Annotated in this window: 55 protein-coding genes, 1 tRNA gene and 1 pseudogene; 24 read left to right on the forward strand and 33 right to left on the reverse strand. The window is 68.8% G+C overall.

Annotated elements, in window-relative coordinates; all coding sequences use genetic code 11:
* From ABT352_RS07015 to ABT352_RS07085, 15 genes and pseudogenes are all read right to left on the reverse strand, one after another.
* Positions 1–1,985, reverse strand: a pseudogene (locus tag ABT352_RS07015) (glycoside hydrolase family 9 protein); the annotation flags it as partial.
* A 129-nt stretch (positions 1,986–2,114) separates the two neighbouring features.
* The gene (locus ABT352_RS07020) at positions 2,115–5,054 is read right to left on the reverse strand and encodes a glycoside hydrolase family 48 protein (RefSeq protein ID WP_350943133.1); all 2,940 of its coding nucleotides are present in this window, start codon (positions 5,052–5,054) and stop codon (positions 2,115–2,117) included.
* An 842-nt stretch (positions 5,055–5,896) separates the two neighbouring features.
* Complete coding sequence (locus ABT352_RS07025) at positions 5,897–7,255, reverse strand: ice-binding family protein (protein ID WP_350943134.1); 1,359 nt, start codon at positions 7,253–7,255, stop codon at positions 5,897–5,899.
* A 408-nt stretch (positions 7,256–7,663) separates the two neighbouring features.
* A complete protein-coding gene (locus tag ABT352_RS07030; RefSeq protein ID WP_350943135.1) occupies positions 7,664–8,806 on the reverse strand; it encodes an ice-binding family protein in 1,143 nt (380 codons plus the stop codon).
* A 377-nt stretch (positions 8,807–9,183) separates the two neighbouring features.
* Positions 9,184–10,761, reverse strand: coding sequence for a cellulase family glycosylhydrolase (locus ABT352_RS07035; protein WP_350943136.1), 1,578 nt, complete (start codon positions 10,759–10,761; stop codon positions 9,184–9,186).
* A gap of 540 nt (positions 10,762–11,301) precedes the next feature.
* Positions 11,302–12,699 (reverse strand): serine/threonine-protein kinase, encoded by a 1,398-nt coding sequence (locus ABT352_RS07040; RefSeq protein ID WP_350943137.1) that lies wholly within the window; start codon positions 12,697–12,699, stop codon positions 11,302–11,304.
* The gene (locus ABT352_RS07045) at positions 12,686–13,747 is read right to left on the reverse strand and encodes a LacI family DNA-binding transcriptional regulator (RefSeq protein ID WP_350943139.1); all 1,062 of its coding nucleotides are present in this window, start codon (positions 13,745–13,747) and stop codon (positions 12,686–12,688) included. The genes ABT352_RS07040 and ABT352_RS07045 overlap by 14 nt, the downstream gene beginning before the upstream one ends.
* A gap of 48 nt (positions 13,748–13,795) precedes the next feature.
* Positions 13,796–14,350, reverse strand: coding sequence for a GNAT family N-acetyltransferase (locus ABT352_RS07050; RefSeq protein ID WP_350943141.1), 555 nt, complete (start codon positions 14,348–14,350; stop codon positions 13,796–13,798).
* A gap of 228 nt (positions 14,351–14,578) precedes the next feature.
* Positions 14,579–14,908 (reverse strand): DUF2516 family protein, encoded by a 330-nt coding sequence (locus ABT352_RS07055; protein ID WP_350943142.1) that lies wholly within the window; start codon positions 14,906–14,908, stop codon positions 14,579–14,581.
* 416 nt (positions 14,909–15,324) lie between these two features.
* On the reverse strand, positions 15,325–15,807 hold the full coding sequence (locus tag ABT352_RS07060) for a hypothetical protein (protein WP_350943144.1): 483 nt from the start codon (positions 15,805–15,807) through the stop codon (positions 15,325–15,327).
* 3 nt (positions 15,808–15,810) lie between these two features.
* The gene (locus ABT352_RS07065) at positions 15,811–16,341 is read right to left on the reverse strand and encodes a helix-turn-helix domain-containing protein (RefSeq protein ID WP_350943146.1); all 531 of its coding nucleotides are present in this window, start codon (positions 16,339–16,341) and stop codon (positions 15,811–15,813) included.
* A gap of 310 nt (positions 16,342–16,651) precedes the next feature.
* Complete coding sequence (locus ABT352_RS07070) at positions 16,652–17,575, reverse strand: M56 family metallopeptidase (protein ID WP_350943148.1); 924 nt, start codon at positions 17,573–17,575, stop codon at positions 16,652–16,654.
* The gene (locus ABT352_RS07075; RefSeq protein ID WP_350943150.1) at positions 17,576–17,941 is read right to left on the reverse strand and encodes a BlaI/MecI/CopY family transcriptional regulator; all 366 of its coding nucleotides are present in this window, start codon (positions 17,939–17,941) and stop codon (positions 17,576–17,578) included.
* 121 nt (positions 17,942–18,062) lie between these two features.
* The gene (locus tag ABT352_RS07080) at positions 18,063–18,854 is read right to left on the reverse strand and encodes a class I SAM-dependent methyltransferase (protein WP_350943151.1); all 792 of its coding nucleotides are present in this window, start codon (positions 18,852–18,854) and stop codon (positions 18,063–18,065) included.
* A 2-nt stretch (positions 18,855–18,856) separates the two neighbouring features.
* Positions 18,857–19,594 carry an SDR family oxidoreductase gene (locus ABT352_RS07085; RefSeq protein ID WP_350943152.1) on the reverse strand — a complete coding sequence of 246 codons (738 nt, stop codon included), beginning with the start codon at positions 19,592–19,594 and terminating at the stop codon, positions 18,857–18,859.
* Positions 19,595–19,701: 107 nt separating this feature from the next.
* On the opposite strand from ABT352_RS07085, the gene mshA reads away from it, so the two are divergent.
* From mshA to ABT352_RS07100, 3 genes are all read left to right on the forward strand, one after another.
* The gene (mshA, locus tag ABT352_RS07090; RefSeq protein WP_350943154.1) at positions 19,702–20,985 is read left to right on the forward strand and encodes a D-inositol-3-phosphate glycosyltransferase; all 1,284 of its coding nucleotides are present in this window, start codon (positions 19,702–19,704) and stop codon (positions 20,983–20,985) included.
* A gap of 127 nt (positions 20,986–21,112) precedes the next feature.
* Positions 21,113–21,592, forward strand: coding sequence for a type III secretion system chaperone family protein (locus ABT352_RS07095; protein ID WP_350943155.1), 480 nt, complete (start codon positions 21,113–21,115; stop codon positions 21,590–21,592).
* Positions 21,593–21,691: 99 nt separating this feature from the next.
* Positions 21,692–22,435, forward strand: a complete 744-nt coding sequence (locus ABT352_RS07100; protein WP_350943156.1) for a phosphoglyceromutase — start codon at positions 21,692–21,694, stop codon at positions 22,433–22,435.
* A gap of 125 nt (positions 22,436–22,560) precedes the next feature.
* On the opposite strand, the gene phoU is transcribed toward ABT352_RS07100, so the two are convergent.
* Positions 22,561–23,220: a phosphate signaling complex protein PhoU gene (gene phoU, locus ABT352_RS07105; protein WP_350943157.1), complete on the reverse strand. Its 660-nt coding sequence runs from the start codon at positions 23,218–23,220 to the stop codon at positions 22,561–22,563.
* Between the two features lie 155 nt (positions 23,221–23,375).
* Between phoU and ABT352_RS07110 the strand changes: the two genes are divergently transcribed.
* Complete coding sequence (locus ABT352_RS07110; RefSeq protein WP_386208610.1) at positions 23,376–24,560, forward strand: sensor histidine kinase; 1,185 nt, start codon at positions 23,376–23,378, stop codon at positions 24,558–24,560.
* Complete coding sequence (locus ABT352_RS07115) at positions 24,557–25,246, forward strand: response regulator (protein ID WP_329089757.1); 690 nt, start codon at positions 24,557–24,559, stop codon at positions 25,244–25,246. The genes ABT352_RS07110 and ABT352_RS07115 overlap by 4 nt, the downstream gene beginning before the upstream one ends.
* Positions 25,247–25,411: 165 nt before the next feature.
* On the opposite strand, the gene ABT352_RS07120 is transcribed toward ABT352_RS07115, so the two are convergent.
* Positions 25,412–25,999, reverse strand: a complete 588-nt coding sequence (locus ABT352_RS07120) for a copper chaperone PCu(A)C (protein WP_350943158.1) — start codon at positions 25,997–25,999, stop codon at positions 25,412–25,414.
* Between the two features lie 261 nt (positions 26,000–26,260).
* Between ABT352_RS07120 and ABT352_RS07125 the strand changes: the two genes are divergently transcribed.
* From ABT352_RS07125 to ABT352_RS07140, 4 genes are all read left to right on the forward strand, one after another.
* Complete coding sequence (locus ABT352_RS07125; RefSeq protein ID WP_030924410.1) at positions 26,261–26,743, forward strand: CarD family transcriptional regulator; 483 nt, start codon at positions 26,261–26,263, stop codon at positions 26,741–26,743.
* Positions 26,744–26,760: 17 nt separating this feature from the next.
* Positions 26,761–27,219: a 2-C-methyl-D-erythritol 2,4-cyclodiphosphate synthase gene (gene ispF / locus ABT352_RS07130; RefSeq protein WP_350943159.1), complete on the forward strand. Its 459-nt coding sequence runs from the start codon at positions 26,761–26,763 to the stop codon at positions 27,217–27,219.
* A 206-nt stretch (positions 27,220–27,425) separates the two neighbouring features.
* On the forward strand, positions 27,426–27,692 hold the full coding sequence (locus tag ABT352_RS07135) for a GlsB/YeaQ/YmgE family stress response membrane protein (protein ID WP_350943160.1): 267 nt from the start codon (positions 27,426–27,428) through the stop codon (positions 27,690–27,692).
* A gap of 92 nt (positions 27,693–27,784) precedes the next feature.
* Positions 27,785–28,051, forward strand: a complete 267-nt coding sequence (locus ABT352_RS07140) for a GlsB/YeaQ/YmgE family stress response membrane protein (RefSeq protein ID WP_350943162.1) — start codon at positions 27,785–27,787, stop codon at positions 28,049–28,051.
* A 613-nt stretch (positions 28,052–28,664) separates the two neighbouring features.
* Here the strand turns inward: ABT352_RS07140 and ABT352_RS07145 are convergent.
* A complete protein-coding gene (locus tag ABT352_RS07145; RefSeq protein WP_350943164.1) occupies positions 28,665–30,302 on the reverse strand; it encodes a hypothetical protein in 1,638 nt (545 codons plus the stop codon).
* An 82-nt stretch (positions 30,303–30,384) separates the two neighbouring features.
* On the opposite strand from ABT352_RS07145, the gene ABT352_RS07150 reads away from it, so the two are divergent.
* From ABT352_RS07150 to ABT352_RS07165, 4 genes are all read left to right on the forward strand, one after another.
* Complete coding sequence (locus ABT352_RS07150; protein WP_350943166.1) at positions 30,385–30,789, forward strand: PPOX class F420-dependent oxidoreductase; 405 nt, start codon at positions 30,385–30,387, stop codon at positions 30,787–30,789.
* A 103-nt stretch (positions 30,790–30,892) separates the two neighbouring features.
* Complete coding sequence (gene cysS, locus ABT352_RS07155; RefSeq protein WP_350943167.1) at positions 30,893–32,290, forward strand: cysteine--tRNA ligase; 1,398 nt, start codon at positions 30,893–30,895, stop codon at positions 32,288–32,290.
* Positions 32,291–32,313: 23 nt separating this feature from the next.
* The gene (gene rlmB, locus ABT352_RS07160; RefSeq protein ID WP_350943169.1) at positions 32,314–33,282 is read left to right on the forward strand and encodes a 23S rRNA (guanosine(2251)-2'-O)-methyltransferase RlmB; all 969 of its coding nucleotides are present in this window, start codon (positions 32,314–32,316) and stop codon (positions 33,280–33,282) included.
* Between the two features lie 72 nt (positions 33,283–33,354).
* Positions 33,355–33,427: transfer RNA gene (locus tag ABT352_RS07165), tRNA-Thr, on the forward strand.
* Between the two features lie 51 nt (positions 33,428–33,478).
* Here ABT352_RS07165 and ABT352_RS07170 read toward each other — a convergent pair.
* From ABT352_RS07170 to ABT352_RS07210, 10 genes are all read right to left on the reverse strand, one after another.
* Positions 33,479–34,396, reverse strand: a complete 918-nt coding sequence (locus tag ABT352_RS07170; protein ID WP_350943170.1) for a tyrosine-type recombinase/integrase — start codon at positions 34,394–34,396, stop codon at positions 33,479–33,481.
* 8 nt (positions 34,397–34,404) lie between these two features.
* The gene (locus tag ABT352_RS40755) at positions 34,405–34,632 is read right to left on the reverse strand and encodes a hypothetical protein (RefSeq protein ID WP_502992814.1); all 228 of its coding nucleotides are present in this window, start codon (positions 34,630–34,632) and stop codon (positions 34,405–34,407) included.
* Positions 34,632–34,883: an excisionase family DNA-binding protein gene (locus ABT352_RS07175; protein WP_350943172.1), complete on the reverse strand. Its 252-nt coding sequence runs from the start codon at positions 34,881–34,883 to the stop codon at positions 34,632–34,634. Before ABT352_RS07175 ends, ABT352_RS40755 begins: the two co-directional genes overlap by 1 nt.
* Positions 34,880–36,625: a replication initiator gene (locus tag ABT352_RS07180; RefSeq protein ID WP_350943174.1), complete on the reverse strand. Its 1,746-nt coding sequence runs from the start codon at positions 36,623–36,625 to the stop codon at positions 34,880–34,882. The genes ABT352_RS07175 and ABT352_RS07180 overlap by 4 nt, the downstream gene beginning before the upstream one ends.
* On the reverse strand, positions 36,622–36,816 hold the full coding sequence (locus tag ABT352_RS07185; protein WP_350943175.1) for a hypothetical protein: 195 nt from the start codon (positions 36,814–36,816) through the stop codon (positions 36,622–36,624). Before ABT352_RS07185 ends, ABT352_RS07180 begins: the two co-directional genes overlap by 4 nt.
* On the reverse strand, positions 36,816–38,261 hold the full coding sequence (locus tag ABT352_RS07190; protein ID WP_350943176.1) for an FtsK/SpoIIIE domain-containing protein: 1,446 nt from the start codon (positions 38,259–38,261) through the stop codon (positions 36,816–36,818). The genes ABT352_RS07185 and ABT352_RS07190 overlap by 1 nt, the downstream gene beginning before the upstream one ends.
* An 82-nt stretch (positions 38,262–38,343) precedes the next feature.
* Entirely contained in the window at positions 38,344–38,769 is a 426-nt protein-coding gene (locus ABT352_RS07195; RefSeq protein WP_350943178.1) for a plasmid replication, integration and excision activator, read from the reverse strand.
* Between the two features lie 119 nt (positions 38,770–38,888).
* Complete coding sequence (locus ABT352_RS07200; protein WP_350943179.1) at positions 38,889–39,623, reverse strand: GntR family transcriptional regulator; 735 nt, start codon at positions 39,621–39,623, stop codon at positions 38,889–38,891.
* A 424-nt stretch (positions 39,624–40,047) separates the two neighbouring features.
* Complete coding sequence (locus ABT352_RS07205; protein WP_350943181.1) at positions 40,048–40,407, reverse strand: hypothetical protein; 360 nt, start codon at positions 40,405–40,407, stop codon at positions 40,048–40,050.
* Between the two features lie 297 nt (positions 40,408–40,704).
* Positions 40,705–41,490, reverse strand: a complete 786-nt coding sequence (locus ABT352_RS07210) for a GntR family transcriptional regulator (protein ID WP_350943182.1) — start codon at positions 41,488–41,490, stop codon at positions 40,705–40,707.
* Positions 41,491–41,566: 76 nt separating this feature from the next.
* On the opposite strand from ABT352_RS07210, the gene ABT352_RS07215 reads away from it, so the two are divergent.
* Positions 41,567–42,019, forward strand: a complete 453-nt coding sequence (locus ABT352_RS07215; RefSeq protein ID WP_350943183.1) for an NUDIX hydrolase — start codon at positions 41,567–41,569, stop codon at positions 42,017–42,019.
* A gap of 288 nt (positions 42,020–42,307) precedes the next feature.
* On the opposite strand, the gene ABT352_RS07220 is transcribed toward ABT352_RS07215, so the two are convergent.
* A complete protein-coding gene (locus tag ABT352_RS07220; protein WP_350943185.1) occupies positions 42,308–42,880 on the reverse strand; it encodes a GNAT family N-acetyltransferase in 573 nt (190 codons plus the stop codon).
* A gap of 213 nt (positions 42,881–43,093) precedes the next feature.
* Entirely contained in the window at positions 43,094–43,696 is a 603-nt protein-coding gene (locus ABT352_RS07225; protein WP_350943187.1) for a superoxide dismutase, read from the reverse strand.
* Positions 43,697–44,586: 890 nt separating this feature from the next.
* Between ABT352_RS07225 and ABT352_RS07230 the strand changes: the two genes are divergently transcribed.
* Entirely contained in the window at positions 44,587–44,982 is a 396-nt protein-coding gene (locus tag ABT352_RS07230) for a VOC family protein (protein WP_350943189.1), read from the forward strand.
* Positions 44,983–45,122: 140 nt separating this feature from the next.
* Here the strand turns inward: ABT352_RS07230 and ABT352_RS07235 are convergent, their stop codons facing one another.
* The 3 genes from ABT352_RS07235 to ABT352_RS07245 all read right to left on the reverse strand — a co-directional run bounded on the left by ABT352_RS07235 (position 45,123) and on the right by ABT352_RS07245 (position 46,103).
* The gene (locus ABT352_RS07235; RefSeq protein WP_350943191.1) at positions 45,123–45,443 is read right to left on the reverse strand and encodes a hypothetical protein; all 321 of its coding nucleotides are present in this window, start codon (positions 45,441–45,443) and stop codon (positions 45,123–45,125) included.
* 49 nt (positions 45,444–45,492) lie between these two features.
* Positions 45,493–45,618 carry a hypothetical protein gene (locus tag ABT352_RS07240; RefSeq protein ID WP_350943192.1) on the reverse strand — a complete coding sequence of 42 codons (126 nt, stop codon included), beginning with the start codon at positions 45,616–45,618 and terminating at the stop codon, positions 45,493–45,495.
* 218 nt (positions 45,619–45,836) lie between these two features.
* Positions 45,837–46,103, reverse strand: a complete 267-nt coding sequence (locus tag ABT352_RS07245; RefSeq protein ID WP_350943193.1) for a hypothetical protein — start codon at positions 46,101–46,103, stop codon at positions 45,837–45,839.
* 730 nt (positions 46,104–46,833) lie between these two features.
* Between ABT352_RS07245 and ABT352_RS07250 the strand changes: the two genes are divergently transcribed.
* From ABT352_RS07250 to ABT352_RS07290, 9 genes are all read left to right on the forward strand, one after another.
* Positions 46,834–47,796, forward strand: coding sequence for a COG1470 family protein (locus ABT352_RS07250; protein ID WP_350943195.1), 963 nt, complete (start codon positions 46,834–46,836; stop codon positions 47,794–47,796).
* Positions 47,797–48,043: 247 nt separating this feature from the next.
* The gene (locus tag ABT352_RS07255; RefSeq protein WP_350943197.1) at positions 48,044–50,014 is read left to right on the forward strand and encodes a glycosyltransferase family 2 protein; all 1,971 of its coding nucleotides are present in this window, start codon (positions 48,044–48,046) and stop codon (positions 50,012–50,014) included.
* Between the two features lie 69 nt (positions 50,015–50,083).
* The gene (locus tag ABT352_RS07260; protein WP_350943199.1) at positions 50,084–51,148 is read left to right on the forward strand and encodes an energy-coupling factor ABC transporter permease; all 1,065 of its coding nucleotides are present in this window, start codon (positions 50,084–50,086) and stop codon (positions 51,146–51,148) included.
* Positions 51,148–51,912 carry a cobalt ECF transporter T component CbiQ gene (cbiQ, locus tag ABT352_RS07265; protein ID WP_350943201.1) on the forward strand — a complete coding sequence of 255 codons (765 nt, stop codon included), beginning with the start codon at positions 51,148–51,150 and terminating at the stop codon, positions 51,910–51,912. Before ABT352_RS07260 ends, cbiQ begins: the two co-directional genes overlap by 1 nt.
* Complete coding sequence (locus ABT352_RS07270; protein ID WP_350943202.1) at positions 51,909–52,688, forward strand: energy-coupling factor ABC transporter ATP-binding protein; 780 nt, start codon at positions 51,909–51,911, stop codon at positions 52,686–52,688. The genes cbiQ and ABT352_RS07270 overlap by 4 nt, the downstream gene beginning before the upstream one ends.
* A gap of 121 nt (positions 52,689–52,809) precedes the next feature.
* Positions 52,810–53,148 (forward strand): anti-sigma factor antagonist, encoded by a 339-nt coding sequence (locus ABT352_RS07275; protein WP_350943203.1) that lies wholly within the window; start codon positions 52,810–52,812, stop codon positions 53,146–53,148.
* A 63-nt stretch (positions 53,149–53,211) separates the two neighbouring features.
* Positions 53,212–53,985 carry an SDR family NAD(P)-dependent oxidoreductase gene (locus tag ABT352_RS07280; protein WP_350943205.1) on the forward strand — a complete coding sequence of 258 codons (774 nt, stop codon included), beginning with the start codon at positions 53,212–53,214 and terminating at the stop codon, positions 53,983–53,985.
* Between the two features lie 10 nt (positions 53,986–53,995).
* Positions 53,996–54,760, forward strand: coding sequence for a crotonase/enoyl-CoA hydratase family protein (locus tag ABT352_RS07285; protein WP_350943206.1), 765 nt, complete (start codon positions 53,996–53,998; stop codon positions 54,758–54,760).
* A 197-nt stretch (positions 54,761–54,957) separates the two neighbouring features.
* A complete protein-coding gene (locus ABT352_RS07290) occupies positions 54,958–55,608 on the forward strand; it encodes a rhomboid family intramembrane serine protease (RefSeq protein WP_350943207.1) in 651 nt (216 codons plus the stop codon).
* The last annotated feature ends 450 nt before the right edge of the window (positions 55,609–56,058 follow it).

Here is a 56,058-nt window from a genome sequence, read left to right on the forward strand (position 1 = left end):
CTGCCGGTGATCGCGGAGACGACCGGCTTGCCCGGCCGCGACGGCGCCACGGTGTCCGCCGGCTCGTCACCGGGCGGGTTGCCCCAGATCTTCGTCGTGCCCGCGTAGACCGTCATGTTCTGCGTCCGCACCGGGGTCGCGCCCGGCGTGGTGGGGATACCGGTGTACGACCAGTCGTTGGACGGGTCCCACGTCCCGGTGCTGGCGATGCGGAACTGCACCTCGCGCCGGTGCTGCGACTGGCCCGCGGGGGCGATCGAGGTGTTCGAGCAGTCGACGGTGACGTAGTAGGTCTTCCCGGACAGCAGGGTCGGCCCGGTCGGTGCCTTGCACTGGTTGTAGGCGGACGTCACGGAGACCTGGCTCGCGGTCGTGGCGCCGTCGAGGGTGAAGTAGTAGCGGAAGGAGCCGTTGGTCAGCGCGCGCGCCGGCCAGGCCGACTGGTTCCTCACGATCGCCTTGATCTCGGTGAACGTCGAGCCCGTGGCGTTCACCCCGGCCTCGACGAAGATCTCGGGGCCGTCGGGGGTCTCGGCGACGGGGAAGTTCGCGGCGGGGGCTCCGCCGTACTCGCGGTAGAGGCGGGCGAGGGCACTGGTGAAGCCCGCGTTGTAGTCGGTGGCGACCTCGTTCATCACGTAGTCGTCGCGCTTGTCGGTGTACTTGTCGTCGGGGTCGGGCGGGCCGCCGACGAGGGCACCGTACAGGGTGTGCCGGGTCTCGACCGGGTTGGTCATCTGGTCGGTCCACGAGCCGTGCGCGGTGCGGTGGTGCGGGTTCTTCGGCGGGTTCGCGCCGAACCCGATCATGTACGAGGAGTTGCGCGGGTTGTCACCGAGGGCGTAGTTGATCTGCCTGACCGCGAAGTCGTGGTACCGCGCCTTCCGCGTCGCGTCGGTGATCGAGTCGGAGTGGACGAGCGCGACGAACGAGGTGTTGGCCGCGTAACGCAGCGACCCCCATCTGTCGAGCACCGCGTGGCCGCCGGGGGAGTACTTCACCCGCTGCCCGTTCACGCCGACCGTCCAGAAGTCGAGCCAGCGGTTGGCGTCGTCGAGGTATTTCTGCTTGCCGGTCAGCTTGTTCAGCAGCACGTAGGCGCCGTAGGACTTGTCGTCCCAGGCGATCGTCCACTTGTAGGACTTGATGGTGGACTGCGGCTCGGTGCCGAGGTTGTCGTAGTACGACTCGGCCTTGGTCAGGTAGGAGGCCTCCTGGGTGGCCCGGTACAGCCAGATCGCGCCCCAGACCAGCTCGTCGTTGTAGCCGCTCCACGACTGGTAGTAGCCCGACGCGTCGGTGATGCAGTCGCTGTACTTCTTCCGCACGGTGTCGGCGAAGGTGTAGAGCTGCCTGGCGTGCGTCAGCAGCGTGTCGGCGTACGTCGGATCCGTCGGACGGAAGACGATCGAGGAGGCCGCCATCGCCGCCGCCGTCTCGCCGGCCAGGTCCGATCCCCCGCACGAGGCGTCGATCTTGTAAGAGGGCCGCTCCATCTGCATCGCCTCGGCGGGGCCCCACCAGGCGTGGTCCTTGCCGCCGTTGCCGACCTGCCCGTACAGCACGTTCGCCGACGGGTGGGCCTTGATGAAGTAGTCGTTGACGAACCTGAGGTTGTTCAGCAGGTGGGTGAGCTGCCCCGAGGAGGCGTACGCGTCGCGGTACTCCACCGCGCCCCAGGCCAGCATCGTCGCGCTGGCCGCCATCGGCAGGCCGAACTTGACGTGGTCGCCCGCGTCGTACCAGCCGCCGGTCAGGTCACGACCGACGTCCTGGCCGTCGCCGAGCCCGGAGGGGCCACGCCAGCTGACGCGGTTCCAGCTCGGCAGCGGTCCCGACTGCTGGGCCTCGTAGAACCAGAGGGACTTCTGCAGCGCCTCGCCGTACGCGAAGGCGGGCGCCGCGGCCTGGGCGCCGGTGGCGGACACCGTCACCGGCACGGCCGCCAACGCCAGCAGCGCGAGCGCCGCCAGGGTCTTCTTCATGGGGGGTGCGCCTCTCGGAGGTGGTGCTCGGGGCGTGACGGCAGGTCAGGGGTACCGTCACGCCCCGAGGTCTCAGGGGGTAGAGCCCGGGTCCGGCCCGGGGGAGAGCCGGACCCGGGGGGCGGGTGGTCAGGGGAAGAGGCGGCCGTACTCGGCGAGGGCGACGGCGACGTCCACCTGCGCCCAGAACCGGTGGTAGTTGAAGGACGGGGCGGGGCCCGTGCCCTTCAGGTAGGCGTCCACCTTCGGCCAGTCCGGGTCGTTCTTGTAGAAGGACCGGATGGACAGGAAGGTCGAGTTGGAGTTGATCACGTCGCCGTTGGGCATCTTGCCGGTCCAGCCCGGGGGCACGTAGACCGGGTCGTTGAGGCGGTTGTAGTCGGCCTTGGTCTCGACGACCGAGACGCCCTTGGCGTCCTGGTTGTTACGCCACATGCCGTCGAGCAGACCCTTGGCGACGGCCTTGGCCGTGGCGTCACCGGACTTGGCCGCGTAGTACATCAGCACCTTGGCGTACGAGCCCGCCACGCCCACGTCGGTCGTGTAGTCCCTGATGCTCACGTGCAGGTTGGTGTTGGGCGTGGGGTTGTTCGGGTTCCAGGTGTTGGGCTGGCCGGTCCAGATCAGCGTCGAGGGGATCTGGTAGGTCCCGTCGGCGTTGATCGTGGTGTTGTCGGTGGCCCACTTGACCCACTTGTCCAGGACGAGCTTGGCGTCGGCGTTACCGGTCGCGTAGTAGAGCTCCGCGACCCGCTCCAGCGACCACGCCTGGAAGCCGAACCACTGGTTGGACGGCGGGTCGTGGTAGACCGGCTGCCAGTCGTAGGCCATCCCGTAGAAGGTGGGCAGCGTCGACGGCGGGGCCGCGTAGTGACCCTGCCAGCTGTTGGTGGCGCCACCGGCGATCGCGCCCTCGCTCGACTGGAGCCAGCGGTAGAACTCCATCTGCCGCTTGGTGCTGGTGGTCCAGTCCTGCACGGCGGTCGCGCCCTTGGGCTTGAGCGCGTCCACGCTGGACAGCACCCACGCGGCCATCGGGTTCTGGTAACCGGAGTGGTTGTGGCTGGAGCCGATCCGCCAGGACCAGCCGGCGGAGGTGTCGTAGGCGCCACCCCAGGCGTAGTACCAGCTCAGCAGGTAGGCCGAGCTGTCCTTGCCGGTTCCGGCCGGGCAGGAGGTGCTGGTGCAACCCTGCTTCTTGAAGTACTTGTCGTACATCGCGTAGCGAAGGTAGTCGCCCATCTTCGCGGCCTTGGAGATCGTGGAGGAGACCTGCGAGGCCTTGCCCTGCTCCGTGGCCCAGGTGTGCGCCCAGTAGGCGACCTGGACGGCGCGCGCGTCGGCGTCGGGAGCGTTGGTGTACTTCCACTGCTTGGCGTACGCGCTGTCGCCGGTGAACAGGTCCAGGAACCCGTTCGTGCCGCCGTGCTTGAAGGTGTCGCAGGACGGCTGCGGAATGGTCTCGAAGACCGACTCCTCAGGACCGCGCTGGTAGGTGTTGATGTACGCGGGCTTGGTGGTCCCGTCACCGCAGCGGCCGAAGCCGTAGGTGTTGTCCACGTCCAGCAGCCAGTGCATGCCGTAGATGTCGCTGGTGCCGTAGGCCGTCTTGAGCTCGTTCGCGATCGGGTCGACGCCGACGCTCACGCCGCTGTCCAGCCTGGACGGGTACTGCTTGATGTCGTCCCACTCGCCGGCGTACGTGGCGGGCTTGGACGGGTTGTAGGAGGCGTTGGTCGGCTGGTCGGCCGTGGCCGGGATGATGTACTTCTCCATCGAGGCCCAGGCGGCGTTGAACTTGGTCCAGTCGCCGGTCACCTTGCCGTACGCCGCCTCCAGCCACAGGTAGTAGCTGTAGGCCTCTGAGGTGGTCTCGTGCCCGTGGTCCGGCGCCTCGACCAGGAAGGTCTCGACGGAGTGGTAGGGCACGCCCTCCGGCGAGAAGTAGCCGTTCGCCGGGTCCTTGAGCTTGTTGTACATCGTGACGAAGCGCTGGATGTACTCGTTGTCGCCGCCGCCCGAGTCGTTGTCGACCTCGGTGGCGGTCGTGGTGGCCGAGGTGTGGCCGGGGGCGCTGGAGGTGAACACCGCGGTGCCGGAGGTCTGGTCGGCGTCTTCCGCCGCCGCGAGCCGCACCGTCTGCGCCGTGTTCCAGTTGGAGCTGGTGAAGGTCAGCGACGCGCCGGAGGCGACCGTGAGGTCGGTGTCACCGCTCGTCCTCGCGGTCGTCACGGTGACGTTCGAGGACGGGGCCCTGGAGAGCTTCACCGCGAGGTCGGCGGTGCCGCCCTCGGGGACGGCGATCGTGGCCGGGGTGACGAGCACGGCGGGGTTCGAGTTGGCGGTGACGGTGATCCCCACCGGGTTGGAGGTGGTCGTCGCCCCCTTGTCGTCGGTCGCCCTCGCGGTGAGGGAGTAGCTTCCGGCGGCGACGTTCGCCCAGCTGTAGGTGTACGGGGCGGTGGTGTCGGTGCCCAGCAGCGTGGTGCCGTTGTAGAAGTCGACCTTGGAGACGGTGCCGTCACTGTCGGTCGCGTTCGCGGCGATCGCCACCGTCGCGGGCGCGGTGAAGGTCGCCCCGGCCGCCGGGCTGGTGATGCTCGCGGTGGGCGGCTGGTTGACGGGGGTGGTCCCCCCACAGGTGGTGCCGTTGATCGTGAAGGAGGTCGGCTTGGGGTTGGAACCCGACCAGCTGCCGTTGAAGCCGATGCTGGTCGAGGCACCGGTGGCCAGGTTGCCGTTCCAGTCGAGGTTCCTCGCGGTGACGTTCTGGCCGCTCTGCGCCCAGGTGGCGCTCCAACCCTGGGAGACCCTCTGGGTGCTCGTCGGGAAGGCGAACCCGAGGGTCCACCCGGTCAGCGGGTCACCCAGGTTCTTGACGGTCACGTTGGCGGTGAAGCCGCCCTGCCAGTCGTTGGTGGTGTAGGTCACATCGCAGGAGACCGCCGCGAGGGCGGGGGAGGCCGCCAGTGCGGTGGTCGTCCCGGCCGCCAGGCTGAGTAACACCAGAGCGGCGATCCGTCTCCGGAAGCGTGGGAGCGCTCCCGCTTTGATGGGGAACAGATGCATGAAATGGGCCTCCGTGAGTGGGGATCGATGCGAATCCGCTGGTGGTGACACCGCATCGGATCAAGCTAGGGAGAGAGGGGGTGGGAGCGCTCCCATAAAGGATTCTGGAGGCGGTGAACGGGATGTCAATGGCATGTGCCTCCGGTTACGCCGATGTTTCACGGCCCATGCCGCCAGGCTGCTGTGATCCGGTCGGCCTTTTTCACGAACCGTGAAAGTTTCAGAACTGTTGATCTTTCCAGCCGAGTGCTTGTTTGTGCGGGTGTCTCCAACCCCGGGCCCGCCGCCCGGGGCGGCCACCGATCCATCCGGGTCCTCGGCGTCCCCGGCGTCTCCGGCGGGCGCGTGGCGGCCCGCCCTTCCGGTGTGTTCGGTGGGCTGTGCGACGGCCTGCCCTTCCGCCGTCAAGTGCTTCCCCCGCCGGCCGTCGGCCGAGCGGCCTGCGCCTTCCTCGCCGAGGTGCTCCGCCCCATCTGCCGATGGCCGGTGGTCTGTGTGGTGAACCGCTCGTTTCCTGTCGCGGTGCTTCGCCCCACCGGCCGACGAGACGGCCGGTGGGACGGCTTCGCCTGCGTCGGACGGCGGGTGGCTCTCACGGGGCCTCACCCCGGCCGGCGACGGCGACCGGGAAAGGCGAACGACGAGGAGGAGCCGCGACAGGAAAAGCGATGCGCTTTTGTGCCGCCCGGGAATTCCCGGGCGGCACTCCTCGGGAATTCTCGATTTTTCGAACCTCGGCCGATCGCTTCACCTCTCAGAGTTCTCCGACCCTCGGAGGCGTCCGAAGACTCTGAAGTCCCCGGCGTATTCGGAGGCCGAGAATATGTTCTCCTCCGGTGTTTTCAGCGCTGATGGCGATGGTGTCCGGACCGTGGGTGCCGGTGACGGTTGCGTTCCCGGTTCTTCGCCTTGAACATTTTTTCCCTGGGCGGATACGTAATGGTGCTCCGGTTGCGTTTCTTGTCGTCGCGCGCGTCGCCCGCGTCGCCCGTGCCACCGGCGGAGAGGGGGCCGGCGGTGGAGGTCGGGCTCGCCGTCGACGCCGGGCAGACCCCCTTGGGTCCGACGACCATGGTCAGCACCGGTGAGGAGCTGGGATCGAGCCGGTTCGTGCCCGCGAAGGCGGCCACGAACTCATGGGTTCGTTGCGGTACCTGGGACACGATCAGGGTCGCGCGGCCGGTGGCGTCGGACTGGGTCCTGTCCTGGCTCACCCCGTTGGCGAAGAACTCGACAGGCCCTGCCGGCGGGACCGGCCCCGAGGAGGTGACGCTCGCGACGAGAGTGAGGTGACCCGGCGCTTCCGGATCGCAGAACGCGGCCAGCTTGGTGGAGGTCTTCCTCGGCGGCATGACCGTGCAGGCGGATCGTGTGACGGTGGTGTCGTCCATGCTGACGCTGCCCTCACGGGCCAGAAGGCGGCCGTTCACGGTCGTGCCGTCGGCCGTGGTGATCGAGGTCAGCGCGAGGAGGTTCCCGGCGAAGCTGGAGTCGGCCCCCAGGGTGGCCGAGCCGCCGACCTGCCAGAAGACGTTGCACGCCTGGGCGCCGTTGACGAGAGTCACCGTGCTGGCGGGCGCGGTGATCAGGCCGGGTGCCCGCAGGACGAAGAGGGCGTTCGGGTTCCCCTGTCCGTCGAGGGTCAGTTCCCCGGTGAGCTGGAAAGCGCCGGAGACGGAGTTGTAGACGCCCGGTTTCACGGTGGTCCCCCCGAGCTGCGCTGGGAGGGAGGCGGTGCCGCGCAGCCCCACCACGTTCCGGTAGGCGGTGGCCAGGTCGGTCTGCGCCTGTGCGGCGACGGGGTCGGCCGCGTAGACGGCGCCGGCCATGACGCCGGGTGGGAAACCGGTGGTCACCGATCCCGGGCTCACCCCCAGCTCGCCGGTGACGACGCCGGAACCGGTGTTGGTGACCGTCCTTCCCGCCAGGATCGCGAAGTTCGTGGCCGTACCGAGCGACACCGGTGCCATCGCGTCCCCCTCGGGCGTATCTGGCGTCCCGGGCGTCCCGGGCGTCCCGGGCGTCCCGGGCGTCTCGGGTGCCGGGTGCACCGGGTCGGTCTGACGCGTCGTGTTCGCCGCCTGGGCCGTGTGCGGGGCCGCGGCGACGCAGCCCAGTGCGACCGCGACGGTGAGTGCCCCGGTCAGCCAGGAGTGGACGGTGGTTCGAGCGACAATACGTGAGTGACCAATTCTTGTCACAATGCTTTCCTTTTCTTTTTGGTATTTCTCCGTTCATGCGCATTGCCGATGATGCGCCGTTTTTCCGACACTACTGACCTTTGGCGGTGCGGTCGTCGTACGACATGCGGATTGTTTTGTCGCGTTGCCCGCGGTGAGCGTCATGAAAATGCGGCCATGTTATTGTTTGTGTGGATATCCAAGGGAATGCTGTGGCGTCCGTGGACCTCGCACCTCCGCCGTGAGCGTCCACGTCCGACGATTTCCCGCGCCGAATGAGCGCCGTGGCACGCCCCCGCTCATCACGAGAGGGCGTGCCGCCAGGCGGCACGCCCTCGATGGTCCCGGGGTACGGGAAGGCCGGACACGCGGCCCGGGAGACGACACGCGAACGGGTGCCCGGACGCGGCGAACTCCCGGCGCGGGGCGCTAACGCGGGTGGCGGCGGCACCCGGCCCACGAGCGGTGGCGGCGATGCCCGCGCTCACGGTCCTTTGTCTTGATCGCGTTGCCGCTGTGCTGCCTGCTCTTGATGCCCTGGCCCCCCTTGTTCTTCCCGTTCTCCGCCCCCGCTGTCGTCGCCTGCGCCTGGGCCGGGCAGAGCCCGTTCCGGCCGACGACCAGGGGCTGCGATGGGGAGGCGCTGGGATCCAGGTCCGTGTTGCCGGGGAAGGCGGCCACGAGCAGGTGGGTTCCCGGTTCGATGCCGGTCACCGGCAGGAGGGCGCGGCCGTTCGTCCCGATCGGGGCCGTACCCAGGCTCACCCCGTCGGAGAAGAACTCGGCGGAGCCCGTGGGCGCCGTGGGCCCGAAGGGTATGACGTTCGCGGTGAGGACGAGCCGGCCCGCCGCCCTCTGTGAGCACGCCGTGGCCAGCGTGGTGGCGGTCTCCCTCGGCGGTGAGACCGCGCAGTGGGCCGCCGTGACGATGCCGGTGTCCAGGATGACGGCGCCTTCGCGGGAGAGGAGACGGCCGGCGACGTTCGCGCCGGTGGCCACGGTGATCGAGGTCAGCGCGAGGACGTTTCCGGCGAAGCCGGAGCCGGGGCCGAGCGTGACCGAACCGCCGACCTGCCAGAAGACGTTGCACGCCCGGGCGCCGTTGACGAGGTTCACCGTGCTGGCGGAGGTGGTGACGAGGTCGGAGGTCGTCCTGAGGATGAAGACGGCGTTCGGGTCGTTCTGTCCGTCGAGGGTGAACTCCCCGGTGATCGCGAAGGCGCCCGTGGCGGAGTCGTAGGTGCCGGGAGTCACGGTGGTCCCGCCGAGTTCAGTCGGGAGGGTGGCGTCGACGGGCTGTCCCGCCGCGTCGTCGTAGGCGGCGGTCAGGTCGAGTCGGGCCTGCGCGGCGGTGGCGTCGGCGGCGTGGACGGCGCCGACCACGACGCCGGGCGGAAAGCCGGTGACCACCGATCCCGGGCTCACCCCGAGGTCCCCGGTGACCACGGTGGGGCCGGTGCCGGTGGCCGCCGTCCCCGCCAGGACCGCGAAGTTCGCGGCGGTGCCGAGCGGCGGCGGCGTCGCCGCGTTCGCCGCGTGCGGGGTCGCGGCGACGCAGCCCAATGCGAACACGACGGTCAGGATCCCGGCCGGCCAGGAACGAGCGGTATTTCGCGAGGCGGTATACGAACGACCAATTCCTGTCACAATGCTTTCCTTTTCTTTTCGGTATTTCTCCGTCCAGGCGCATTGCCGATGATGCGCCATTTTCTCTGACCCTACTGATCGGCGGTGTCGTATCTGTCATACGACATGCGGGATGCTTTATTGCGTGGTTATCGGCTCATATCAGAGAGATGTGGCCGTGTTGTTTTCCGGGATATCTCGATCCGGGGCGGGACCGCCCTCCGGTGGGTGAAACGAACAGAGGGCGTGCCGCTCGGCGGCACGCCCTCGACGGTCCGACGAGATGACGCGTCAGGACCGGGTGCGGGATCGACGGTGCGAGGTCAGGTGCAGGTGATGCCGGACGCGCCGGGGGTGGAGGGCCCGTTGGCGGTGAATCCGACGACGACGGACTGGCCCGCCGCGAGGCTGGTCGCGTGGCTCGGGGCCTTCGCGGTGAAGGTGGTCCCGCTCTGCGTGACGGTGGCGTTCCAGCCGCTGCCGAGCGTCACCCCGGACGGCAGGGTCCAGCGCACCGACCAGTTGTTCCAGGCCGAGGTTCCGGTGTTCTTCACGGTCAGTGCGGCCTGGAAACCTCCCGACCAGGAGTTCGTGAGCGCGTAGGAGGTCTCGCAGGCCGCGGAACCCGGGGTGGGGGTCGGTGTCGGGGTGGGCGTACCGGTGCCGCCCCCGCCGACCGGTGCGATCAGGTACGGCTGGAGGATGTCCTGCTTGTCTTGGTTGATCGAGCTCCAGTCGTCCTTGGCGATACCACCGGTGTCACCCGAGTTGGGATTCCACGACCAGTAGGTGAACGACATCCCGTTCACCCCGGTGCCCAGATACTTCATCAACTCCTGGAGCCAGACCTTGTCCACGGGCGCCTGCATGGTGGTCCCGAACTCGCCGAGCATGATCGGGGCGATGTTCTGCTTGTAGAGGTAGCCCCAGTACCTGTCCCAGACCGCGGGCAGGTTCGCCGGATAGTTCGGCGCGTCGAACCACGCCTGGCGGTAGACCGAGGTGGCGTAGTCGTGCGGCGAGTAGACCAGCCGGTTCGCCACGTTCAGCCGCACCGGGAACTCCCCGGCCTTCGACAGGTTGCCGCCCCACCAGCCGCAGTCCTCGTCGTTGCTCGGGTCGTTGTCCCAGACGTTGGACAGGCCCCCGCTCGGGCAGCTCACGCCTTCGACGAAGATCAGCCAGTTGGGGTTGACCGAGAGCACCGCGTTGCCCGCCCGCTCGGCGGCGAGCCGCCAGTCGCGGGCGGTGTCCCCGCAGCCCCAGCACGCCCCGGTCGCGGCCGGGTTGGTGCCCTCGGCGTGCGGCTCGTTGTGCAGGTCGGCGCCGATGACGGTGGTGTTGCCCGCGTACCGCTGGGCGAGTGCCTTCCAGTCGTTGATCCAGGTGCTCTCCGGCGTCGCGGGCACGTACCACAGCGGCGACTGCCCGGCGGCGGTCGGCCGATGCCGGTCGAGGATGATCCGCATGCCCTTGCTTCCGGCGTACGCGATGACCTTGTCGAGGATCTGCAGCGGGCTGTTGCCGACCAGGTCGGGGTTGACGAAGTCGTTCACGCCGCTGGCGACCGCGCCGGGCTTGAGCGCGTCGTTGGAGAACGGTACGCGGAGGGTGTTGTAACCGAGCGAGGCCATCTTGTCGATCTGGCCTCTCCACGGGTTGTTCGACCACAACCCGTGGAAGGTCTTGTTGTCGGTCTCCATGCCGAACCAGTTGATACCGGTCAGCCGGACGGTCGCCCCCGTACTGTCGACGATCTTGTTGCCGGAGGTGCGCAGGTAACCGGTGCCGGTCCCGGCCGCGGCACCGGCCGGGGAGGAGCCGAGCGCGACCGCCAGCGCCGAGGTGACCGCGAGCGCCGCGAGCGCCGCAGGCCACCTGCGAACACGCAGGACTTTCATGGAAAGGGCCCTTCAAGGACGTGATCTGTTCGCGGGGTGAGAACCTCGCGATCGAAAGGTGCGGCCGGACGCGCTCGCCATGGTTCGGCGCCCGCCCCGCTCCCGTCAACCACCGTGGGAACCGGTTCGCCCCGATGCCGTGCCCGCACCCCGTCCCAACTCGCCCTGTGCGACCTCGGCTCGCCTGTCGTTCCGTGAAAGTTTCACCGGCCGGGCCGCGTCTCCCGCACCCGGCGTCCGGGCCGGCGGTCACCGTCGGTGAATCCCCTTCGGCGGGCGCGACCCGAACCCGCCGCCGAATGGCACGCGTTCTGACCGTCCGGTGAAAACCGCGGGAACAACTCGGCGCCGCCGATCCTGTCAAGGATAAAAGGTGACCGGGAATTCGCCTCGGCCGGGTGTCGGTGTTCATCCGAGGTTTCACCGACGATGTCGGAAACGGCGAATACGACAGACTCCCAAAGCCGGCGCCCGGGTCCTCTCGATTCAAGAAGCGAGAGGACCCGGGCGCGTTTTTCGACTTTCCGGCCGGTTGGTTTTCTAGCCTGTCAACGCGACCGTCACGAGCATCAACTGGGCCTCCAGGGCGTGGCGGAAGTCGTCGGGCAGCGAGCCCTCCCGGTTGCGCTCGGCGATCTTTCTTCGGATCGGGTCGAGGTCGCCGGAGCCCCAGACGCTGTTGGCCAGCACCTGCCGCAGGTCCAGGGCCACGTCCGGGCGGATCTTGCCCTCGTCCTCCCCCTTCGCGAGCACGTCGTTGAAATGCCGCACACTCTGGTTGAGGTTCGGTGCGTAGGAGTGGATCGCCTCCGACCCGGGCGCCGGTTCCGCCATCTGCCCACCCCACTTTCGGGTAGGAGAAGTAGGAGAAGGAAGCGGAGTCGTGCCCGGTTGCGGGTAGGCGGTGGTGGGGTCGAGGACCGTGGGCGGTGCCGTCCCGCGACCCTGCGGACCGGCGACCTGCTCGTTGTGCGAGCCGGAGATCCGGCTCCACACCAGGAGTCCCGCGAGCAGAGCCGCCACCGTCGCGACCACCACCCAGCGCCCCAGCCCACCCCTGCCCGCCGAGTGCACCGGGGTCAGGGGTGTGGCCGGTGTCCTGAGGGCCGCGGTCAGACCGTCGGCCACCTCATGGGCCCTGGGTCTGGCCTCAGGCTGGTGCGACAGACAGACCTGGCAGAGCGCGCTGATCCGCGCGGGCATGCCCGGCACCTCCGCCACCGGCGGAGGTCCCTCCCTGCGGACGTTCTCGATCTCCTCCCAGGTCCGTTCCGGGTACGGGGGGGCGCCGGTGAGCATCTCGAACAGCAGGACGCCCAGCGCGTAGATATCGCTCGCCGGATCCGCGACCGTGCCGGTGAGCCGCTCCGGAGCCACGTAGGGAGGCGTCCCGTACTCGGAGGTCCAGTCGTCGCCGTCCTCCCCGATGAGGGCGGCGATGCCGAAATCGAGCAGCTTGGCGCCGGTCGAGGTCAGCAGCACGTTCTCGGCGGTGACGTCCCGGTGCACGATGCCCCGCTCGTGGGCGGCGGCCAGCACGGTGGCCAGCCTGGCGGCGATCATCGCCGCCTCCGCCCACGGCAGCGGGCCCTCGGCGATCCGGTCCGCCAGCGGGCGTCCGTCCAGCAGGCGCATCACCACGTACGCGGCGAGGCGCCCCTGCGAGGTCACGGTCTCCCCGTAGTCGTAGACCTCGATCGCGTCGGGGTGAATGAGGCGCGCGGTGGCACGCGCCTCCCTGCGGATCAGCTCGCGCTCCCCTCGATCGAGACCCAGTTCGCCGTCCAGCAGCTTGACGGCGACCATCCGCTGGAGCGACTGGTCGAAGGCACGCCAGATGACGCTCATGCCCCCCCACGCGATGCGCTCCAGCAACAGATACCTGCGGGTGAGCACATCTCCCGCGCGAAGCCCGACGTGCTGGTCAGGCGGACTCACGGACCACCAGCTCAGTGGGGAGTACGGGATTGTCGCGGGGAGAGCCGGCCGAGCCCATGGAGAGCAGCAGCAGCCGGGCGGCGAGTGCGGAGAACTCCTCCACCGGCTGGCGGACGGTGGTGAGCGTGGGTGAGGTCCGCCGGGCGGTGGGGGCGTCGTCGAACCCGATGACGGCCACATCCTCCGGCACCCGGCGGCCGGCACGACGCAGGGTCTGCAGCGCCGCGGCTGCCATCACGTCGGAGGCGGCGAAGACCGCGTCGACGTGCGGCATCCTGCGCAACAGCCACTGCATGCCGTGCACGCCCGACGCGTGGCTGAAGTCGCCGTACGCGACCGGCACGTTGGTCATCCCGGCCAGCGCGAGGGTCTGCAGGAACCCGTCGAGCCGGTCGCGAGCGGCCGGAAGGGCGGGTGGGCCCGCGATCACGCCGATGGACTTCCGGCCGCCGAGCAGCAGGTGTTCCGCCGCCTGCCGACCGCCGTCGCGGTTGTCCATGTCGACGTGGGGGAGGTCGATGCCGTCTGGGGGACGGCCCGCACTCCGTACGGGTATGCCCGAGGCGGCGAGGGTCACCACGAGCGGATGTCTGTCGCGGGCCGCGATCAACAGGACGCCGTCGATGCCTCCTGCGACGAGCGGTGGCGTGGCGATGGTGGAGGTGGCCGCCGTGGCGGTCATCACGGCGAGGGGGACGCCGTGTCCGGTGAGGACCTCCTCCGCAGCCGTGATCATCCGCGCGTAGAACGGCTCGGTGAACAGCCGGTGCGCGGGTTCGCAGACCACGATGGCCACGACCTGGTCGGATCGGCGGCCGGAGCCGCCACGGGGAGCGCGATGCCTTACATAACCAAGACGCGATATTGCGTCATGCACCTGCCTACGAGCCGACGTGCTGACTCTGACTGAACCGGTGAGTACCCGGGACGCCGTGGCCGGGGAAACCCCTGCCTCTGCCGCGACCTGGGCAAGTGTGGGTAGATCGGTCATAACTTCCTCCACACCAAGATTCCGCACAGGTGGGAGCGCTCCCATTGAACCTAGCATTGTTTCGGAAGTGTCAAAAGATGTTTCCGAAAAATCACCTTGTGTATGTCAAATTTCCCTGACAACCCAGTCAGGGGCAAGTATCGACATGATTACGGAGTCATACCATTCCCCGTTTAGGTGCAGGGCGTCACGACAGACACCCTCCTGGACGAACCCGAGCTTGCGGTAGACGTGCGCGGCCCGTTCGTTGAAGGCGTAAACCTCCAGGCCCACCCGGTGCAGCGGCGTGGTGCGGAAGACGTGGTCGAGGGTGAGCCGGATCGCCTCGCTGCCGTAGCCCTTCCCGTACGCCCGGGGGCCGATCAGCGCGATGCGCAGGTTGCAGGAGAGATTGTCGGCGTCGAGCTGGTTGAGCACGATCTCGCCCACGTAGGCGTCGTCACCGGAGGTGCAGATCGCCAGGTCCAGCCGGTCGTCGAGGTCGCCCCGCGAGCCGTACCAGGCCTTCAGCCCCTCGTAGTCGGGCTTGCCGTGCGAGCCGGTCAGCCGGACGGTCTCGGGGTCGTTGACCAGCTCCCAGAGGCCGTCCACGTGCTCGGGACCGACCGGCCGGAGCGTCACGTGCTCTCCGGGGAGTGTGGGTTTGCGCGCGAACATCATTCGGTGTGTCTACCGGCAGGAATCCCGCTGGGCAAGCAGATTCCCCCCGCGAGGGCACGACGGGCCCCGGCTCGGGGTGGGTCACCGGGGTGCGTACCGTCCCCGATCGCACGACGCGGTCCGGTCGTCGGAGTCGTCGGAGTCGTCGGGGCCGTCGGGGCCGTCGGGGTCACTGCGGACTCCGGTCACCCTGACCCCGCGCGAGCCGCACCGTGGCGCGTCCCCGCGTCACCAGGGTCCGTACGGTCCCTGGTTGCCGCCGCCTCTGCCGATCTCCCCCACGGCGGGACGCACGTCGGCGAGGTAGATGCCCGAGGCGATGACGGACGCGATCGTGAAGATGCTCAGGACGCTGAGATACTGCACCGCGGCGGCGAAGCCGAACAGCGCCGCCAGCCCGAGGATGACCAGCCACAGCTTCTTGGTCTGCTTGCCGGTGGCCGCGAACGCCCGCGCCGGGGTCTTCACCGCGTGGATGAGCGCCCAGCCCGACAGTGCGAACACTCCGACGGCCAGGATCCAGAAGACCAGGTCCAGAGCACCGTGGATTTCGATCATCGTCTCTCCAGAACGTTCGCCTCGCCGGTCTCCCTCAGCCTAATGCCGAAAGTCCCGTTCGCGCCGCCCTCGGTTCTTACCGGCCGGGGCCGGCGGCTCGCTTCCGGCCCGCGCCGGACTCGTCCGTCCGTACCGGACCGCGCCGGTGGCTCGTTCTCGCGCCCGTCACGTCGGTCCGGCTCGTTCCCGGCGCCGGGTACGGCCCTCGGGCGGCGAAGGACCCGTCCCGGCCGCGCCGGAGCGGGTCCTGGAGCCGGAGCGTCGTCCGGTCGCCGCCTCACGGGGTTCATGGAGGTGGCCGTGAGCTCGTGCACGGCCCCGCCGCGTGAAGCGGTGGCGAGTCCGCGGGGGCCGGGCGGGTCCGGGGGTTTCGTGAGGTCCGCCGGACCGGCCGGCAGGTTTCGCGAAGGGCTCGCTCAGCTCTTGGTCGTGCCGGACGTCCTGGAGGTCCTGGAGGAGGTCCTCGTCGTGCCCGACGTGCTGGACTTCGTGGCGCGGGTGCCCTTCTTGGACGTCCGGGCGGCGGCGATCGCGGGCTCGGCGGCCTCGGAGACCTCCTCCAGCTCCAGGGCGATCTCGCCGCTGGTCTTGGAGACGACCTTGCGGCCTCGGCTGGCGAACTCCTCGTACAGCTCGTTGGCCCTGCCCGCGATGTGGTCGGCGTAGTCGCGCGCCTTCACCGGGAAGTCCTTGGCGTAGACCTCGGCCTTTCCGGCGAGCTGCCTGGCCCTCCCCGGGAGGTCCTTCGCGGCCTCGCGGATCTCCTCGCGGCGGCCCTGCAGCTTGTGGATCTGCTCGGGAAGCTCAAGGAGCTTCTCGACGGCGAAGTCGCCGGCCCCGGCGACGGCGTAGAACGGCTTGGACTCGGCCAGCTTCTTGACTTCGGTGGTGATGGGCATGGGTTAACCTTCCTTGGTTTCCTTGGTGATGTGGCCGTTGCTCGGAGGGGCCGCGTAGGGCTTCAACGCGGTGAGGTATTCCTTCGGGAGCGGCACCTCGTCGTCAGACGAGGAGTCCGCGTCACCTCGCCGGGGCTCCGGTGCGAGAGGCGCTTTCTGGGAGGTCTGCGCGTCGTCGTCCGGGGCCTCGGCCTGTTGGTTCTCCTTGCGGAACGACTCGTAGATGTCGATCAGCACCTGGCGCTGGCGCTCGGTGATGAGATGGTCGGCCCTGATCGCGGTCAGCACGTCGCTGTCCGGCTCGCGCTCCTCGATGAGGCCGGCCTGGACGTAGAGCGCCTGCGACGAGATGTGCAGGCCTTTCGCGATCTGGTTCAGGATCTCGGCGCTGGGCTTGCGCAGCCCGCGCTCGATCTGGCTCAGGTAGGGGTTGGAGACCCCAGCCGCCGCGGCGAGCTGCCGAAGGGAGATCTTCGCGTGCGTGCGTTGCTCGCGGATGTACTCACCGATCGAACCGACCTTGGGTAGTGCCATGGTTCGAGTCTGCCGCACGGTGCTTGCAATTGCAAACGGGATGGCTAACACTTGCAAGCACTTTGGGGTGAGCTTGGTTAAACCTGGAGGAAACCAACCACATCGCCAGGACGGCCCCCGATTTCGGCATACGGATCCGCCGCACCTTCACGGAGACCCAACACGGGACTGCACTCGGTGAGGGGGGCTCGGTGCCGCGCGTGCGACGGTCGCCGCGCCCGCCAGGGGGCCCGGTGCGGGGTCTTCGGTGCGGAACCGGCACAAAGGCGGCGCCGACTTCGGTGCGTGGCCGGCCGCAAGAGCGGTGCGGTCAGTACGGGACCAGCCACAGGAGCGGCGCCGAGGACGTCAGGGCGACGGAGAAGGCGACGATGGCGTAGCGCACCCCGCGCGGCAGGACCGGGACCGGGTTCACCAGACGCTCGACCCTGGCCATCACGGCGGCGGCGGAGTTCGCGGCGCCCAGCGCGCCGTGCGGGGCCGGGACGGCGCCCGCCGTGCCGAAGCGCAGCAGGGCGGTCGCGAGGCGGCGCGCGGAGCAGCCGCGGCGGGCGACGTCGTCGGCGGCCATCTCCACGAGCAACCCGACCTCGCCCTGCGCGTCCCTGACCACGCGCGACCAGGGCAGCGCCCTGCGCAGCGCGGCGAACGGCAGCAGCACCAGGTCGTGCCGCTCACGCACGTGCGCGGCCTCGTGGGCGAGCACCGCGCTCAGCTCGTCGGCGGAGAGCAGCTTCAGCGCCCCCTCGCTCACCACCACCTGGGAGCGCAGGCCGGGCACGCAGTAGGCGGTGGCGCCCGGGTGGTCGAGCACCCGCACGCCGGGGACCACCGGATCCTCCCTCGCGATCAGGGCGAGCAGGGTGCGATGGCGCCTGCGGGCGCGGAGCGTCTGCGTGCCCGCGGCGAGGAGGACCAGGATCAGCACGGCGAGCGCGGTCAGCCCCGCGACGAGCGCGAGGATCCTCGGCATGTCGTACGGCCTGGGAAGGCCCTGCCCGGCGCCGAACGCGGAGATCGCGAACTCGTGCAGGCCGTGCAGCACGCCCTCGCCGTAGGGTTCGAGCGCGTAACCGAGCAGGGCGCCCGTCCCGGCGAGCCCCCAGGTGACCCCGAGCGCCTGCCACAGGACGATGGCCACGTGCGGGGCACGATAGGTCCATCGAGCCCGGGTGAACCGCCAGGCGCCGACCGCGCAGACCAGGGCGAGCGTCGCCAGCGCTGCCGCGGTCATCTACTCGTCCTCCAGGTCCTCCAGGTCCGTCAGGGCCCTGCGCAGGATGTCGGCTTCGGTGCCGGTGACGGCCTGGGCGAACCGGGTGAGGGCCGCCGACCGGTCACCGGTCAGATCCAGCGCTTCCAGCATAAGCTCCGCGACGTAGGCGTCGCGGCTCTCCGCCGGTGCGTACCGCCACGCGCGCCCGTCGCGGGTGCGGAGCAGGAAGCCCTTACGGGTGAGCCGGTCGAGCACGGTCATCACAGTGGTGGGCGCCAGGTCGCGGTCGGCGATGAGACGTCCGACCTCCCGCGCCGTCACAGAGGATGGCTGTGCCCAGATGATGTCCATGATGCTGCGTTCAAGCTCGCCGAGACCCTTCACGCATCCAAGCCTAACTCCCGCACCACGAGGGGTAGTACTACGGGTTGTCGAGTGATGTGCGTCACATGCTTCTCACCGTGTGTCATCCCGTCCAGGTCGTCGCCCGGGGCGCACCTCGCGATCATCGCGGGGCGACCGCGGACCAGGGCAGGGTGATCTCGCCGAGCCGCCAGCGCGACCGGCCGCCCAGCGGGGGGTGCTCGGCGAGCGGCCAGGTCCCGGCGAGCGTTCCCGCGGCGGCGATCCAGCGCTGCCGGGAGCCGTACGAGCTCAGGGGGGCGTTGACCGCCCAGGCGCGGTCGAAGTCGCGCAGGAAGGCGTGGACGGGCTCGCCTGGGACGTTGCGGTGAATGAGCGTCTTGGGCAGCCGGTCGGCCAGGTCGGAGGGGCGTTCGAAGGAGTCGAAACGGGCCGAGACGGTGAGCGTCCGCGGCCCCGAGCGGTCGAGCCCCACCCAGACCGCGCGGTGGCCCACCTCCGAGCAGGTGCCCTCGACGATCATCCCGCCCGGCGCGAGCCGTTCGGACAGCATCGCCCAGTATCCCCACGCCTGCGCCTCCCCGTACTGTCGCAGCACGTTGAACGCCCTGACCAACAGGGGTGGCCTCGCCACCGGCAGCTCGAAGCCGCCCAGCGCGAAGGACAGCCCCGGCCGCTCGTACGGTTTGGCCGCCGCCACCCGGGCCGGGTCGATCTCGACGCCGACGACCTCGACCGAGGGGCAGACCGCGCGCAGCCGCAGGAACATCTCCAGGGTCGTGGTGTGCGAGGCCCCGTACCCGAGGTCGACCACGAGAGGGCGGACGGCGGAGCGCAGCGCGCGGCCGTGCGCGGCGACGATCCAGCGGTCGGCCCGGCGCAGGCGGTTGTGCCCCGTGGTGCCCCTGGTGATCTCTCCTATCGGCTTCGGCACGGTCAGACGCGGTGGACCTTGTGCTGGGCGGCCTGGGCCCGGGGGCGGATGACGAGGCGGTCGACGTTCACGTGGGCCGGGCGGGTCACGCACCAGGCGATGGCGTCGGCCACGTCGTCGGCGGAGAGCGGGCCGGGCACGCCCTCGTAGACCTGATCGGCGGCTGCGGAGTCGCCGCGGAAGCGGTTCAGCGAGAACTCCTCGGTGTGGACCATCCCGGGGGCGACCTCGACGATCCTGAGCGGCTGTCCGACCAGCTCCAGCCTCAGCACCTCGGTCATCGAGGTCTGCGCGTGCTTGGCCGCGTTGTATCCGCCGCCGCCCTCGTAGGAGACGAACCCGGCCACCGAGGTCAGCATCAGCAGCACGCCGTCACCCGACGCGACCAGCTTGGGCAGCAGGGCCTGGGTGACGCGGAGCGTGCCGAGCACGTTGACGTCGTACATCCGCTGCCAGTCGGCCACCTTCCCGCTCGCCACGGGTTCCAGGCCGATCGCACCACCGGCGTTGTTGACCAGCACGTCGCAGCGGTCGAGCGAGGCGGCGAGCTCGTCCACCGACTCCTGCGACGTCACGTCCAGGGTGACCGGGCGGACGCCTGGTACCTCGGCGGCCAGCTCGTCGAGCCGCTCCCTGCGCCGCGCCGCGGCCACCACGTCGAAGCCCTCTGCGGCGAGCCTGCGGGCCGTCGCCTCGCCGATTCCGCTACTGGCCCCTGTCACCACAGCCGTCCTCTTCATGACCCCTCATCCTGCCAGGAGCCCTCGGGACCCATCCGCCCGGACTCGAAGAGGCTATGTGTCGGGAATGTTGCGGATTATCCGGTGGTTGAGCCCTCTCGGAGGTGGTGTCGGTGAGGCGACGGCGGGTCAACCGGGTCGCGACGATCAGCATGCACACGTCTCCCCTGGATCAACCGGGGACCGGGGACGCGGGCGGGATGAACGTCTACATCGTCGAGGTGGCGAAACGCCTGGCCGAACTCGGGGTGGAGGTGGAGATCTTCACCCGGCAGACATCCCGGGATCTGCCACCGGTCGCGGAGATCGTTCCGGGCGTCTCCGTCCGCCACGTCACCGCGGGACCGTACGAGGAGCTGGACAAGGGAGACCTGCCCGGCCAGCTCTGTGCCTTCCTGTCGGGCGTGCTGCGCACCGAGGCCATGTACGAGCCGGGCCGCTACGACGTCATCCACTCCCACTACTGGCTCTCCGGTCAGGTGGGGTGGCTGGCCAAGGAACGCTGGGGCCTGCCGCTGGTGCACACCATGCACACCATGGCAAAGGTGAAGAACCTCCTGCTCGCCGCCGACGACAGGCCGGAGCCCGCCGCCCGCGTACTGGGCGAGCAGCAGGTCGTGGACATCGCCGACCGCCTGGTGGCCAACACCCCGACCGAGGCCGAGGAACTCGTCCAGCTCTACGGCGCCGCCCCCGCCCGGGTGGAGGTCGTCAACCCCGGTGTGAGCCTCAGAGTCTTCCAGCCCGCCTCCCAGGGGGCGGCCCGCCACCGGCTCGGGCTGCCGCAGGACGCGCACGTGCTGCTGTTCGTGGGCAGGGTGCAACCGCTCAAGGCCCCGGACGTGCTGCTGCGCGCCGCGGCCAGGATGCTCATCGACGACCCCTCGCTCAGGTCCAGGCTGGTCGTCGCCTGTGTCGGCGGCCCCAGTGGCAACGGCCTGGCCAGGCCCTCCTACCTCAACGACGTGGCCGCCTCGCTGGGGATCTCCGACGTGGTGAGGATCGTTCCCCCCGCGCCCCAGCACGAGCTGGTCGACTGGTACCGCGCGTCCGACGTGACCGTCGTCCCCTCCCACAACGAGTCGTTCGGCCTGGTCGCCCTGGAGTCCCAGGCCTGTGGCACCCCGGTCGCCGCCGCGTCCGTGGGCGGGCTGCGCACCGCCGTACGCGACGGCGTGTCCGGGGTGCTCGTCGAGGGGCACGACCCCCACGACTGGGCGCGGGTGCTCGCCAGGTTCGTCTACGAGCCCGCCTGGCGGGAGACGCTGTCGGCGGGCTCGGTGGCCCACGCGGCGGCCTTCGGCTGGTCGGCCACCGCGGCCCGGCTGGCGGACGTCTACGCCGGGGCGATGGCGAACCTGCACCGGCTCCCGGTCGCGGTCAACTCGTGAGGACCGCTCGCGAGTCCGGTGACGCGGCCTCCGGGGCCTGCTGCTCGGCCCGAACCCCGGCACCTCGTCCGGGGGGCTCGTGAGGCGGGGACGGCCCGCGCGTGAGGGCCGCTCGTAAGCTGGGCCCATGCGCGAAGTGATCGAGGCGGCGCTGAAGAGCGCGGACGCCTCCTACGAGCAGCCCAGGCCGGGGGCCTTCCTGGTGAGGCTCCCCGGCCAGCACAAGCTCGCCACCATGACCTGGTTGATCGTCGGTGACCAGGCCCTGCATGTGGAGGCGTTCTTCTGCCGTCAACCCGACGAGAACCACGCCGAGTTCTACCGCTGGCTCCTCACCAAGAACGGTTCCATGTACGGGGTGCACTTCGCCCTCGACCCGATCGGCGACGTCTACCTCGTGGGCCGTGTCCCGCTGGCCGCGGTCACCGACGAGGAGGTCGACCGCCTCCTCGGGTGCGTGCTCACCTACTCGGACGAGGGTTTCGACCGCGCGCTCGAACTGGGCTTCGCCTCCTCGATCCGGCGCGAGTGGGAGTGGCGCGCCAAGCGCGGCGAGTCGCTCGCCAACCTCCAGGCCTTCGCCCGCTTCGCCGACCCCGAACGCTGAGGGCACCGTCCCGAGAACGGGTCGCCCGGTACGTCGGGCGGTCCCGGGGCGGGCGGAGTACCCGGAAACGTCCAGCAGGCGCCCACTAAGCTTGTCGGCATGTCGACTTTGGTGCTGCTTCGGCACGGTGAGAGTGAGTGGAACGCGAAGGGTCTGTTCACCGGATGGGTGGACGCGGGGCTCTCGGCCAAGGGCGAGGAGGAGGCGCGGCGCGGCGGGCAGCTGCTGCTCGACGCGGGGGTGCGACCCGACGTGGTGCACACCTCCCTGATGAGCAGGGCGATCCAGACGGCGAACCTCGCGCTGGGCGCCGCGGACCTGCTCTGGCTGCCGGTCTCCCGGTCCTGGCGGCTCAACGAGCGCCACTACGGCGCCCTGCAGGGCAAGGACAAGGCGCAGACGCGGGCCGAGTTCGGTGACGAGCAGTTCATGCTGTGGCGCCGCTCCTACGACGTCCCGCCGCCCCCGATCGCCGACGACGACGAGTTCTCCCAGGTCGGTGACGCCCGCTACGCGCTCCTGCCGAGCGAGCTGATGCCGAGGACCGAGTGCCTCAAGGACGTCGTCGAGCGCATGCTGCCGTACTGGTACGACCAGATCGTGCCCGACCTCGCACAGGGGAGGAGCGTGCTGGTCGTCGCGCACGGCAACTCGCTCCGCGCGCTGGTCAAGCACCTGGACGGGATAGGCGACGACGAGATCGCCGGGCTCAACATCCCCACCGGCATCCCGCTCAGGTACGAGCTGGACGCCGACTTCCACCCGGTCACCAAGGGCGGACAGTATCTCGACCCCGCCGCGGCCGAGGCCGCCATCGAGGCCGTGGCCAACCAGGGCAAATAGCCCTGACGTTCCGAAAAGTAGATAAAAGACCAAAAAAGAGCAAAAAGAGGGAGGGCCCGCCGGATCCGGCGGGCCCTCCCTCTCTTCCTTTTCCGTGAAGACGTTCGTGAAGGCCGGCGGGGGACTCAGAGGACGGAGGTGTCCTGGGGACGGGAGCCCGTCACCAGATAGACCACGTCGTGCGCGACACGGACCGCGTGGTCGGCGTAGCGTTCGTAGTAGCGGCCGATCAGTGTCACGTCGATGGCCGGCTCGACGCCGTACTTCCAGTCGGGGGCCATCAGGATCTTGAACAGTCTCCGGTGCAGTTTGTCCATGGCGTCGTCGTCGGACTCCAGTTCCAGGGCCGACTCCACGTCGCGCGAGGCGATGCAGCTGCCGGTCTTGGTGACGAGGCGCTCGGCGATCTGGCCCATCTCCAGAATGGTGGAGCGGATCTCGGGCGGGATCGCGGAGTCGGGGTAGCGCAGCCTGGCGATCTTGGCCACATGCTCGGCGAGGTCGCCCATCCGCTCCAGGTCGGTGCCCATCCGCAGCGCCGCGATGATCATTCTGAGGTCCACGGCCACGGGCTGCTGCCGCGCCATCAGGTCGAAGATCGTGGTCTCGACCTCCGCGAAGACCCGGTTGACCTCCTCGTCCTGGGAGATGACGCTCTCGGCGAGCTGGAGGTCGGCGTCCAGGAGGGCGGTGGTGGCCCGCGATATCGCCGACCTGACGAGGCGGGTCATCTCGACCAGCCGTCCGGTGAGGGCGTCGAGGTCTTCGTGGTAGGCGTCGCGCATGCCACTCACGGTAGGGCGATAACGGTGAACGAACCTCGACCGTAAAGTGAACTTTATGGGAAAGCCCGTGGTCATGCCCCTTTAGCCGTCCCCAACGGGAAAACCCCGACCTACCATCGAGGACGTGAAGCCTACGGGAGGACCACGTGAGTGAGCTGATGGCGAGCCTGGCCGCACTGGCCGGTTTCGTCGTGGGAGCGCTGGCCGTGATGGTCGTCCGCCAGAACCACGGACAGCGGAGAGCGATGACACCGGTTTACGGCGTCGAGCCCGGCGCGTTGCCCCAGGGGGTCGCCTCGGTGCTGGCCGTGCTGCCGTCCTCGGCGGTCGTGCTCGACAAGGAGGACCGCGTGCTGCGCGCCAGCTCGGCGGCACGCGCGTTCGGCCTGGTCAAAGGAGATCACCTCATGGCGGCCGAGTTGCTCGCGCTCGCCAGGAAGGTGCGCAGGGACGGCGAGATCCGCGAGAGCGAGATCGAGGTGGCCGGCCACAAGTTCGGCCAGGAGTCGACCAGCTTCGCGGTGCGGGTCGCCCCGCTCGGCTCTCACGGCCAGGTGCTCGTCCTCGCCGAGGACCAGACCGAGCACCGCCGCGTCGAGGCGGTACGCCGCGACTTCGTGGCCAACGTGAGCCACGAGCTCAAGACGCCGGTGGGTGCGCTCTCGCTGCTGGCCGAGACCATCCAGGACGCCGCCGACGACCCCGAGGCCGTCACCCGCTTCGCGGGGCGCATGCAACACGAGGCGGCCCGGCTCACCTACCTGGTCCAGGACCTCATCACCCTCTCCCGCATCCAGGGCGCCGAGCCCATCCCCACCCCCGGCCCGGTCCTGATCGACGAGGCGGTCCACGAGGCCATCGACCGCTGCAACACCACCGCGGCCGCCAAGGACATCACCCTCGTCGCCGGCGGGGTCGAGGGCCTGCGGATATGGGGTGACGACGAGCTTCTCGTCACCGCCCTGCGCAACCTCATCGACAACGCGGTCGCCTACAGCCCCGAGCACACCCGGGTCGTGGTCAGCGCCCGCGCGGCGGGCCCCAACACCGAATCCGTCGAGATCAGCGTGAGCGACCAGGGGATCGGCATCCCCGAGAGCGCCCAGGAGCGGATCTTCGAACGGTTCTTCCGCGTCGACGCGGCACGCTCGCGGGCGACCGGTGGCACGGGCCTGGGCCTGGCCATCGTCAAGCACGTGGCCGCCTCCCACAACGGGGCGGTCACGGTGTGGAGCAAGGAAGGTTCCGGTTCCACATTCACCCTCCGCCTGCCCGCCTTCGGCGGCATGGCGGTTACGGAACCAGCTACGACCACGATCCCCCTGGAGGCCGCGCAGTGACCCGCGTGCTCGTTGTCGAGGACGAGGAATCGTTCTCCGACGCCCTGTCATACATGCTGCGCAAGGAAGGCTTCGAGGTGGCCGTGGCCGCCACCGGGCCGGAAGCGCTGGAGACCTTCGACCGCAACGGCGCCGACCTGGTGCTGCTCGACCTGATGCTTCCCGGCCTGCCCGGCACCGAGGTCTGCCGCTCGCTCCGCCAGCGCTCCAACGTGCCCGTCATCATGCTCACCGCGAAGGACAGCGAGATCGACAAGGTCGTCGGGCTGGAGCTCGGAGCCGACGACTACGTCACCAAGCCCTTCTCCTCCAGAGAACTGGTGGCCCGTATCCGCGCGGTGCTGCGCCGCCAGGGCGACGTGGAGGAGCTGGAGTCGGCGGTGCTGGCCGCCGGTCCGGTCAGGATGGACGTCGATCGCCACATCGTCGCCGTACGCGGTGAGGCGGTGCAGCTGCCGCTGAAGGAGTTCGAGCTGCTGGAGGTGCTGCTGCGCAACGCCGGGCGGGTGCTCACCCGGGGCCAGCTCATCGACCGGGTCTGGGGCGCCGACTACGTGGGCGACACCAAGACCCTGGACGTGCACGTCAAGCGGCTGCGGGCCAAGGTCGAGTCCGATCCGTCCAACCCGCGCTGCATTCTCACCGTCCGGGGTCTGGGGTACAAGTTCGACCCCGCCGAGATCTGAGCCTCCCCACGGCCTCGGGGGCGCCGTTCGCCTCCGCGAAGGCGACGACCTCCGTGACGCCCGCCTCGGGATGATCGCTCGCCTCCGGACGATCCGAGGGGCCGTACGGCGTGCCCGCGCCGTACGGCCCCTCGGCGTGTCCGGAGGCCCTCACCGGGACGGCGATCAGTGGCCGGAGGAGTGCTCCTCGCCGGTGGCGGTGGCCGAGGGGGTGGCCGACGGCGTGGGCGCCGCGGAGGCGCCGGGAGCCTGCGGGTAGGCGGTGAACTCGCGGCTGCGGGTGATCACCGGGATCGTGAGCTGCACGATCCCGGCGTTGGCGAACTGCAGCTGCACCTTGACGCCCTCGCCGCCCCTGAGCGGCTTCTTCAGCCCTTCGATCAGGATGGTGGGGGTCGGCTTGCCGACGCTCACCCGCTGGTTGTGAGGGAGCGGCACGGGCGCGCTCACCTTCGCCGTACCGAGGGCGGGGTCGACGCCGAGACCGACGAGCTGGTCGGAGCCCGCGTTGGTGTTGATCAACGACAGGTAGAGCGGGGTGGCCGCACCCTCCGGCAGCGTCGCGCCCGAGTCGGGCCCCAGGAAGAAGGCCTGGGAGATGTCGATGCCGTTCGCCTTGACCGTGAGGGCCTCGGTCGGCGAGTAGGGCTTGTTGGTGATCGCGTCGGATCCGGCACCGCAGCCGGCCAGTGCCGAAGCGGCTGCGAGGAACGCCGCGGCGACGATCGCCCGGTGGCGGATGTTGCGGGTCACGGTGCGAGTTCTCCTTGTCACGCGTGAGATAGGGCAAGGGCAACCCTATCGGCGGCGTTTACCGGGTTTCCCGCCGACCCGCCTCATCATCCGAAGACGGGGAACGCAGGTCATAAGCGCTTTTTGCCCCTCTGATTCATACACTTGGCCACTTGTCAAGTCATAAGATGCGGCTTTGACCTGCAGTTATGGTGATTTCACTGTTCCGGGAGGCTGTGGATACGTGGTACTCTTGAGTACAGCGGAAGGGGTACTTGTCACATGACTTTCCAGGTCGGCGACACTGTCGTCTACCCCCACCACGGGGCTGCTCGGATCGAGGCGATCACGACCCGAACCATCAAGGGTGAGGAAAGGACCTACCTGGTTCTTAAGGTCGACAAGGGCGACCTTACCGTCCAGGTGCCGGCAGACAACGCAGAGCTCGTGGGTGTTCGCGATGTCGTCGGACAAGAGGGCCTTGAGCGCGTTTTCGACGTGCTTCGAATGCCTCACACCGAAGAGCCCACCAACTGGTCCCGGCGCTACAAGGCGAACCTTGAGAAGCTGGCGTCCGGTGACGTCAACAAGGTTGCCGAGGTCGTTCGCGACCTGTGGCGGCGAGACAGGGAGCGCGGACTCTCCGCGGGAGAGAAGAGAATGCTGGCGAAGGCCAGGCAGATCCTCGTCAGCGAGCTCGCGCTCGCGGAGAAGACCAACGAGGACAAGGCCGAGGCCCTGCTGGACGAGGTTCTCAACTCCTGAACAAGACATTTCCACGGGTGGGCGTCGGGGTCGACGTCCACCCGTTCGCTTCCGGTCGCGAGCTTCACCTCGCGGGCCTGCACTGGCCGGGTGAGACCGGCCTGGCAGGCCACTCCGACGGTGACGCCGCGGCCCACGCCGCCTGTGACGCGCTGCTCTCCGCGGCGGGTCTCGGTGACCTCGGCGGTCTGTTCGGCACGTCCGACCCCCGGTGGTCCGGTGCCTCGGGCGCGGCCCTGCTGGAGGAGACCGCCCGCAAGGTGCGCGCCGCGGGCTTCGAGATCGGCAACGTGGCCGTCCAGGTGATCGGTAACCGTCCCAAGCTCGCTCCCCGGCGTGTCGAGGCCGAGAAGGCCCTCAGCGCCGCCGTGGGGGCTCCCGTGAGTGTCAGCGCCACCACGACCGACGGGCTGGGCCTCACCGGGCGGGGCGAAGGGGTGGCCGCCGTCGCGACCGCGATCGTGGTGAACCTGTAGCGGGTGCCGGACGTCTCCTATACGGAACGCGGAAAACGTTCCGGCGAGCGGCGCGGAATGCTCGTCGATCCATATCGAGGCGGTGGCCCGTTTCCTGGCGCGGTACGGGCCACCCCTTTTCTCAGCGTGATCGCTTCTTTAGCGTGATCAGTGAATGCTCTGGGTAACCCCTTGGTGACCGTGTCTCGTAACAGGGGGAGCCAGACATGATCGTCTCGATTGTCTCCGCAATCATCATCGGCGCCATCATCGGCGCCCTGGCGCGACTCATTCTTCCCGGACGCCAGAACATCAGCATCGGCCTGACGCTCATCGTCGGCATCGTGGCCGCGCTCATCGGCACCGCCATCGCCGGGGCGCTCGGTCTGATCCACACGCGCGGGATCAACTGGTGGGAGCACATCATCCAGCTGGCGCTCGCGGTGCTGGGGGTGCTCCTCGTCGTCCAGATGCAGGCGAGAAAGACGCACTGACGGATTTTTTGCCGCCGACAGGCATATCCGTGACCCAGGGGGTAGCCACCTCCCCATGAGAGTGAAGGTCTCACCCTCACTGGGAGGTTGAAATGACTATCGCATCCATTCTCGGGGCAATCGTTATCGGCGCGATCATCGGAGCCCTCGGCCGCCTCCTGCTTCCCGGTAGGCAGGCGATCGGAGTGGTCCTGACCGTTGTCGTCGGCATCATCGCCGCGCTCATCGGCACCGCCATCGCCCAGGGTCTCGGCGTCGCCACCACGAGCGGTATCGACTGGATCGAGCTCGTCATGCAGGTGGGTCTGGCTGTCGTCGGTGTCGGTCTGGTCGCCGGTCTCAAGCGTTCCAGGGTTTAGGCGAACACCCGGGTGAAGATCCCGGTGACCTCGCCGAGGCTCGACTGGACCCCCTCCGGTCCGGAGGTGCTCACGGTGCCGACGATGTCACCGTGCTCCAGGAGAAGACCCGCTCGGCTCCGTCTGGCATGCCGAGCGGGTCTCGGCCGTTTCCGGCAGGTTCGGGGCAACGCGCCGGACCGGCTTCCGGCCGATCCCGGACACGGCCCGGAGGGGAGCAAAGCGCCGGTCCGCAGCGGGGCGCCGCTCACACATGTGTGAGCGAATAGCTGCGGGCCGGTCCAACACCGGATGGCGAACGGCGGTCCTGGCCGAAGGCCGCGCCGTTCGTTCCGTCCGAAGGGTGAGTTCAGGCCTCGCGGCCCGGCCGCGAGGCCTGAACGGACACCATCCGAAGACGTGGTTCTCGAACGCCTGGGTCTCCAGCGCGTACGGCGGGGCCGAAACGACGCCGACCATGTAGCCGAGCTCGGCGATCTCCGCGGGGGAGATCCGGCCGAGCCGACGGCCCGAAGACCGGGTCAGCTCCTCCCAGGCCCCGGAGCTGACCCGACGGGCGTACGGAACAGGCGACCCGAGTCCGTCCCTGTTCCCAACCGTTCCTGCTTGTTCCTCACTCGCCCGGCGGCACGGGCGTGCTGCGCATCCGCCCGGAGGGCGGTGCCGCGGTGCCGTTCTCGTCATCGTAGGACCGCGCCGCGGCCTCCTCCCCTGCCTCGGCGGCCTCGGCGTCGTGCGAGGGGTCGGGCGCCCCGGCCCTTCTCCCGCTCGTGCTTCCGCTCGTGCGCGCCTCTCGCGCCGCCACAGGCGCCCGCACGGCCGTCTCCTCGGACGTCTCGGCGCTCGCCCCTCGGGCCTTCCTCGTAGCCCTCTCGGTGGCTTTCGCCGGGGCCTTCGCCGCGGATTTCCGCGCGGTCGTCCTCGTCGCGACCCTCGGCGCGGCATTCGCCGGACGGTCCTGCCGGTCCCCCTCGTGGTCCTTCACGGCGAGGAACGGCTGGGTGTCCTCGTCGCGATCGCTCTCCTCGTCCGTACCGCTGCCGCCCGCCGCCGTGCCCGAAGGCTTCGCCGCACTCCTGGCCGTGCCGCGCCGTGCCGTGGTGCGCGGGCCGGTCCCGGCCGTACCGGTCTCCTCGGTCGTCCCGCCCGTTCCCGGCGGCGCCTGCTCAGGTGGGAGGTCGGCGTCGCTGTCCCAGGTCTCCACTCGCTCGCTGACCCTGCCCTCGCTGCCCTCGCTGCCCTCGCTGCCCTCGCTCTCCGGCTCCTCGCTCGGTGTCCGTACGGCGGGACGGGGCGGGTGGACGAGCAGGTCGCCCTGGCGGGGCCTGACCAGGTCGCCCCAGCGCATCGGCTTACCGGGGCGGGGAGCCGCGGGCTCCTGAGGGGCCTGCGGGATGTCGGCGACCTCGGGTGTCTCCGGCGCCGCCGTGGGGCCGACCACCGGCTCGCCCACCGGAAGGTCGTGGTGCGGTGCGGTTTCCAGGGGAGGCGCGGCGTGCGGGTCCAGCATGATCTCGGCCGCGGGGTGGTGCACCAGCTGGCCAGGGTGACCTGCGTGACCCGCGTGACCCGGGTGGCCTTCGCGGTCGGGGCGGGCGGGCTGCTCAGGATGGGCGGGCGGGGTCTGCCCCTGCCACCGTTCCCCGGTGTCGGGCGCGCCTGAACGCTCGGTGGCCGCCCGGTTCGCCTCGGGGAACGGCACGATGTCGCGTTCGGACGCCAGGCCGGACAGGGCCGCGTCGGCCGCGGCCCTCCGGGCGGCGGCGTGTTTGATCAGCAGGAGCCAGAGCCACAGGGCCAGGATCAGCATCACCCAGGGGGCGACGGCGACCACGACGGCCGCTCGCCCTTCGTCCACCGCCATCCGCATGGCGGTGGCCACCTCGGCGGCGACCGCGCCGGCGAGCAGCAGTGTCAGGATCACGCCCGCCTGCAGCCGCACCGGCCACCAGCCGCCCCTCAGCAGCAGTACGCCGATCATCGCGATGACGAGCAGGGCGTCGAAGGCCGCGGGATAGAGGTACGCGAGGTCGGCGGGCGCTCTGCCCGCGACGGCGAGGGCCCGTAGATCCTCGAAGGAGAGCACGCAGGCCGCCGCGGTGAGGGCGGCGACGCCGACTCCGGTGACGACGATCCCGGCGTGGCGCAGGGCGACGGCCACCCGGCTCGGCTCGGGGGCGGCGATGGTCAGTGGCGGGGGCGGGGACGGGCGGGACATCGAGCCCGTCGCCCCGGGGGATTTGGCGTCCATGGCTCTTTGAGCCTACAGAATCGACATCTAGCATGATCGGGGAAGTTTTCCGAGGGCGACAGAGAACGATCGAGGCGAAGAAATGGCAGAACTGTCCGATTCCGTACGCGAGATGTTCGACGCCGCGAACTTCGCGACCGTGACGAGTCTCAACGAGGACGGGAGCCCGCAGGCGAGCGTCGTCTGGGTGAAGACGGACGGGAACGACGTGGTGTTCTCGACGATCAGGGGCAGGCGCAAGAGCCTCAACTTCGCGCGTGACCCGCGTACGGCCATCGTGGTGTTCGATCCCGCCGACCCGTACCGCTACGTCGAGGTGCGGGGGACGGTCAGCCTCGCCGACGATCCCGATGGCGCGCTCATCCAGGAGATGTCGCACAAATACCGCGGTGAGGACTGGGTCGAGGAGAAGCCGGAGGTGGAGAGGCTGATCGCCAGGATCGTCCCTGAACGCGTGGTCTATCACGGTGCTGTTTCGACGGACTAGTCGGGCGACATTCACCGCTAGTGGTCATAAAACACTCTGCTGAGTGTCTTCAACGTCCCGCAACTCGGTTTGTGAGGCGAGGTGAGGCATTAGCCTTGCCTTCGTGAGCCTGCAGCTATACGACACCAGCGTACGCACCGTCCGCGAATTCGTCCCGGTAGAACCCGGCCGGGCCTCGATCTACCTGTGTGGTGCCACCGTGCAGGCTCCCCCGCACATCGGGCACATCCGCTCGGGCGTCAACTTCGACGTGCTCCGCCGCTGGATGATCAGGTCTGGGTACGAGGTGACCTTCTGCCGCAACGTCACCGACATCGACGACAAGATCATTAGAGTCGCCGCAGCCGAGAACGTGCCGTGGTTCGCCGTCGCCGAGCGTAACCAGAGGGCCTTCACCTGGGCCTACGAGGTGCTGGGTTGCCTGCCCCCGACCGTCGAGCCGCGTGCCACCGGTCACGTGCCCGAGATGATCGAGCTGATGGACCGGCTGATCGCCGCCGGTCACGCCTACGCCTCCGGCGGTGACGTCTACTTCGACGTCATGTCCTACGCCGACCGGTACGGTTCGCTGTCCAACCAGAAGCTCCAGAACATGCGGGCCGCGGGCGACACCGAGACCGACTCCTGCAAGCGAGACCCGCGCGACTTCGCGCTCTGGAAGGGCGAGAAGCCGGGGGAGCCGACCTGGCCGACCCCGTGGGGCCGGGGCCGTCCCGGCTGGCACCTGGAGTGCTCCGCCATGGCGACCAAGTATCTCGGCGCCACCTTCGACATCCACGGCGGCGGCGTCGACCTGATCTTCCCGCACCACGAGAACGAGCTGACCCAGTCCCAGGCGGCGGGCGACGGTTTCGCCCGCTACTGGATGCACAACGGCATGCTCAAGATCGGCGCGGAGAAGATGAGCAAGTCGCTCGGCAACTCCCTGCTCGTCCCCGAGGTCACCAAGAAGGTCCGCCCGGTCGAGCTCCGTTACTACCTGGCGGCACCCCACTACCGATCCTCGATCGAATACTCGGAGGAGGCGCTGTTCGAGGCCGCCTCGGCCTACCAGCGGATCGAGGGCTTCGTCACCCGCGCGGCCGAGGTCATCCACGACGTCGACGCGCACGCGCCGCTTCCCCAGGCGTTCTCCGACGCCCTCGACGACGATCTGGGCACCCCCCAGGCGCTCGCCGTGGTGCACGAGGTGGTCCGCGAGGGCAACGTCGCGCTGGCCCAGGGCAACAAGGAGCAGGTCGCAAGGCTGCTCGCCGAGACGCAGAACATGCTCGACGTCCTCGGCCTCGACCCGCGCTCGGAGCAGTGGCGCTCCTCGGGCGGCGAGACCGGCATGCGGGCGACCGTCGACGCGCTGGTCGCCGTCGCGCTGGAGCAGCGGCAGGCGGCGCGGGCGCGCAAGGACTTCTCGGCGGCCGACAGCATCCGTGACCAGCTTTCCCACGCGGGCATCCACGTCGAGGACACCCCTCAGGGCCCGCGCTGGGAACTCTCGCGGTGAAACCAGGCCGTACGCTATAGACCATGGCTGGTGGGGGTAAAGGGTCCGGGCGACCCGCGAAGAAGAAGAGTCCGACCAAGGGCACGGGCGGTAACGTCCGCCGAGGCTTGGAGGGCAGGGGAGCCACCCCGCCGGCGCACATGCGGCACTGGCACAAGGACAAGGCGCGCACCGAGCGGGTCGAGCGCGAGGAGAGGACCGGCAGGTCTCCCTCCCCGCGCACCCCGGTTCGCACCCGGCGCAGCGACGACGCGCCCGAGCACATCGGCGGGCGCAACCCCGTCGTGGAGGCGTTGCGGGCCGGAGTCCCGGCCAGCACGCTCTATGTGGCCCTGCGCATCGACAACGACGACCGCGTCAAGGAATCGGTCCGCATCGCCGCCACCCGGGGCATCGCGATGCTGGAGGTCGGCAGGGAGAAGCTCGATCGCCTCACCGAGGGGGGGATCCACCAGGGCATCGCCCTGCAGATCCCCCCGTACGACTACGCCCACCCCGACGACCTGGTCCGCATCGCCCAGGAGGGCGCGGAGGTCCCGCTGATCGTCGCTCTCGACAGCGTCACCGACCCCCGCAACCTGGGCGCCATCGCCCGCTCGGCCACCGCCTTCGGCGCCCACGGTCTGGTCATCCCCTCCCGCCGCTCGGCCGGGGTCACCGGCGGGGCCTGGAAGACCTCGGCCGGCACGCTGGCCACCCTGCCGGTCGCCCGCGCCGCCAACCTCACCGCCACCCTGCGGGAGTACCGCGAGGCGGGCCTGTTCGTGATCGGCCTGGACGGCGAGGGCACGGTCGACATCGGCGAGGCCAACCTCCTCGACGGCCCGCTGGTCGTCGTCGTGGGCTCCGAGGGCAAGGGCCTGTCCCGGCTGGTCCGCGAGGCGTGTGACCTGGTCGTCCGCATCCCGATGCGGGCCGCCGCCGAGTCGCTCAACGCCGGCGTCGCCGCGGGCATCGCCCTTTACGAGGTCGCCCGCCACCGCCGTTCCTAACGGTTCGCAATCGGCGGGGCATACCTCGGTGACGTACGGGGAGTGAGCCGACTACACTCGACTGGCGACCGTGCCGACGTAGCTCAATCGGCAGAGCAACAGTCTTGTAAACTGTAGGTCAGGGGTTCGATTCCCCTCGTCGGCTCGTGATAAAGGGCCAGGTCAACCGGCATCCGGCGACCTGGCCCTTTGATCGTTAAGCGGACTTCTTGCCCTTTCGTGCCACCCGCGTGCCACTGGCCTTCTTCGTGGCCGTCTTCCGTGCCACCTTGAGCGCCTTGCCCAGAGCCTCCGCGATGGCCTTGTCACGGTCCTGACTGGCGTGCTGGTAGATCAGCGCCGCCCTCGTGGAGGAGTGCCCCATCCGGGACATCAGCTCTTTGAGACTCGCCCCGCTGGAAGCTGCCAGGGTGTTGCCGACGTGCCGGAGATCATGGAAATGGAGATCGGGAAGCCCCACGGCCGCGCGGACCTTGTTCCACGTCCGGCGAAATCCCGAGTGCTTCAATGGGCCGCCGTTGGGGCCGGTGAAGACGCGCCCGTTCTCCTCCGGCTCCGCGAACATCTCCAGGTGTACCCGCAGGTCCGGAATGATCTCCGGAGGAATGGACACCATCCGCCGACCGGCTCGTGACTTGGGTGTCTCGTCCAGCACCTTGCCACCGCCGATCTCGACCAGCGCACCCGCGACCCGAAGCACCCCCTGATCGAGGTCAAGGTGTGTACGGCGGAGCCCGGCCAGCTCACTCCACCGCAGGCTCGCGAAGGTGCCCAGCAGCACGAGCGCCCGGTAACGGTCGGGAACCGCCGTCACGATCTCCACGACCTTGGCCAGCGGGATCATCTCCCGTTCTGGGGTGCTCGGCATTCCGGCGCCCTTGATCCGGCACGGGTTACGGCGGATCAGCTCATCCTCCACGGCCGTGCCCATGATCGATTTGAGCAGCTGGTATGCCTTGGCCACGGTGGACTGTCCGACGACGCCGAGCCGTTCCTTGCGCCAGCGCCGTACGTCGGCCTCTTTGATGTCGGAGAGGTAGCAGTTGCCGAAAGTCGGGGAGAGATGGTTCTTGAGCAGGCCCCGGTAAAGCACTTCCGTCCGGTGCTTGAGCACACGATCATCTATCCACTCGGTGGCGAAGGTGCCGAAACGGATCTTTCCGGCGTCGGGGGCGGTCCAGTCTTTCCGCAGGATCTCCGACTCTCGGAGAACGAGCCAGTTGTTCGCATCGGTCTTGTTACGAAGGTCTCGGGGGCGGTGTAGGAAACGCCGTCAGGACCCTTGTAGCGCGCCTGGAAGCGCCCAGAAGGGAGCTTGCGGATGTTGCCGAACTTCCGACGTTCCCCCATCAGGCGGCCCTCCTACGGCGTGTGGTGATCGGCTCGACCAGCCCGGCGGCGATGAACGCGTCAAGGGCCGCTTCGGGGATGCGGACGTTGCGTCCTACGTGGATGAAGGCGATCCGGCGTTCTTCGATCAGGCGCCGGGGGAAGCGGACCGAGGTGTTCAGCCGTTCGGCCGCCTCTTCGACGGTGAGCAGTCGGCCCCGTGCCAGCTCCGGGAGAAGGGACGCCGGCTCTTGCTTGATCTTCCTGGTCATGCCGCCACCCCCAGGGCCGGAGTTGCCGAAAGATCTGGAACGGGGACGCCGTCCGCTCTGGCCTGGAGTTCGGCCAGACGTGCTTTGGTGCGATGGCGGTCGGCGACGCCGCGTAGCAGTCGTTTGGCCAGCGGGGTGCGGTTGGGGTCGTTGGTCGAGACCGGCCGCCACACGTAGCGGGGAGAGTCGGTCACGGTCTCGTCAGGTAGGCCGAGCATGTCGAGGACCCAGGCCCGGCGGTCGGCCTTGTGCTCCCGGAGGGTCTTGTTCGACCACTTGCGCGAGACCAGGACGCGACGGCCCGCGTAGCCGAGGTGTTCGGCCTTGTGAGCCTTGCCCTTGCACCGGCCCGGCAGCATCCCGGCTTTGGCGCCCTTGGGCTGCACGCCGTAGCGCAGCCAGTTCGGGCAGGTCGGCGAGCACGGTTCGTAGCGCAGCGCTTCGACCATGCGGGCAGCGTGGTCGCGGCGGGCCGGGTTGTCGGTGGCGGGGTCGTTGGGGTCGAGGGGGTCGCCGAGGTTCTTGGTCAGGTACTTGGTGAGGTAGCCGATGCGCTTGTGCGCGTCCGGCGATCCGGCGACGAGGCCCTGAACATCGACCTGAGGACCGAAGCGGACCACGTGCAGCGGTTCGGCCTCCTCGTCGGTGTCGAGCTGGTCGAGGGCTTCGTCCCAGGTGGGCAGGAGTTCGCCGGTGGCGGGGTCGAGGTAGTCGCCTGCTTGGCCGTCCGGGTAGGTAGCGCCGTTGCCCAGCTCAGCCCGTTCCGTCCAGAGGGGCAGGTGGTCGCCGTCGAAGCGGACTTCATCGACAGAGGGCCACCACACTTGGTGGTAGGTCGCCGCAGCGATCGCCTTGATCTCCGCGCGGGGCATGGTGCCGCGGATTGCCATGTGCAGATGAGGCGCGAACCGCTTCTGTGGTTCGACGGTGGCGAAGTACTGCACGTCATAGCCCGCGACCCGGCGCAGGTTCTGCACGAACCGGTCCACCAGCTTGGAGAAGTGCAGCGCGTCGCGAGCCGCGCGAGCGTAGTCGTAGGTGCTCGGATCGACCGGCACACCCAGGCCGGAGCGGATCTTGCCGTAGGAGGGCAGGGTGAGCGTGACGAACAGCGACGGCCGATACACCCTGCCATCCGGGGCGATGAACGTCCGGCCGAGCGTGGTGTTCTCCTTGGCCCGCTTGGGCAGGTCTGGGGCATCCTGGCGACGGCGGGTAGAGCGCGACCGCTTCGGGGTCGACCGGCCCCCCAGGACATTGCCGCGCATCCCGGCGGCGTTGATCTCCGCATCGATCCCGGCTATCGCCTCGTCCCAGTCGGCGACCTCTTCACCGTTCCTCTCGGCCTCGTCCCGCTTGGCCTGCACGTCGGCCCGGAACTCGATCAACCACCGCTGATCCTCGGTGGAGGGATGCGGTTCGGCGATCGGCTCGTGGTCGAGGTGCCAGCCTTCCCGGCACTGTGCCCGCCGCAGCTGCTGATTGCGCTTAGCGCACGGCGGGCACTTGGCCTCTTGGGTGGTGCCACAGGGGATGTCGAACGGTTCAACGGTGCCGGTGTGGGTGTCCAGGCGCCGCATCTCGATGGGGCGGATGCACACGCCGTTGAGCTTGGCGACCTCGATCGCCACGTCCAGGGCGACGGGCAGGGTGTCACGGACCAGGCGAGGCAGGGTACGGTCCGAGCCGTTCGGCGGGGTGTCGGTCGAGGGGGTGGACGGGTGGGCAGGGGTGTCGGTCACATGGCCCCCTTCGGGTCGATGAGGTCGGCGCAGATCCGGTAGGCGTCGCGGTAGGGGTGTTTGCGCAGCCGGGCGGAGTCGAGGTCAACGATCATCGTCACCTCGGCCAGGTCGCAGCCGTCGACGGTGCGCAGCCGCCGCAAGGGCAGGGCGTCGATCTCGGCCGGGGTGGCGTGCAGGATGATGCGCATCAGGCCGCCCCCTCCATCTCGATCGGCAGAGTGTCGCCGGTCATCAGGGCCGCCATGTCTCTGATGTCGGCATCGGAGACGTACGCCGCGCGGACCCGGATCGGATCGGGTGAGGTCTCCAGCCGCACATAGGCGACGCCCGCACCCCGCTCAGGGATCGGCGAGATGTGATCGGCCAGCGCGCCCCGATCCCGTGCGCCGTCGCCGAGGACCATGTCCACCTGCTCCGACTCGTCCAGCCGGAGCGCGATCTTGTCGGGGAACAGGTTACGGATGTTCATGACCTCCTTGCGCGGGTCCTGCAACGCGGCCATGACGCCGAACCCGACCGCACGACCCTGCGTGGTCAGCGTCGCCAGCGCAGCGGAGATGCGGAGCTTGAGGCCCTTGTCGGATTGGTAGGCGGTCAGGAACGCCACCTCGTCAACGACCACCAGGACGAACGGGTCATCGATGGTGGGGGTGTGGGAGCGCTGGAGTCCGGCGTAGCGATCGGCCCGCTCCTGCATGATCTTCACGGCCGCTTCGAGGAGATCGGCGCACGCGGCTGGATCGGCGGCGTAGCGGTCACCGAACAGGTCGCGCCCGAAGGACAGCTCCATCCGCTTGGGATCGAGTGCCCACACCTGAGCCAGGCCCGCCCGGACCGCCGGGAGCAGACCACGGGTGGCCGACCACAGGAACGAGCCCTTACCCGCACCCGTCGCGCCCGCGATCAGGACGTGTGTGCCGTGCACGGTGAGCCGGTACGGGGAGCCGTCTTCACACCTGCCGATCTCGACCGGCCCCACCGACGCCACCACGGGGAGGGGAACCGCCGGCAACGGGACGGCCAGCGGGTCATGACGGGGAAAGGTCAGTTGAAGACGACCGGCCCGCACCACGGCCACCCGGCAGGAGGAGGCGCCGAACCCGTGCGCGAGGTGGTCGAGGCGATCGGCCCAGTCCTTGACCGACTGCCCGCTGATCATCTTCACCGTGACCACGTCCGCCCACGAGGTACAGCGGACACGGACGAGGTAGGGCAGGTAGTCGCGGCCCTGGAGATGACGGCCGAGCCCGGAGACGATCATCACCGGTTGCCAGTGCCGCCGATACACCCACACCAGGCGCCAGAAGGCCAGCAGTCGCCAACCGATCCACCGGTCGAACGAGGCCCGGTCGAAGAACGGCCATGGCGCGAGGATCGAGAGGGGAACGGTGACGGCGACCAGGGCAACGCGCCAGCCGTACACGATGGCGACGGTCGCGGGAACGGCGAGCACGGCCACGGCGATCGGGTGACGCCACAGAAGCCGGACTATTCCGGCCAGCAGTCGCCCCAGGAAGATGGTGATGGTGAAGATGGCCGGGGTCGTGACCACGGCCGGACGGAACACCACGGCGGTGTCAGGGGTGGTGGTGACGAGGGTTCGGGTCTCGTCACCGGGCAGTTTTTTGAACATTAGGCTGGAGTCCTCTCTTGATTCGCTGTCTGGGGAGACGAGGGGCCGCCGGAATGCCAGTTCCAGCGGCCCCGCTTGCATGTCAGGCCGCGATGTCCTTACCGGCCGACGCCTTGGCCGCAGGCGCAGCCGAACGGGGAGCGCGCATCGCGGTGGCGCGCAGGGACCAGGCCAGGCGGCCGGTCTTCTCGGCGACGTAGGCGGTGGCGGTCATGCCGTCGAACTCCACCGGCACGAACGGCAGCCCCGGCAGGGCAGCTGGGGGAACGGGCTGGACGGGGGACAGGATCTTGACCGCGACCGTCTTCTGTCCGGCCTTGAGGGTGGGGTCGGCGTCCATGACGGCGACCTGCCAGACGAGTTCGCCGGTGGTCTTGTCCTTGGCATAGACCGTGCGCCCGCCGGTGGAGGCGGTGAAGTCCTTGACCTGCTCGACCTCGCCGACCACGTAGCAGCCGTGCGGGAAGACCTGGTCGAAGCTGACGGGGATGGGGCCTTGGATGGCCATGATGTGTTCTCCTGTTGTTCGCTTGTTCTGTTGCTAACTCGTACTGTCAAGTTGAAGCTAAACGATGAACGGACACTCGACAAGACGAGTTTCCGTTTCGATGTGTGGCCTACGTCACACTATAGAGAGTAGGTGTCTTCCAACTCGTGAAGCGTCCCCGGCAGGGCAACCTCGATGACCATGACATGACGATTCCCGGCGAAGACCCGAGCCGTCACCCCCATGACCGCCGCTGTCTTGCTCAGCCTCAACAGCTTCATCTCGTCGGCCGTGGGGTGACGAGCCGCCAGACGTTCGATGACGTGATCCAGCCGCAGCCCCTTGACCGCCTGCACGTGCTGACGAATGCCCGCCGTCAACGGCAGCGCCTTGCCCAGATCGGTCCCCTCGGCCAGTTCGATCGGACACCAGAAGGTGACCAGCTCACACGGATCATCACCGTCGCTCAGCAGGATTCGACGCATCATGACCGGCGCCCCGGTAGGCAGAGCCAACGTCGCGGCGATGTTCGCCGGAGCCGGACGAGGCCCCGCCTCCAGCACCGCAGCGCCCTGGCCGGCTTCCGCACGATCGAGGACGGCACGGCCAGGCCGGGAGAAGTCCTCCTCAGCCAGCGGAGGCGCCATCTTCACATACGAGCCCTTGCCATGCTCGCGGTCGATGAAGCCCCGCAGCTGCAACACCTGCAGTGCCCGCACCACGGTGGGACGGCTGACCGCGAACTCCCGGACCAGTTGCGACTCTGACGGCAGCATGGAGCCCGGCGGATACGTGCCGTCCGCGATCTTGTGCCGGATCGCCGCGACGATCTGGGCATACTTCGGAGGCGCGTACTCATCACCGGAAACGGACATGTTAATAACCCAACTACTCGACTTGTCGTCAGCATAGATGCGAACCCTTCGCTTGAAAAGCGAACGCTCTCTCGCAGGTCAGGAGTGTGGTGGTGCGAGACCACCGGCGCCCTCCGCAGCCAGTCACCGCACCACCACACTCGTCTACCGAGCCCGCCCAGCCAGCAGCGCCGACCAGACGGCCCGAGCTTCGGTGACCCCCCACAGACGGGTCTCATGGATCACATGACCGCCATCGTCTTGAACGGTCCGCCGGATGAACCCCTGCCCGGCACCAACGTGAAGTTCGTAGATCGTGGCCCGGCACACACACGTCCACGCCTCAGGATGCGCCCGTTCCAAAGCCCCGTCCGGCGTCCGCCACTCCAGACGAGCGTGATCACGCTGGACCATGACCACGTGCGGACTGATACCGACGCACTCATCAGAGGGGATCGGCACGATGAGCCTCCACCATCACAGCGGGCAGTGGATAAGCCCTCCGGAGATCGGTGTAGCGGAACGCCACCCGCCGCGCGGCCCGGTCAGGTTCCGTTGCCGCGTGCCAGGCATACAGCACCCGTCCGCGCCTGGCATCCAACCGCCCCGTACTCCACCAGAAGGTCAGACCATCCGACCAGACGGTCAATCCCGTCCAGACCGACACCACGGCCAGCCCGTAACCGCCGTTGACGTCGGCATCGATCCCGCATCGCCCCAGTTCCACCTTCAAGGACTCCGCCGCCTCCACCGCAGAACAGACGTCGCCGAGGACCAGACGTCCCGCAGGCGGCAAGGCACTCATGTGCGGGACCTCGTGATCGGAGCCGGGGCGACTTTCTGCCCCTGGCACAGGGAGCAGTCGTCTCGGACACGGATGAAGGACAGGGCCGATCCGCGCGGACCGCCGATCAGGGCACGCCGCTGGCTTACGTACTTCCACCCTTTGCCGTCGCATGAAATGCATGCTTGCCCGGTCATGACGTGTGCCCCTCAAGTCGATGCTTCGCGCTCAGCGGACCCGCCTCCAGTAGACGTCTGCTCGACTAGAGGAGTAAGCGCGTAAGACAGTTATGACTCCTCTAGAGGAGTTCGTCAAGCGTTATCGCGCAGGCAGCTCATACGAGAGCACATAGGCATCACTCGACATCACCGTGTCGCACACCTCCACCGCACGACCATCGGCGGCATAAGCCGTACGCACCAGGTGAAACACCGGAACACCCGGCGCCAGCTTCAACGCCCGCACCTCATCACGCAACGGCATCCGAGACCGGATCTCCTCCACAAAACGATCCAGCCGAAACCCCAACTCCTCCAACCGGGCATAGATCCCACCCGGACCACTGTCCGGCTGCGCGATCCGCGTACCCCGCGCGATCTCCGCCGGAATGTATGACACAGCCGTCTCCACCGGCTGACCATTGATCAAATACCGGCGCGACCGAACGATCACCTGATCTTCCGAGCCGATCCCGAGCAGCCCGGCGACCTCCGCAGAGGGCCGCCCCTCGGTAATCTCGATGGAATCAACGGTCGGCCTCCCGCCCGCACCCTCGGTCTCCGCGATGAACGCGGCCTTGCCCTGCTCACGATGACGACGCGCGAACCGGTCAGAAGCCAGCCGCCGCACCGGAGGATGAGACCGGACGAAAACCCCGCGCCCATGCTCGGCCACCGTCAGCCCTTCACCCTGGAGGACCTGGAGCGCGTTGCGAATGGTCATCCGCGCGACGCCGTAGTGTTGCATGAGCCGAGCTTCCGAGGGCACCTTGTCACCCTCGGCCAAAGTGCCCCGCTCGATCGCCTGCCTGATGTGATCGGCGATCTGCCGGAACACGGCCCGATCGCTGGTCGGGTCCAGATCCGGAAACGGCAGCTCGGCCACGACCAACAACTCCTCAACTCGTACATACGTGTACCGCAGTCCGAGAATAGCGATCAGCAGCCCCGGAGGACATCCGATGGATCACCACCACCCGCAGCACTCCGTCAGCGTGGCAGGCGTGATCATCGACGACCAGGGCCGCGCCCTCCTCACCCAACGCCGAGACAACCACCACTGGGAAGCACCCGGCGGAGTCTTGGAGCGAAACGAGGACATCACCACCGGCCTCCTGCGAGAGATCCACGAAGAGACCGGCCTGCACGTCGAACCCGTCACCCTCACCGGCGTCTACAAGAACATGACCCGCGGCATCGTCGCCCTCGTCTTCCGCTGCAAAGTCATCGGCGGCCACCTCACCGAAACCGACGAAACCCGCGCGTTCCGCTGGGTCACCGCGGACGAGGTCCGGGAACTCGCCTCCGAGGCATTCGCCATCCGCGTCCTCGACGCCATGCAACACGACCAACCGCCGGCCATCCGCCACCACGACGGCACTCACCTACTCGGGTCACCAAAGCTTCACGAGTGACTTGCCGAATTGTTCGTATGGTTTATCAAGGCGGCGGCGCGGCGCGCCGCCGCACGGCCCTCCCACCGCCCGCCGTCCGGGCGTGCGGCGTGGGCGCCGGTCCCGAACGGCGGCGGGAATCGGCCCGCCCGCCGCACCGGCCGCGCGCCGCACTCGACCATCGCCCGCCGCAGTGGGGCCGCACCGCCGCCCAAGACCGCTCTAGTCATCGGCTACGATCTTCCGTGCCCGTTGTGTGTCTGATGGCTCCTCGTGACTGCCGACGGCAATGCGGCATCGAGATTCGATTCACAGGGTGCCGCAGCTGTCGTGGTGATCGATCGCGGTTCGGCTGAAGACCGCCAGCGGCAACTGAGGGTAAAGGTCGGCTGGCAACAGAACGATCTGCTGCCAACCCAGGAGCCGGTACAACTGGGCGGCCGGAACATGGGGAGAGGTAATCAGCCATGCGGTGGGCCGGTCGGTGGTCGCGGTGCTCAGCAGGGCTCGTCCGAGGCCACGGCCTTGTGCGTCGGGGCGGACGAACAGCTCGGCCACTTCAAACGCGCCGTGCACCAGGCGGCGGGTGGGGTCCGGGCCGAGTGCGTCGATGAGCGCCTTGTATAGATGGTTGTCCGACAGGTCGGCCGGGGTGGGCCAGCCATAGCACACGCCGGCCAGCTGACCGTGATCATCGCGGGTGGTCCAGGCGGTGAACCCGGGCCGTGCCAGGGACCGGGCCAGCCGGGCGGGGTAGGCCCGTAACTGCTCGGGTGTCTCCGACCAGGGAGGCGTGCCGTAGCAGCGCTCGTACAGCGCGATGATGTCGGCCGAAAGCAGTGCAGTCTCAGTGGCGTCGTGGCGATGGCACGGGTACGGCATGGGCATCCTTGCTGCCATGGCCGCCGACTCGTGTCGTGATCGCACCGGGGAGCCGACAAGGCCGGGAGGGGGAAGGGCGAGTTCGGTGCCCGCGCGCCGGTTGGACCATCGCTCAAGGAAGGCCGACGCGCGGGCACCGGGTTCACGGCGCCCGGCCGTCCGGTTGGACCATTCACCTGGGAAGGACGGACGGCGGGCGCCGCGGTCATGGGGTCAGGCGCCCTTGGCCGCGTCGAAGCGGGCGATGACGTCGTTCCAGTTGATCAGGCCCCAAAGCTTCTCGACGTAGTCGGGACGCACGTTGCGGTACTGCAGGTAGTAGGCGTGCTCCCAGGCGTCGAAGACCAGCAGCGGGGTGGTGTTCATGCCGACGTTGCCGTGGTGGTCGTAGACCTGCTCGACGACCAGGCGACGGCCGAGCGGCTCCCACGCCAGGATGCCCCAGCCGGATCCCTGCACGGTCGCGGTGGCGGTGGTGAGCTGCTTCTTGAACGCCTCGAAGGAGCCGAAGTGCTCGGTGATCGCCTCGCCGAGTTCCCCGTCGGGACGGTCGCCGCCGTCGGGCGAGAGGTTCTGCCAGAAGATCGAGTGCAGCACGTGCCCGGATAGGTTGAAGGCGAAAGTCTTCTCCAACCCGACCAGGCCGCCGAACTCGCTCTTGTCGCGGGCTTCGGCCAGGCGCTCCAGGGTGTCGTTGGCGCCCTTGACGTAGGCGGCGTGGTGCTTGGCGTGGTGCAGCTCCAAGATCTCACCGGTGATCGCCGGCTCCAGGGCGGCGTAGTCGTAGGGCATATCCGGCAGGGTGTAGTTCCCCATCGGCATCTCCTCGTGATCGATGTAGTTGCAATTTACTTGCAACAACACTATCTAAGCAACAGTGCGTGATCTTGGCGAGGGCGCTACCAGCCTTATGAGATGTGGACGCTTGCCCTGCCATGCTCGGGGACGGCTTCTCGGCGACACAGGCTTCCGCATCACTCATCTGCGTCCAGGAGTCCTAACCGGCTATTTGCGTCGCCATGGAGCTGGCACGTGATCACCGGAAGGATTATGCCTTCGGCGAGGGCGCTCGGCTCCGGGATGATCGTTCGAATGAGCCGTAGAGCCATCGGTGGTTGAGGTGAGCCCGGATCGTCCCGTCTGCCACGTCCCAGGCAAGCCCAACATCTCGACTCCTCCGGATCAAGGCCGTCTGTGACCGTTGGCATCCCATGGCCGAGGAACGTCTACCGGCTGACGTACACGCGAAGACGGCCTTGACCCTCCGTCCCCGAGCTGTTGCCCCTCCGGGGTGGGACGAGGCAGACGGGAAGATCCGGCGGGCGGGATGTGTGCGTCCGCATGGGGTTCTCAAGTCGTGCCACTCGCGTGCCAGTAAGGCCGGGGAACGAGGGGGAATCACGGGGACTCACGGACAGGGTGAGACCGCCTCTGACCAGCGCCGTAGCAGCTCAGAGGGTCGTGTACCGAGATCTTGTAAACTGTAGGTCAGGGGTTCGATTCCCCTCGTCGGCTCGCACGTGAAAGGCCAGGTCAACCGGTACCGGTGACCTGGCCTTTCGCCGTTCAGGGGAATTTTATGATCTTCTGTGCCCGTTGCGTGCCCGATGGCTTCTCAGGCACGCCCGCCCGTGCCCGTTCGAACGCCTGCCCGAGCGCCTTGGCGATGGTCTTGTCCCGGTCCTGACCTGTGGCATCATCGCGGGATGCTGCAACTCACCGATTTCATCATCGACTGTCCGGACACGATGAAGCTGGCAGCCTTCTATTCTGAGGTGACAGGCCGCCCGATCAAGGAAGACAGCCACGAGAACTGGGCCGGCATCAAGTTCGGTGAGGTCGAGCTGGCCTTCATCCGGGTGGACGACTACCGCGCTCCGCAGTGGCCCGACAGCGAGCACCCCAAGCAGTTCCACCTCGACTTCGAAGTGGACGAGATCGAGTCCGAGCAGCGCCGCGTCCTCGACCTCGGCGCGACGCTGCGGCAGGACTTCATCGGCCCCAACGGCTATGGCTGGCGGGTCTACACCGACCCGATCGGCCACCCCTTCTGCCTGTGCCGCAACAAGGGCGTCGTCTGGACCGACCAGGGCCTGGTCTGATCCTGGCCATGGGGAAGCCGGCACAGCCGTACAGGTCGCGATCGCGCGGTGGCCACCGAAGCGGTTGACGGTGATCGAACGTCAACTCGGCCGATGTCGGTGGTCTGTTGGCCTGGCCTTCCACCGTTCGGGGGGATCGGCTACGTGGACGACGTCCGGTGGTCACTCGTGTGCCGGGCGGGTATCCCGGTCGGTGGGGTCTCCTCCTGGTCGAAGGTGATCACGATGTCTCTGCCGTTGGCGTAGCTGACCACGGGCCGTTGGAGCATGTCACCCGCGTGGCGGGCGACCCTCTGCCACAACTCCACCATCTCCGGGGTGTCGGCGGTCATCCTGAACCGCCCGTTGGCGACGAGGTTCTGAACGACAAGGGAAGTGAAGTTCGCCTCGGCCCGGGCCCTCTCCTCTGAGTCGAGAGGGGTACGCCGGGGCGCGAGGTGCGGACCGGGAGGGTGAATCATCGAATACCTCCAGCGTGGCCGTCGATGACGGCCGCGAGACCGTAGGCGATCATGTCGGGGGCCGCGACCCGGGGACGGGTTCGGTCGCCACGCTCATCGCGACGCCCACCAAGATCCCGACGATCCCGACGAGCGCCGCCAGGCCGGCGTCGGCGGGGTTCGTTCCTCGGCTCACGGTCTCACCTTAAAGCGCGAGGCGTGGAACGCGTCGCGTGATCGCCACCGGACTCCTTCGCAACTGTCTTGGACGTCCCGCCCGGAGCCTTCGTGATGCCCCTGTCGCGGCGCCGGCCGGTGTGCCGGTAGATCGGCCCGAGCGGAGGAACGCCACCGGGCGGCGGTGAGCATCGAGCCGTCCGCGCATCGCCCCCGGTCGGCCCGTCGCACAGAGATCTACGGCTGTCCGCGGTGGAAGATGCAGGTCATCTGTGTGGTGGAGTCCGCGTACACGCTCTCCGACACGTGACTGAGCGTCCACCCCTCACGTTCGACACCTTCGATCAGATCGGCTGCCTCAGGGCTTGAAGAAGCCCCGGAACCGCTGTAGTCGATCCGGAGGCGAGACACGAAGACCGTGCGTCCTTCTTCGTGCGCCTGCCGAGCCTGCTCGATGGTCTCGGTGATCTCCTGTCCCTTGTCCTTGGATTTGAAGAAGCTCATGACCGTTCGACTCCTTTATGAGAGCTGCCCCGGCGGGGTCACCAAGGAATGCAACGACCTCGTGTCCGAGCGGGTTCCGCCGGAGGGCGACGATCAGGCTTGGGAGTGATCACTTGGGTGCGAAGGTGGTGCCGATTCTCGTCAAAGGCCGGTTACGCGGTCATGGCGCGGGTGTTCGGTAGCGTGCCGGGGACGGCCGGTCCTGTGCGTCGGCCGGGATGCTCACGCCGGGGGGCATCCTGGTCGAGGGCGGCGTCTACCGGCTCGTCGAGTTCCGGCTGTTGAGCGGTCGCCGTACCAGGCGTAGCAGCTCCGAGATCCGGTGAACGATGAGCGGACACTTTGGGGACTGGATCCTGAGGTCCAGAAGAACCATCGGGGGAAAGTCCCGCCGGATTGTCGGCGAGGAATCCGGGCTCGTGGGTTTCGTCAGGTCGGCGTCGGCGGCGAGGTGTGCCCCCGGCTCACGGTCTCACCTCGAAACGCGACCTTGAAACGCGTCGCGCGATGGCCGGGGCGCTCGTGGGCACGAAAGACACGCCCTCCCGGAGCCTGCGTCATCTGTGATCAAACAACTACCATCCCTTAAAAAGGATCTTGATGGGTTCTTTGGGTGAGGGGTGTTCGGGGTCCTGCCGGTGCTCGTGGGCGCGATGACGGTGAGTGCGGTGGCGGGCGTGGCCGCCCGGGTGGACTCCGGCGGCGTTCCGCGACGGTAGGGGGATGTGCGGTGGCCGGAAGACTTCAGTGCGTGATCGCCGCGGTTCTCCTGGTGGGCGACCTGGTGTCGGCGATGGGTTCCGTGGCCTCAGGGGCGTCCGGCCCGGCCCCGGACTTCTCGCTGACGGTGAGCCCGGCACGCCTGGTGGTCGGACCGGAGGAGATCGGCGAGCCTCAGTCGTTCCGTGTGATGAACGAGGGGCGATCGCCGGTCGAGGTGGTCGTCGAAAGGGCGAGCTTCGCGGTGGACCGAACCGGCAGGATGGTCTTCGAGCGTGATGCCCCCCGTTCCGCCGCCGGTTGGCTCAGGGTCGCGCCGGCGGGTTTTCGTCTCGCGCCCGGGGCGGAGCGGAGCGTCACCGTACGGATCGATCCCCCGCCCAGGCCCGAGTACGGCGAGCACCAGGTGGCCCTGCTCTTTGCCGTGCCCGCCGATTCCGGCGGGGGCGACATCAAGCTCGACCGGGTGATCGGAACGCCCATCTACCTCACGGTTCCAGGACCGATCGACACGTCCGTGTGGCTCGGCGACCTCGCCACCTCGGGCGGCTTCGTGACGGGTGGTCCTGTCGACTTCACCCTCACTGTCAACAATGTTGGGACCGTTCACCGCGATTTCTTCGTCCCCCGGGGCCTGAAGGTCGCCGTGAACGGGTACGACGTACCGTTCCCGGACTTCACCCTGTCCCGCGGGGCCAGCAGGACCGTCACTGCGAGGTGGGCGAATCCGCCGTTCATGTGCGTCTGCCACGCGACGGTGTCGATCTCGGGTACCGGCGGGACCTCCACGCGGAGCACCGTGCTGATCATCTTTCCGCTCCGTTTCCTCGGGGTGCTGCTCGTGTCGGTGACGGCCCTGTACGTCCTCGCCTGGCTGCCGCGTCGTCGGGTCCGAGCTCGGGTGTTCGCGGGGATTCGAGCCTCGTGCGGCCGTGACAACCATGCCCGGGAGGGCGGCGACTCGCCCGGGTGACGGCGACCTCTCCGGAGACGACCGTGAGGCCCCCCCAGGGCCGGTCGCGAGAATTTCGTCGGGGGCGTCGAGGTCCAGCAGGTCTAGCCGCGGCACAAGACGCACGAAAAGGGTGTTTCGCTCCTCGGGCGGTCTGCGGCACCGGCAGATCGGGAGGGCAACCCTAGGGATTCGCTACGTACGGGCGGCCCTTTGTCACATACTGAGACGCTAGATAAGCGGAGAGTGACCGACGAGGGGCGCGGCGGTGACAGTAACGATCCTCCAGCGAGTCCGCACGGGGCGGGGTGGCTGTGACATCACGAGCATGGAGCGGGGCGGCCACGGCGTCACGAGTGTGGAGCGGGGCGGCCATGACATCACGAGCGAGGAGGCGCTTCGGTCCGACATCGACGTCACCGTGATCGTTCCCCTGCACAACTGCGGTCCCTATCTCGACAGATGCCTGACGTCGCTGCTGATCCAGCGCGTCGCCCTGGAGGTGGTGGTCGTCGACGACGGTTCCACCGACGGCGGTGTCGCGCTGCTCGACCTCTACGCCTCCTGCCACCGCGGTGTGATCCGCGTCGTCAGGCAGGAGGCGTCGGGCGGCGCCGGGCGCCCGCGCAACGTCGGGCTCTCCCACGCGCGCGGCAGATACGTCTTCTTCTGCGACGCGGACGACTACCTCGGCCCTCAGGCGCTGGAGCGGATGCTCGCGATGGCCGACCGCAACGGTTCCGACATCGTGCTCGGGAAGATCGTCGGGCATGACCGCAAGGTGCCGATCTCGATGTTCAAGGAGAACGCCGAGCGGGTGCCGCTCGGCGACAGCGCGGTCTACAACAGCTTGAGCTGCTTCAAGCTGTTCCGCAGGGAGATGCTGGAGCGGCACGCCATCCGTTTCGACGAGACGCTCCTGGTGGGGGAGGACGTCGTCTTCACCACCCACGCCTACTGCCACGCGGAGGTGATCTCGGTGGTCGCCGACTACGACTGCTACCACCTGGTCGCCCGGCCGGACGGCACCAGCATCATGCAGCGGCCGGGGAGCCGCGATCCGGTCTCCTGGCTGCGGATGATCAAACGGCCGGTCGAGCTGATGCTCGCCCACGTGCGTCCGGGAGACCTCCGCGACCACCTCCTGCGGCGTCATTTCCGGATGGACGCCTTCGGTAACCTCGGCAGGCCCTTCCTGGACGCCGGGGAGGTCGCGCGCAAGGAGATCGTCGCCGAGGTGGCCGACATGTGCGAGCGGTGGCTGACCGACGGGGTCCGCGAGCGACTCCCGGCGATCGACCGGAGTCGGATCGCCGCCCTGCAGGACATCGACCGCCTGGTGCGGCTGGCGCACATCGAGTCGGCCTCGGTCCGCCGGGAGCTCACCGCGCTGCGTTGGGAGCGGGAACGGGAGGGGCGGCTGGCGATCTCGGGCAAGGTGGCGCTGAGCACGCTGGAGCGTTACGGCCACCCGGAGATCACCGGTGGGGATCTCGCCCTGGTGCTGCGGCGCCGGCACACGGGTGTCGGCCCCTGTGACGAGGTCGTGGTTCCGGTGGACGGCGACTGCGCGGGGTTCACCGGGACCGTCGACGTCACCACCCTGTCCTCCGGCATCTGGGACGTCCACGTGAGTGTCGTCTTCGAGGGGGTGCCCCGGCTCGCGCGTCTGGGCACCGAAGGGGAGGGGCCGATCGCGCCGCCCGCGCCTCGCGTGGTGGGCGATGTCGCCGTCGTCGCCCTTCCGTACTTCACCCACCCGTACGGCAACCTCAGCCTCGACATCGGCGGGCACGTGGTCTCGGTGCCGGGGAGCGTGCGGCTGGTGCGCGCCCGCTGGGCCGCCGGGCACCGGCTGGTGCTCGACGGCGAGGTCAGCGTGGGCACGGATGCTCCGGCGGCGGACGCGGTGCGCTTTCTGGTCTGGCGGGAGCGGGAGTCGAGCCGGGAGCGGCGCGAGCCGGTCACGGTCGGCGAGGGCGGCGCGTTCACGGCCTCCCAGGCGATGGGGCGACTGGGGCCCGGCACCTGGGACGCCTACCTGGAGCTCGACCTGGGTGGGCCGCCCGCGCGCTTCAGGATCGAGGCGGTGCCCGAGGCGATCGAGCATCCGCGCACGTGGTGGCGTGGCGCGGTCAGGTGGAGTGTCAGGCCCTACGCCACGGCGGGGAAGGGCAGGCTCAGCACGGTGGTTCGAACCCTCGGCCCCAGAACTTTCATCAGACGTATCGTGCGTTAATGCCACCTTCTTGCAACTACAAGCCCATGGCCTAAAGTTAGGGGCAAATCCGCATTTCGGAGGCTTGTAGTGCACGTACCCGATGGCTTTTTCAACGCCGCCGTCTCGGTGTCGGCGGGGGCGGTGGCCGCCGCCGGTGTGGCCGTGTGCCTGCGCGGCGCCCGTCGCGAACTCGACGACCGCACCGCTCCGATGGCCGGACTGGTCGCCGCCTTCGTCTTCGCGGTCCAGATGCTCAACTTCCCGGTCGCCGCGGGGACCAGCGGGCACCTTCTCGGCGGTGCGCTGGCCGCGATACTCGTCGGCCCTTACACGGCGGTGTTGTGTGTGGCCGTCGTCCTCCTGGTGCAGGCGTTCTTCTTCGCGGACGGCGGGCTGACCGCGCTGGGCGTCAACATCACCCTGATGGGCCTCGTCGCCGTGCTGGTCGGGTGGGGTGTCTTCCTCCTGATCACCCGGAGCGTGCGGAACAGGGGCGTCGTGGTGGCGGCCTCGTTCGTCGCGGCGCTGCTCTCGGTGCCCGCCTCGGCGCTCGCGTTCACCCTGCTGTTCTGGATCGGCGGCACCGCGCCCATCGAGATCGGCACGGTCGCCGCGGCGATGGGCGGCGTGCACCTGCTCATCGGCGTGGGGGAGGGCCTGATCACCGCGGTCACCGTCAGCACCGTGCTCGCGATCCGGCCCGACCTGGTCTACGGCGCCCGCGGAATCGTCGCGCCGCTGGTCCTGCGTGGCGCGGACGGCGACGTGATCGTCACCCCCGGATCCCCCGGATCCCAGGGGGCTCAGGCGCCGGTCGCCGCCCGCCGTCCCGGCTGGTTCCTGCCCGCGGGAATCGCGGTGGCGGCGCTGCTGGCGGGCGTCGTCAGCTTCTACGCCTCCTCCTCGCCCGACGGCCTGGAGTGGGTCGCCGAGGACAAGGGCTTCAGCGACCAGGCGACCGACCACTCGCTGGGTGAGCAGCCGCTCGCCGACTACGGGGACGTGGGCGGCATCCCGGTGGGTGTGGCGGGAGTGATCGGCGTCGGGGTGACGCTCGCCGTCGGTGGCGGGGTGTTCTACGCCGTGCGCCGCCGGGGCGACCACGGTGACGGCACCGGCTCCGACGACAGCGACAAGAAGGTGTCCGCCTAGTGGGATCGGGCCACCACCACCAGCTCCACCGGCCGGGCGACACGCTCGTGCACCGGCTGCCGCCCCAGTGCAAGCTGGCGGCGGTGGCCGGGTTCGCCGTGGTGGTGGTCGCCACCCCGCGCGAGTGGTTCTGGGCCTTCGGGTTGTACGCCGCGCTCCTGGCCGTCGTGGCGGCCCTCGCCCGGATCCCGGCCGGGTTCGTGCTGCGGCGGATGGTGGTCGAGGTCCCGTTCGTGGTGTTCGCGCTGGCCATCCCGTTCATCGGGTTCGGCGAGAGGGTGACCTTCATGGGGCTCTCGCTCAGCGTCGCCGGCCTGTGGGCCGCCTGGAACATCCTGGCCAAGGCGACCCTGGGCGTGGTCGCGAGCGTGCTGCTCGCGGCCACCACCGAGCCACGTCTGATACTGCTGGGCGCCCAGCGTCTGAGGCTGCCGCCGCTGCTGGTGCAGATCGCGATGTTCATGCTCCGCTACATGGACGTGATCCTGGACGAGATGCGCCGGATGCGGGTGGCGAGGGAGTCGCGCGGGTTCGTGGCCAGGGACGTGCGGCACATCCCGGTGATCGCCAGATCGGCGGGGGCGCTGTTCATCCGCTCGTACGAGCGGGGCGAGCGGGTGCACCTCGCGATGCTCAGCCGGGGCTACACCGGTGTGATGCCGGTGATCCAGGACCTCTCGGCCGCCTCGCGGCAGTGGCTCGTCGCCGGTATGTTGCCGGGTGCGGCACTCGCCGTGCTACTCGGGAGCTGGGGGTTCGTGTGACAGTGCCGTCCTCGCGGCCCGTGCCGGCCTCGTCCCCGCCGCCCGCGCCGCTCTCACTGGAGGTGAGCCGCCTGGCGTACGCGTACCCTGACGGCACGCAGGCGTTGTTCGGTGTGGACCTTCGGGTGGAGCGCGGTGAGCGGGTCGCGCTGCTCGGGCCGAACGGCGCGGGCAAGACCACGCTGGTGATGCACCTCAACGGCATCCTGACCGCCGGGCACGGCACGGTGGCCGTGGCGGGACTGCCGGTCGGCAAGGAGTCGCTCAGGGAGATCCGCAGGCGGGTCGGGCTCGTCTTCCAGGACCCCGACGACCAGCTCTTCATGCCGACCGTCCGGGAGGACGTGGCCTTCGGCCCGGCCAACATGGGCGTCGCGGGTGAGGAACTGGAGCGGAGGGTCAAGGACGCGCTGGAGCGTGTGGGCATGCTGGAGACGATCGACAGGCCACCGCACCACCTGTCGTTCGGCCAGCGCCGCCGGGTCGCGGTGGCGACGGTGCTGGCGATGGAGCCGGAGATCCTGGTGCTCGACGAGCCCTCCTCCAACCTGGATCCGGCCTCCCGGCGCGAGCTGGCCGAGATCCTGCGAGGGCTCGACGTGACCGTCCTGATGGTCACCCACGATCTGCCGTACGCGCTGGAGTTGTGCGAACGCTCGCTCATCCTCTCCGGGGGCGTGATCGCCGCGGACGGGCCGACCCGTGAGATCCTCGCCGACGCGAGCCTCCTCGCCGCCCACCGGCTCGAACTGCCGTACGGTTTCGCCGCCCCCTGACGGCGGCACCTCCGGTCGTGGGGCTCGTGCCATACGAACTTCCTGTGAACAATCGCGCATGACCTCGCGTGCAGTGCGGGCGAAGTAAAGTGGATCTGCCCTTCGGGCGCGAGGAGGACTGATGAAGCTACGGCTGGCTCGCCGCGCCGTCGGCGACGCCGTGGTGGTGGCTGTCGAGGGCGAGCTCGACCTGTTCACCGCTCCCTTCCTGCGAGACGAGGTCCGCGACGCGATCAAGCTGGATGGCGCGCGGCTCGTCCTCGATCTCACCGCCCTGTCCTTCATGGACTCCAGCGGCCTGTCCGTGCTGATCGAGGCATGGCGGCTGGCCACGGGCGAGGGCGGCGGGGTCTGCCTGGCGGCACCCCAGCCTCCGGTGGCCCGGATCCTCCGCACGACGGGCCTCGACCGGCGGATCAAGGTCTATCCCGACGTGAGCAGCGCCGTCGGGGAGATCTAGCGTCGGCGAGTTTTACCCTACCCCGAGTAGAACTTCATTCGGTCCGCGCGTTAAAGTCCGCACATGGACGTGAACGGAGCAGCAGCAATCATCTCGGGCGGTGCCAGCGGTCTCGGTGAGGCCACGGCCCGCGACCTCGCCGCGCAGGGTGCCCTCGTCGTCATCGCCGACCTCAACGAGGAGCGCGGCAAGTCACTGGCCGACGAACTCGGTGGCGTCTTCGTCAAGACCGACGTGTCGGACGAGAACCAGGTGCAGGCGGCTGTGGACGCGGCCGTGGCGACCGGCAGGCCGCTGCGTGTCGTGGTGAACAGCGCGGGCATCGGCTGGGCGAGCCGGACCGTGGGCCGTGACGGCTCGCCCCACGACCTGGCCTCGTACCGCAAGGTCATCGAGGTCAACCTGATCGGCACCTTCAACCTCATGCGCATCGGCGCCGCCGCGATCGCGAAGACCGAGCCGGTCGACGCGGACGGCCAGCGCGGTGTAGTGATCAACACCGCCTCGGTGGCGGCGCTGGAGGGACAGATCGGCCAGGTCGCCTACTCGGCGTCCAAGGGCGGCATCGTCGGTATGACCGTCCCCGCCGCGCGTGACCTCGCCGCGATCGGCGTGCGTGTCAACACCGTCTGCCCCGGCATCATCGACACCCCGATCTACGGTTTCTCGCCCAACGCCGACGAGTTCAAGGCCAAGCTGGTGGCTCCGGTGGTCTTCCCCAAGCGCATGGGGCTCGCCTCCGAGTTCGCGCACCTGGTCCGCTCGTTGATCGAGAACGACTACATGAACGCCGAGACGATCCGTTTCGACGGTGGTATCCGCTTCCAGCCCAAGTAGGAGTCATCCGGTGTCTGACGAGGTTCTGGTCGAAGTCGACGGCGGCGTGGCCGTCATCACGATCAACCGCCCCAAAGCCAGGAACGCGGTCAACGGCGCCGTGGCTCGGGGCCTCGCGGCCGCGATGGACGAGCTGGAGGAGCGGAAGGACGTGGCGGCCTACGTCCTCACCGGCGCGGGCGGAACGTTCTGCTCGGGCATGGACCTGAAGGGGTTCCTGACCGGGGACTTCCCGGTCGTGGAGGGCAGGGGGTTCGGCGGTATCGCCGAGGCGCCGCCGAAGAAGCCGCTCGTCGCCGCCGTCGAGGGCTACGCCCTGGCCGGAGGCTGCGAGCTCGCGCTGGCCTGCGACATCATCATCGCCTCCGAGGAGGCGAAGTTCGGGCTCCCCGAGCCCAAGCGAGGGCTGGTCGCGGCGGCGGGCGGCGTGATGCGGCTGCCGCGGCGCATCCCCTACCACGTCGCGATGGAGATCGCCCTGACCGGCGACCACTTTCCCGCCTCCCGGCTGTACGAGCTCGGCCTGGTCAACCATGTCACGCCCGTGGGCGAGGCCCTGGCCACGGCCGTCGAGCTCGCGAGCAGGATCGCCGCCAACGCCCCGCTCGCGCTCGCCGCGACCAAGCGCGTGATCGTGGAGTCGGCGGACTGGAGCCGTGACGAGATGTTCGCGAAGCAGGGAGAGATCATCAATCCGGTGTTCGCGTCCCAGGACGCGATGGAGGGGGCGGCGGCCTTCGCCGAGAAGCGCGCTCCCCGGTGGGCGGGCGAGTAGCGCCGGGATCGCCGGGATCGCCGGGATCGGCGGGATCGGCGGGATCGGCGGGAATCGAAGGAAAACCGTGTGCCGGGCGCGATCCGAGGGGCCGCGCCCGGCGCATTCACGGCCAGGAGTGCGTACGGTAAAGGTGTGGACAGGTGTGGCGAGGGCACTTGACATTCACGCCGACGCTCCAAAGGCCAGGAGAGTGCATGAACGACCACGCGACCGGAACGACCCCCACCGGCCGATCCTCCGGCGATCTTCTGAAGCGCAGGGCGGGAGATCTGGCCGCGGGCGCGCTGGGCGCCGCGATCGTCAACGTCCTCCTGGTCGGTGTCATGTGGGTGGTCGAGATCGCCGACTACGTCCTGCCGGGGGAGTTCGACGTTTACGGCATCCGGGCCTGGAATCCCGACAGTCTGGGCGGCATCTTCCTCGCCCCCTTCCTGCACGCCGGATTCGGCCACCTGATGGCCAACTCGCTTCCCCTGCTGGTTCTCGGGTTCCTCGCCGCGCTGCGCGGGATCGCCCGTTTCCTGGGGGCCAGCCTGATCATCGTGCTGGTCAGCGGGCTTGGTGTCTGGTTCACCAGCTCGCCGTATGCGGTCACGGTCGGCGCGAGCGGCCTGGTCTTCGGGTATTTCGGTCTTGTCGTCGCCCGAGGGCTGTTCGACCGCCGGGCCCTCGACATCGTGATCGGTGTCGGTGTGGCGATCGCCTACTACTCGATCATCTGGGGCGTGCTTCCCGGCGAGGACGGCATTTCCTGGCAGGGGCACCTGTTCGGGCTGATCGGCGGCATCATCGCGGCCTGGGTGATGCGCCGCAGGCGCCCCAGGGCCGTCACTCCGGCCTACTGAGAGACACAGACCTTTCAAAGGCGCGTCGCGTCCGACTTCGGGATCCTCCCCGGAAAGTCACCTGAGGAAAGCCGCATCTCCGTCTACCGAACCTCCAGGCATCGGGCCTGTCCCGGAGAGGGGTTGTCAGCCGCCTTCGAGGGCTTCGCTGAGAAAAGGGCGCTGTACGGGGCTGTGGGCGCTATGTGGCGCTTGGTAGCGCCTTGGTAATCACATTGGTCGGGCGGGGTGGTTCGTGGCCTCCGGGGGCGAATAAAGCCGCTCCGGGGGTCGTTCGCCGGCGGGGTGATGAACGTCCGGGGACACGACCGGCATCCGGGACGGCCGGACCGGGTGGCGGCGCGTTCTTTTCGGCCACATTCCCGGGGAGTTTTTTCCGTGAACGCACAACAGAAGATTCTGCTGTAATTCATCAGCTATGGAAGCATCGGTTGATTTAAGTGACAATGT

This window comes from Streptosporangium sp. NPDC000563 (genome assembly GCF_040299985.1).
Classification (GTDB): Bacteria; Actinomycetota; Actinomycetes; order Streptosporangiales; family Streptosporangiaceae; genus Streptosporangium.

Bases quoted from the DNA above. Each gene is read 5' to 3' on its own strand.
- ABT352_RS07200 (WP_350943179.1), bottom strand. From the start codon at position 39,623: ATGTCCGTTTCCGGTGATGAGTACGCGCCTCCGAAGTATGCCCAGATC.
- rlmB (WP_350943169.1), top strand. From the start codon at position 32,314: ATGGCTGGTGGGGGTAAAGGGTCCGGGCGACCCGCGAAGAAGAAGAGT.
- ABT352_RS07275 (WP_350943203.1), top strand. From the start codon at position 52,810: ATGAAGCTACGGCTGGCTCGCCGCGCCGTCGGCGACGCCGTGGTGGTG.
- ABT352_RS07035 (WP_350943136.1), bottom strand. From the start codon at position 10,761: ATGAAAGTCCTGCGTGTTCGCAGGTGGCCTGCGGCGCTCGCGGCGCTC.
- ABT352_RS07190 (WP_350943176.1), bottom strand. From the start codon at position 38,261: ATGTTCAAAAAACTGCCCGGTGACGAGACCCGAACCCTCGTCACCACC.
- phoU (WP_350943157.1), bottom strand. From the start codon at position 23,220: ATGCGCGACGCCTACCACGAAGACCTCGACGCCCTCACCGGACGGCTG.
- ABT352_RS40755 (WP_502992814.1), bottom strand. From the start codon at position 34,632: ATGGGGGAACGTCGGAAGTTCGGCAACATCCGCAAGCTCCCTTCTGGG.
- ABT352_RS07245 (WP_350943193.1), bottom strand. From the start codon at position 46,103: ATGAGCTTCTTCAAATCCAAGGACAAGGGACAGGAGATCACCGAGACC.
- ABT352_RS07085 (WP_350943152.1), bottom strand. From the start codon at position 19,594: ATGAAGAGGACGGCTGTGGTGACAGGGGCCAGTAGCGGAATCGGCGAG.
- ABT352_RS07215 (WP_350943183.1), top strand. From the start codon at position 41,567: ATGGATCACCACCACCCGCAGCACTCCGTCAGCGTGGCAGGCGTGATC.
- ABT352_RS07150 (WP_350943166.1), top strand. From the start codon at position 30,385: ATGGCAGAACTGTCCGATTCCGTACGCGAGATGTTCGACGCCGCGAAC.
- ABT352_RS07020 (WP_350943133.1), bottom strand. From the start codon at position 5,054: ATGCATCTGTTCCCCATCAAAGCGGGAGCGCTCCCACGCTTCCGGAGA.
- ABT352_RS07195 (WP_350943178.1), bottom strand. From the start codon at position 38,769: ATGGCCATCCAAGGCCCCATCCCCGTCAGCTTCGACCAGGTCTTCCCG.
- ABT352_RS07175 (WP_350943172.1), bottom strand. From the start codon at position 34,883: ATGACCAGGAAGATCAAGCAAGAGCCGGCGTCCCTTCTCCCGGAGCTG.
- ABT352_RS07220 (WP_350943185.1), bottom strand. From the start codon at position 42,880: ATGCCGTACCCGTGCCATCGCCACGACGCCACTGAGACTGCACTGCTT.
- ABT352_RS07070 (WP_350943148.1), bottom strand. From the start codon at position 17,575: ATGACCGCGGCAGCGCTGGCGACGCTCGCCCTGGTCTGCGCGGTCGGC.
- ABT352_RS07060 (WP_350943144.1), bottom strand. From the start codon at position 15,807: ATGCCCATCACCACCGAAGTCAAGAAGCTGGCCGAGTCCAAGCCGTTC.
- ABT352_RS07205 (WP_350943181.1), bottom strand. From the start codon at position 40,407: ATGAGTGCCTTGCCGCCTGCGGGACGTCTGGTCCTCGGCGACGTCTGT.
- ABT352_RS07065 (WP_350943146.1), bottom strand. From the start codon at position 16,341: ATGGCACTACCCAAGGTCGGTTCGATCGGTGAGTACATCCGCGAGCAA.
- ABT352_RS07280 (WP_350943205.1), top strand. From the start codon at position 53,212: ATGGACGTGAACGGAGCAGCAGCAATCATCTCGGGCGGTGCCAGCGGT.
- ABT352_RS07045 (WP_350943139.1), bottom strand. From the start codon at position 13,747: ATGCTAGGTTCAATGGGAGCGCTCCCACCTGTGCGGAATCTTGGTGTG.
- ABT352_RS07185 (WP_350943175.1), bottom strand. From the start codon at position 36,816: ATGCGCATCATCCTGCACGCCACCCCGGCCGAGATCGACGCCCTGCCC.
- ABT352_RS07055 (WP_350943142.1), bottom strand. From the start codon at position 14,908: ATGATCGAAATCCACGGTGCTCTGGACCTGGTCTTCTGGATCCTGGCC.
- ABT352_RS07230 (WP_350943189.1), top strand. From the start codon at position 44,587: ATGCTGCAACTCACCGATTTCATCATCGACTGTCCGGACACGATGAAG.
- ABT352_RS07095 (WP_350943155.1), top strand. From the start codon at position 21,113: ATGCGCGAAGTGATCGAGGCGGCGCTGAAGAGCGCGGACGCCTCCTAC.
- ABT352_RS07145 (WP_350943164.1), bottom strand. From the start codon at position 30,302: ATGGACGCCAAATCCCCCGGGGCGACGGGCTCGATGTCCCGCCCGTCC.
- ABT352_RS07100 (WP_350943156.1), top strand. From the start codon at position 21,692: ATGTCGACTTTGGTGCTGCTTCGGCACGGTGAGAGTGAGTGGAACGCG.
- ABT352_RS07135 (WP_350943160.1), top strand. From the start codon at position 27,426: ATGATCGTCTCGATTGTCTCCGCAATCATCATCGGCGCCATCATCGGC.
- ABT352_RS07235 (WP_350943191.1), bottom strand. From the start codon at position 45,443: ATGATTCACCCTCCCGGTCCGCACCTCGCGCCCCGGCGTACCCCTCTC.
- ABT352_RS07050 (WP_350943141.1), bottom strand. From the start codon at position 14,350: ATGATGTTCGCGCGCAAACCCACACTCCCCGGAGAGCACGTGACGCTC.
- ABT352_RS07140 (WP_350943162.1), top strand. From the start codon at position 27,785: ATGACTATCGCATCCATTCTCGGGGCAATCGTTATCGGCGCGATCATC.
- ABT352_RS07125 (WP_030924410.1), top strand. From the start codon at position 26,261: ATGACTTTCCAGGTCGGCGACACTGTCGTCTACCCCCACCACGGGGCT.
- ABT352_RS07225 (WP_350943187.1), bottom strand. From the start codon at position 43,696: ATGGGGAACTACACCCTGCCGGATATGCCCTACGACTACGCCGCCCTG.
- ABT352_RS07290 (WP_350943207.1), top strand. From the start codon at position 54,958: ATGAACGACCACGCGACCGGAACGACCCCCACCGGCCGATCCTCCGGC.